Origin of the sequence: uncultured Nocardioides sp. (assembly GCF_947488025.1) — a bacterium.
Taxonomy (GTDB): Bacteria; Actinomycetota; Actinomycetes; order Propionibacteriales; family Nocardioidaceae; genus Nocardioides.
The window spans coordinates 337,190-394,860 of sequence record NZ_CANKYS010000003.1; the positions used below are offsets into that span (position 1 = coordinate 337,190).

Below are 57,671 nucleotides of genomic sequence, written 5' to 3' on the forward strand. Positions count from 1 at the left end.
TGGAAGCCGATCCGATCGAGCAGCGCCTCCCGCTCCCCGTCAAGCTCGCACTCGACGGCCAGGTAGACGTTGCTCACCGCTTCGACGCGCACCATCTCGTCGCCGCCGGCCACCTGGCAGTACGGCGCCGCCCCGCTCTCGTGCGCCTGCGGCACCTCGACGACGAGAGAGTCGTCCGCCACCATTGCCGCCACGTGGTCAGCGAGCCGCTGCCGGAACTCCCGCCACGCCGTCTCCACCGCGTCGTCCCACCGACGCCCCAGCTCCTCGCTCATGTTTCGACCCCTGACCGGATCGCCCCCGCGATCCCCACAAGACTGACCTTAGAGAAACCCACCGACATCGGATCGGGCCAGCGATCGGTCCCCAACGACGCCGATCAGTCCCAGAGGTCGACGAGGTTGTCGGCGACCCAGCGCAGCGCCGACCGCGCGTCGGCGACGCGCTCCGCGTCGTTCGGGTCGTAGTTCTGAAGCGCCTGTCCGGCGCGCTGCACCGATGCACGCCACTCGTCGTACCCGAGCTCAGGCGGATGGTTCCTGATGTCGCGGACCTGGGCAGCGAGCATCGAGCCGAGGTGCTGACAGAGGTGGACGTCGAGGTTCCAGAGGTCCCCGTTCGTCCAGCCTCGGGCCGCGCGCTGCCCACATTGCGCGAGGCGCCCTGCGGCATCATGAAAGCGCTGAATCGGCCACCCGAGGAACCACCGCAGTCGGGCGCGGGGACTCCGCAAGTAGGCATCGATCTCCTCGGTGGAGCGAACCACGCCCCCGACGGCGTCCCAGTACGCAACGTCGCCATCGGACACCACTGCCGACACGTCGAGGTGAAACCGCCTCGCCCGTCGGACGGGGGCCAGCTCGGTCACACTGCGTCCCACCCGCTGAGCGTCTCGGTCATGCGTCTCCCTGTCACCCGTCATCCTGCTCAACCCCACGACCCTACGGTCCAGGTCCGACAGCGCGACCGCGGCGGGCGCATGCGAGGCGGCTTGCGTGTGTCGGACCCTCATCCACCCTTCTCGCGGCCTGGCGATGTCCACAGCAACGATCTTCCTCGATGCCGAGCCATTTCGGGTCGAGCCGGTGTCAGGGAAGTGGCACTGGGCGGCAGCTACCGGCGAATCTGCGGACGCAATGTCGTGTTCTTGGGTGAGAATGCCGAGCATCCACAACGATGGATCACCAGCAGCCGCGAGACGCAAACGGGGAATTCATGAGCGCCACAGCCGAGCAACGCATCTTCATCTCCTACCGGCGGGATGACTGCCAATCGCAAGCCAATGGCTTGAACGACGGGCTGCGACACCGGCTCCCGGCGGCGCGGGTGTTCATGGACATCGACTCCATCCCGTTCGGGGCCGACTTCGAGGAGCACATCCGCGGAGAGATCGAACAATGCAACGTTGCGCTGATCCTCATCGGCGATGACTGGCTCGAGACGCGTCCAGGGACGGACAAGCGGCGGATCGATGAGTCCAACGACTTCGTCCGCCTGGAGGTCGAGTCGGCTCTCGCGGCGAAGCACCTCAGGGTCATCCCGGTGCTGGTCGAGGGCGCCACGATGCCGACTCCGGAGGAGCTGCCCAGGAGTATTCGTCGGCTTGCGCGTCTGAACGCTTTCGAGCTGTCGGACAAGCGATGGACCTCCGACATCGAGCACCTGACGCGGCAGCTGCGCGAGCTGACAGAAGGCCCGCCGCCGGAAGCGACAGCACGCGACGAGAGGACCATGACCTTCGCAGACGTGGACGATGCGGCGTTGCGCTATGCCCTGACGACGCTGCCCGACACCTTTGCGACCAAGGACCTGTCCGAGCACCCGGCGGTGCTCGCCACCCACACCGAGGTGTCGCAGCTGCGCAACTACCACACCATGGTCGGTCGCTACCTGATGCAGCACCGCGCAGCGCTGGGTCTGGACGAGCCCGGCAAGTCCATCGACGATCGCGGGGCGATGTGGACCAAGACGAGCAGCAGGCCGGCGTACGCCGCGACCTCTTCCCGCACGTCCTATCCACAGCCCTCCTCCACGCCGCCGCGTACGACGTACCCTGAGCCCTCGGTCGCGCCCCGACCGGTGACGTCGCACCAGGCGCTCGCTCCTGCGCCCGTCAAGGCGGGGCGGAAGGCGCGGACCATGATCCTGTGGTGCGTCCTGACCATGGGCCTCGCCTCATGGGCCGCACCCCTGTGGGCCGCGAATCGTCGGCCCCACGACAAGGCGTTCCGCAAGCGCATGCACGTGCTCGCCGCCGTGCTCGGAGTCGCCGCTCTGGCTGCGTTCATCCTCGTCGGCTCGGGGCCCGAGGACGCCGACGGGACGCCCACCGGGGCCGCTTCGGACGCTGGCGGCACCCTGCTCCTCCTCACCCTCGCGGCCGGTGTCGCGGTTGTTCTGATCTTCAGGAGGCCGCAGGTCGCCCTGGCCGGCACCGAGTCCGTCCTGGCTCGCCGCGACAGCCGCGAGCGCTACCGCCAGCTCGTCGCGAAGGACCGCCCGCTGGCCAGGTCGATGCACGTCGGGCGACCGGACGTGCCGCGCGACTACGACGATGGCGGGCTGCTGGACCTCAACAGCATCCCGGCCCATGCCCTCTCCCAGCACGGCGGGCTGAACGATCTCGAGGCCGCCAAGATCGTCGAGATGCGAGGTCAGCTCGGGCGCTTCGTCAGCATGGACGAGCTGCTCGCGTACGTCGACCTCCCCGAGTCGACCGCCACCCGGCTGCGGGACGTCGCGGTCTTCGTCTAACAGGTGGCGGGCACGTCGAGGGCGTAGCCCACGCGCGCCAACATGCGTGGGATCGCGCGGATGGCGTCGCGGTCCTTCTCTCGCTCGGGCTCGTCGAGCTCGTCCCAGCCCACCAGCAGCGGGTGGGTCTTGCGCTCCGGGTCCTTCGGGCCGGACGAATAGGTCCACCCGTCGCGCACGAGGTCGTCCATCCACCGATCGTGCTCCTGCCGCGCGAGTGTCTCGAGGCGCTCGGTGCTGACGGGCATCGCGGTGGACTCCGGCGGCGCGCTCAGGGGAACGAGGCCGGCTCCGATCTCGCCGAGGACGGACCCGACGGCTACGGCGAAACGGCGATTGGAGTCCTTCAGGCTCTCGGGCAGCTCGTCCCAGCTCACCAGAGACGAGTTGTCGGCACTGGTGATGCCTCGCAGGCGCTCCGTGGCGCAATAGTCCTCATGCCGGGCCGTGGCCATGAGCTCGATCCACGAGTGCCCGAAGAACGAGTCGGGCTCGCGGAAGGCGGACCCGGCCGGGACCAGGTGGATCTTCTCTGACACGCCCTTCAGGTCCAGAACAGCGCGCCCGGTGGGCAGGGTGGAGCAGACGAACACGTCGCTCACGTGCCGCTCGCCCGCGATCTCCAGCGCCGTGCTCAGCGCTCGTCCGTCCGAACCCTCCCTGCACACCAGGCCCACGGTGCACGTCGTAGGCGCGGTGGCGTCGGTGCTGACCACCGACGTCAGCCACGGCTGTGTTGCGAGTAGCGGGTCCACCACAGCGGCGTACGTCGCCGAGCTCACGTGCACCGTCCCGCTCGTCCCCTCCGCGAGTCGACGCTGGCACCACCGGATGAGTACCCGTTGCGCCAGGGCGCCCTCGGCGGAGAAGTACACCGCCGAGGCCGTCGCGCCGAGCGACCGGTCCACGATGTCGATGAAGGCAAGGGCCTTGCGATCGTCGGCGTGGAAGAAGTCGAACGAGCCCGTGTCGCTCGTCTCCTCGATCTGGACACGTCCCAGTACCGACCAGAGCGACTCGTCGTCGATCGCCGCGTGGACAGTGGTGTCGTCGCTGACCAGGTGCGTCAGCGCCTCGCAGACCTCGACGTTGGCTGAGTCGCTTCCCGTGGTGACGACCACCTGCTGTGCGGTGTCCACGCGACAACGCCTCAGCAGTCCGGGCTGGCGGGCGTCCCCGGTCACCACGACGGCACCCCGGCTCTGCACCTCAGCCAGCGACGGGTGCGCTGGGTCCGCCTCGAGCACGACGACTCTCTGGTCCCGCTCCCGAAGGGCCCGGGCGAGCTCCGTCCCGGTCTCGCTGAGACCCACGAGGACGACATGGTCCCTGCCCCGCCAGCGGACAAGGGCGCGCCGGATCTGCTGTCCGGCGACCGCCAGGACAGCCGCGAGCGTCGCCGCCGCGAGCGACAGAGGCGCAGTGAACCGAGCGATGTTGAGCGCAACCGGTGGATCATCGAGATCGGTCTGCGTCTCCATGAAGAACAGCTGGATCGCTCCGAAGGCGGCGTCTGTCCGAGACATCGACGCGTCGGCGAGGTCGCGGTAGCCGACGTAGCCGAGCAAAAGCGAAAGCGGAACGAGGATGACGCCCAACCACACGCTGACTCGGTTGAGTGTTCCCATCAAGCCCCCTCTGAAGCAGCCGCCGGTCGGCTGGGTGACACCCTAGGAGCACAGCGCCCCGCAGACGGGGCGATCGGCGAGACCTCCGACCTTGGTGTCGCTCCGACGCTCTCGGTAACGACGTTCCTGTCGTCCAATTCGGGCCCGGCCCTCCGATCGACCGTGCAGGCTTGAGGCATGACCGTCGTGAATCGGGTGAAGACGTCCGAGGACGCTCGCGAGCTGGCCGGCCTGCTCAACGGCAGCAGTCGCGCGCGTCCCGTCGTCGTGGTGACCACGCCCCACGGCAGGACGGAACCGTGGATTGACGTCGAGGAGATCGCCGAGCAGGTCGGGGACATCGCGGACATCTTCTTGGTGCCGACCGGACCGCACTCGTGGGACCTGTCCAACAACCTCCCGGCGATGACGCAGGTCTACGGCGGCGCTGGACGGGTCTATCCGGTCGGCCACGAATGGGCTAGTGAGCCGAGACGGTCGCCCCTGAGGTTCGCTTACGGCGCCGCGGAAGGCCCAAAGGCGACCGCAGCACTGATCGACGACGCGTTGCGGATGGCGACAGAGGCTGGCCTGTTCGACGTCGCACGCACGACTGAGCGTGCGCGCCTGACGGGTGTGGTCGCCGGCATCGTCGCCGACCGCGCGATGGTCAAGCTGGACGGACGGATGGGCATCGTCCCGGACGCGCTGGCCTTCCCGGGCCTGCCGCTCGAGCGCACGCTGCGAATCGGCCAGGAGCTGACGGGCCTGTACGACGCCGACAGCCGTTGGTTCGACGTACGCGCGTCCCGGCTCACACCTGACGTGGCGCTCTCGTCCTACGCAGCCGACGATGTGGTGCTCGTGCAGGTCGAGTCCGTTGAGTCAGACCGCGCGTCGGCCTTTTTGCACCCGCTCGTGACCGCGGACCTGCCTCGTGGTGCCGTCACCTCAAACCCGCTCGACGACCTGTCCGACCTGCTCACGCCGGGTGAGGTACTCCTCGCGCGCGTGGTCTCGGGCGGCGGTGACTGGGAGCTCAGCCTGCTCGACATCGACGATGACGACGAGCCCGTCACGGCTGCCGCCCTGTACCCGGGCGGTCCGCCCTGGCTCGTCCCGACAGTCCCAGACGACGTGGTGGAGCCCGCATTGCCGGCCGCGGACCCGATCAAGCTCGTGACATTCGTGGACGACGCCGAGACGGAGGTGGACGACGGCGGCGCCTCCGACGACCGTGCGGCGCCGGATTCTCCCCACGCGGCTGCACCGACGCGCGTGACCCCGAGCCCGACGATGTTCGATCGCAACCGTCCCCGACTCCGCCCCGCACTGGCGCCGGCGCCGGCGCCGGCGACCGTAGCGGCGCCTAGGCCGGGCCCCGAGAGCGCCAGCACGAGGTCGATGTCGCTGACCATCGCGTCACTCCAGTCTGAGGTACGGACCGCCAGAAGGCAGCGCGACGAGGTGCACGCGCAGGCACAGGGGTTCGCGACCGAGCTGGAGCACCTGCGGACTGAGCTGCGCCAGGTCGAGGACCAGGTGCGGCGGTTGACCCATCAGCTCGAGCAGTCCCGCGCGAAGCTGCGAAAGTCGCGTACGACCTCGGCCGCGACAGGTGCTCCGTCGTTCGCCGACCCGGCACGGGAGTTTCGCTTCCTCGTCGAGCGAGCCTGGGCCACGCGCATCCCCCTCGCCGAGCAACCGAGCTGCCCGTTGGGTGACTACACGTTCGGGCCGCACTTCCTCCGGAGCCTCGCCTCGCTGCACGGTCTCGCCGCTGACAGAGTGGCCGACGTGGTGATGGAGGTAGCCACTGGCAAGGCCGCATTGTCCGCGGGCCGCGAGCTCCACCATCTCCGCACGGAAGACGCCGGTGGTTCGCCCCAGAGGGTGCGCGAGGACGGGGCACGGGCTTGGCGGGTCAGCCTCCAGTCCAACACCCCGGCCGCACGCCGGCTCCACTACTGGGTGCTGTCTGATGGTTCGATCGAGCTCGCCAAGGTAGGCGTGCACGACGACATGAGCATCTGACGCAGCGAGAGCGACGAATGCCCCACGCCCGGGACATCGCCCTGCGAGGATGCCCCGCGTGACCTCATCACCGGACACCCCGATGCCGCGCTACACCGTCCACCTGAGCGACGGATCGAGCGGCGAGGTGGAGTTCGGGTACACCGAGGGCCTGCTCGACGTACTCGGTCACGAGCTGCTGGTGTGGACCGTCCCACGGACGGCATCGACCCCGGGCTCGACTGGCCCGGCCCGAAGGCAGGACGGCGCGCCGTGCAGAACACGTGCTTCCGCATCCTCACGGCAGTGGAGCAGGGAACCTTCGGCTTCAACAAGCCGCTGGAGTTCGACCTGCCCAACGGCACCACGGTCCTCACCGTCCGCGAACCGGAGACGGCGGGGGCTGTGCAGGCAACCGCGCTGGCGCCGCACACTCCCGTGGCTCAAGTGGGCTGGGAGCTCCGGCGCAACGACTTCGGGCCGCCGCTGCCGGTCAGCGCTGCGGAGCTTCCCGGGCTCATCCGCAAGTGCCGGGAGGTCGCGGAGAAGGTCCCGTTCGACGCCGCTGTGCCCCACGACCTCGCCATCGACGCCGAATCGCTCGGGGAGGACAGCTTCCCCGTGTCGGACACCTACGGACCGGCCAGCCCGCTGGTGCGCGCCGTGGCCGCCTCCCTCGCGACAGCCGCCGAGCCCGTCGTCGGAGGGTTGGTCTACAACGCCTACCTCCTGCGGGACGTGGGCGAGTCCCAGCACCGGTTCGACAGCCGCTTGTCCACCGTCGCTCGTGCAGCTGGAAGGTCCTCTGCCGTGTCCCGGTGCGAGGAGCTCGCGAAGACGTTGCCGATCGCCACACAAGGCGACCAGGACGCCGAGCGTCTTGAGATGGCGGTGCGGGTGACGCTCAAGACCGCCGCGCTCCACGACCGGCTTGACGACGCTGACCGCATGCGGGGATATGGCCCGTGGGAGACCAGCCTCTACTTCCCCGAACGCCCGCCCGGCCAGGCCGCGACCGACGAGACCATCGCCTTGGTCGAGGCCGCGCTAGCGGCGTTGTCCCCAGCCGTGCTCGCGGAGCTGGTCGACAGGCACGGCGACGAAAGCGCATTCGAGGACCTCGACATCCACGCCGTCACGCACCGCACCGGGTTGCCGCCTCAACACCCTCTCCTCGAGGTCTGCGCGGACCGGAGCGTCCGGCACGTCGAGGCGGTTCGACCGCTCCTCACCACCTTGCTGTCCGCCGCTGCCTGGCGTCACGAGGACGGTGAGGACGACGACACTCCGTCCGCGTACACCGGATGGGGACTAGTCGACGAGTACGGCGACCTGATGCCCAACCTGACGCTTCTTCTGCGGCTGGGGCCGAGGCCCGAAGATTTCTGAGCCCGGGTCGAACGTGTGCATGGCACTCGGGTTGTGCAACCGGTGACGCGGGCCTGGCTTGAGCCATCGCTGGGGGATCAGACGTCGTCAGGCGCGTAGTCCAGGTCGATGATGACGAAGGTGTCGCCCTGCCGAAGAGTGTTGCCGCTGACGACGCCGTCCGGGGTCACCGCTTCGATCTGCCGCGCGACCACCGTGGGAAGACAAGTGCTGCAGTCGCTGCACGGTCCGAGGCCGTCGTCCTCGGGGCAGATGGCCACCGCCACGCCTTCGATGTACGGCATCGCCAGCACCCGGACGCCGTCAATGTCGTAGAGCGTGATCTCTGGGATACGGATGTTCGGTGGCAGCTTGGCTCGGCCCGCTTCAGCGACCCTGTGCTCGACCTCGTTCATCCCTGCGCTGGTGCGATCCATCTTGTAGACGACGTCACCGATGCGCACGACTCGACGCCAGTTGCCCTCACCGACGAAGGTTCCACCGCCGAAGACGAGGGCCTTTCGAGCGTCGGCGAGAGATCCAACCTCTGAGGGGACGCTGGCGCCAGCCGGCGAGCTCGCGTCACGCATCGTTGGCGCCGTACCGCAGGACGTACTCCTTGCTGGTGAGGCCGGGATCCAGGAAGACCACCGGATCGAGACTCACGAAGCGATCCGGTGAGCGAAGTAGCGAAGACCAGACCTCGCTCGTCGTGGCCCCACGGCTTCGCAGTGCTGGAGAGATGAAGGACTGTTGGTACGCCGTGTTGTCGGGAGAGAGGACGTGCACGACGGAGACGGGGTCTGCCCGAACTACAGGATCGCATTCGAGCGCCGAGGCCAGGAGCTGCTGACGTACGAGCTGGTAGACAGGCTCGTGGAAGAGGTCGGCCAGGTCGACACCCTCCATGTCCACGGGGCCGTCTGGCTGGAGCAGCGCCTTCTCGTAGCGCATGCGGCGGGTGGCTTCCTTCTTCGCCGCGGCACGGTCGGCCGTAGGGTAGGTCTCGGTGAACTTCCACTCGACCAGGGCAAGCGCGTCGCGACCGTCGGACGTCCGGTAGGCGAAGGCGGCGTCGACACTGGTCGACTGCGACCCGCGCGTCAGAACGCCGCCCTTGCCCTCACCAAAGTAGTCGTGCTTCCCGACGAACTCGAAGGTGAGGTACCGGCCGGACTCGTCCGGGTCGATCTCGCCGAAGTCCCGGACGCTGGCGATGTCGAGAACGTGACCGAAAGCCTTCTTGACCCGCTCCGGGTCGGACATCATCTGCCCGAGCGCGTTGACGCATTGGACCTGCGAGGACCGCAGGTGGTTGGTCGGCCCACCGTCGATGCCCTGGTGCCACACGATCCCGTGCTGCTCGAACAGATCGAGAGCCGGCTGCCTGACCTCCGGCAGGAGGTTGTGAGTGGCGTACGCCGCCGGCAGGGCGTAGTCGACGTCGAAGCTCCCTCCCCACCCTCGGACGGCACCCGGAGAGCGGGCTTCGTCCGGCAGGATTGCCGTGCTGAGCTTCCACTGGATTGCTCGCTCATTGGACTCCCGCGCGTAGTCACGCCGGGCCACTGGCCGACCGTCCGGGAGGCGGGACTCGTCGAGTGGGATCCACTCACCGATAAGGTTCACCTCGTAGATCTCCACCGGCTCGACGCCGAGGTCGACGCCAGCCAGCACGTCACGAACGGCGAGCATGCGACGCACGAGCTCGGGAGAAGCACCTCGCTGCAGCGCCACGACCGGCGTCACCCGAAGGATCTCCGGTAAGGCGACGTTAAGAGGGGGCGCCAGGCGCGCGACGTGACGCTGCGCCAACATGCACGTCAGGACCTTTCGAGGATCATCCGGCGTGCTGTCGTCGCGGTCGACCCAGCCCTGCAGGATGCGGGCGTACATGACCGCTTGCGCGGCGACCCACACGACGCTGCTGACACCCAAGGGCTTGATCTCGACGGCGAGCAGCCGACCGGTCTCGTCGACGACCAACGCGTCGCACTCGTTGCCGAGCCTCCCAGGTACCTTGCCGAACCCGAGGTCGGCATCTGCCAGAGCGTCGAGGATCGGCCGTTGGCAGTCCTCCATGTACTGCTTCTTGTAGGGCGTGTCGCGGAACGACGGCGTCACCTCGCGGTCGAGGACGACGCGGCCGCGAGACCGGTGCGCGGCGACTGCCGCCTGCACGGCGCCTTCCTTCTTTCCGTGTGACTGGGCGGCGATCGGGATGATGCGGTCGAGGTAGAGCTCGACGTCCGGCCAGATCGCGGCCATCTCGTCCGGGGTTCGCAGTGTGCTCCAGTCCGCGCCGAAAGCACCGTTCTTCTGGTGCGTCTTGTGGACCTTGAGCTTCAGCTTCCCGGCCTTGGTGTGATGGACGTCGAGCACCGAAGTGAGCCCTACGTAGAGCGAGACGTGTTCTGCCCCGCTCTTCACGTCCTTGCGGAAACGGAGGTCGAGCGGGAACAAGCCGCTCTTGGCGTACAGCGCGAGCGACGACAGCAGCCCACCGGGCGCCAGGTGCTGCAGGAACGGCGCCGACAAGCGCCTGTCGTAGCGGACGTCCCACGTACCGGTTGTGCTCATGTGTGTCCCCCGTGTCTTCGACGCATCTCCGTGCCTCGGTAGAGCCTGAACGCTTTGCTCGCCGCGCGGGGACGGATTGACGAAATCTGCAGGGAAGGCATGTCCGACTTCATGACCGGTGGTCGGCCGCGACCTCCTTGAGCAGCTTCGTCCGCTCGAGCCCGGGCGGCGAACCCGATCCCATCTGGCTGCTGACCACGACGACCTGCTCCGATGGCAGCCGGAACAGGCTCACGCGCCAATGCTTCATTGTCGAGCCGGGGACCGGAGCGGTCTCCGGCCCCCAAGTGGCGATCTCCTCCAGGTCGAGGTCCCGGCAGACGTCCAACCATCCCCGGCCGAAGGCGAAGACCTCGTCGACCGGGACCTCCTGGACGGGCTTCCAGATGAAGTCATCGACCAGATCGACGGGGGGTCGCATCCTTCCGACGACCTTCTTGCTGTGCCACGGGTAGAGCTCGAAGTTCAAGAGCTGGTCGACACCGACGTGTGGGTCGTCCAGCCATCGTCTTGCGAATCGGGTCAGGTTGCGCCAGTAGGCGCTCTCCTTGCCTTTGTGCAGGGCCTTCCAGGAGACCGGGTCCTCGGCGGGGCTGCGCTCGAAGCACCGGCTGTAGCCGGCCGCTCGGATCCGCTTCGTCCAGGTGCCGTGGTCACCCTGCAGGCTGTCGTACCCGATGCCCGGGTTGAGGCCGAGGAAGACCAGCCTAGGCTCTCCGTTGAGCCCCCGCAGGTCCCCGATGTAGGGGTCCGGGTAGTGATCCAGGTCGACGACTCCGTCTCCCTGGCCCTTGTAGCTCTCGCACCAGCGGTCGAGCGGTGGCATGAGGTGGCCGTGCCCAGGTACCCAGCCGGCGAGCACCTCGTCCCAGAAGTCGGCTACTCGTGCGCGCTCTCCAGATGACGTGATCACCTCAACCCCCGTTGGTCGACGTCGCCTGACCAGATGCTCGCACGATCGGCCTGCTCCAGTCGCCTGAGCGCTTGGACCAGCCACCGCTGCGGCCGCGCAGACGGAAGAGCGTCCACGACCGCCCTGAGCGCGGCGCCCAGGTCGTGCCCGACGAGCACACCGACCCGGGCCGCGACCGTCGGCGTACGACTGTGCGCAGCCACGCAGTGCAGGAACACCCGCTTGCCTTCGTCCCTGAGCCGCAGGACCGTCCGCGCGGCGTCGTCGATGACGAAGTCGACGTTGGGGTTGTCCTCCGCCACCGTGTCGAGGAGGCGTACGGCGTGGCTCGCGACGTGGTCCGGCACCTGCTTGGTGCCCACCCGACACAGGCTGACGACGGCGTCGATGTGCTCCGGCAGGTCGTCGAGCGGCAGCGCGCCGCCGATCCACACACCGTCCACGAGCGGGTGGGCGACGTACGTCGACTCCCCGCCGTAGCCGCGGTAGTCCATGCGCTCGCACAGCGGCCACTCGCTGCGACCTCGCGTGCGGCCGCCCTGCACCGTGGTGGTCGCGAGGACGACCAGCGCAGCGGCACCGCCGTCGACTCCCCACCCGTGGAGCGGCGCCTGCCACTCCTGCGGTACGGCGCTCGCTCCCCACCGCGCCCCCAGCAGCGCGCCGGCGATCGCGGCCACCGTGTCCGTGTCGTTGCCGATCGCGATGGCGGTCGCGAGGCCTTCCTGCAGGTGTCGGCACGGCTGGTCCTGCGGTTCGAGCGTATGCAGGATGGCCGACCACGCAGCCTGAAGAGCACCGACCACCCAGCCGTTCTTGTGGAAGCGGGCCGGCTTACCGTTCTCGGCCTCGAGCAGCACGGCCCCCCAGTCGTGCGACGTCTCTCCCAGCAATGGCAAGACGTCCTCGGCGGCCGGAAGCTCCCCGTGCAGGATCGCGTGCCGGATCATCAGGCACCACAGCGCGGCGCCCTCCCCAGCAATCGGGTCGTGGTGGGTGAGCGAGCTGACCGCCTTGGCAGCGGCGACGAGTTCCACTGGGTCGTCCAGGTGGGCCAGGGCCACCGGGGCAGTCCTCATCAGCGACCCGTTCCCCGCCGACCGACCGGACTGCGCGTGGACGAACGCGGCGGCCTCGGCCATCGCTACCGCCATGGCGTCACGACCGGCCCGTCGCAGCACTGCGCTCGTCTGGATGCCGACGTCGCTCGGCCCGCCGGAGTACCACTCGGCGAAGCCGGCAGCGATCGCATCGAGGGCACCCTCGGACCGCAGGTCCGCTCCCGTCGCCGCGACCCGGGCGATCGCGACCGCCTGGGCGGTGTCGTCCGTCCACTCCCCCGGCGCGAAGCCCCCGAGCCCGCCGCCGATCATCCTCGGCCAGCCGCCGTAGGGCGCCGACCCGAACTCGTAGCCGGCGCCCAGCGCGTCGCCCACCGCGGAGGCGAGGAGGGCGCCGACAGCACGGTCGAGCTGGGCGCTGTCGAGCCTCATCGCGAGCCCCCTACGACGGCGTCGCGGATCACGGCGTACTGCTCGTCGGACAGGTGGCCCAGGGCGTAGGCCGCCTCCACCTCGACAAAGGTGTCGGTGTCGTCGGCCTCGTCGAGGACACCAGCCATCCGCATGTAGGCGACGTCCATCCGGCTCAGCCCCTCAACGTCGGCTGCGTTCCGCGCCGTGGCCGCCGCCACCAGCGCGGCGATCCTCGGCGCCGCCTCCTCGACGGGCATGCGGCCAGCACGGATCTCGCGGATCAGCTCGTCCACGCTGCTCATGATCAGCTCCTCTCTCATCCCGCCACCAGCATCGGGTGGCGCACGTTCGACAGGCGGGTGTGGACCTCGTGGCCGTCCCACCGCAGGGTGGTCGCGTCGACGTACGCCGACCGCCCGCGCCGCTCCTCGCCGATCCCGGCGGCTCCGACGCGCTCCGACGCGCTCCAAGCGCAGGGCGTCGCACCGATCGATGAAGCGGCGCGCCCGCCGGCCGGGCGTCTCGACCGGCGGCGCGAGCTGCGAGTCGAGTGCGGCCGCCTCGAGGATCGGCCCGAGCTGTCGGCGCAACGTGTGCGGTGAGTCGAACACCTCGGCGACGTACGGCTGCCCACCGATGCCAATGAGCACTCCCGCCTGACCGGGCAACGGCTGCAGGTCCGACCAGTCGGCGAGGCCGCCCCCGACACGGTCGAGGTGCTCGACGAACGACTGCGTCGGGTTGTCCGTGCCCTGCGTGTGCCGGGCGACGCGAGTCCACACCTCGCCCTGGACGTCGCCACTCCAGCGCGCGGCGTCCCTGACGTACGGCGTGGCGCGGCGCCCGCGTGTGCGCTGACCTCGCCCGCCCGACCAGCGGCCCTGCTCCACGCAGGCGACCTCGACCGAGATCCGCTGGTGGACGCCGACGAGCAAGGACTTCATCGACATCCGGTGCTGCCAGCCGCCCTCGAAGAGCTGACCCTCCAACACCAGGGCCGGGCGGTTGCCCGCGTTGCCGACCATCAGCGTGCCGACGTCGGGGCCGCTCTCCACCTCGGTCACGTCGAGGTGCTTGGTCTGCGTCGTGTAGCGGCACGAGCCGCTCGTGGTGGCCCACAACGGGAACACCGTCATCGCGCCGCGGCTGGTGCCGCGGCCCACGTGGAGAGTCTGCATCTCCGCCTCCTTCCGTCAGCCCGCCCGGGCCGACGAGAAGGACTCTCCAGGACGGGTCCGATTTTCCGGGGTTACCTGGGTAATCCTTCGTCGCGGAGCGGCACCGGAACGTCCTCCCACGTGACGTTGCGAGTCAGCCGGACGAGGTAGTGGCCGAGCTGATCCGTGGTCTGCAGATTGAGCCAACGCTCGTTGTTGACCTTCTTGCGTGTGCTCGCCATGACGTTCTTCACCGCCTGCTCACTCTTTCCGAGGCGCTGGGCGGCGGCGAGCGCGATGTTGCCCGGTGACTCCGCGCGGACCATGAGGTGTTGGAAGGCGACCGCCAGGATCGCCCGGTGTGAGTCGGGCATCTCGATGCGGTCAACGGCGTAGGCGGTCCGACGCCGGGGCTCGACACCGAGGTCGTCGCCGTCCTCCAGCACCGGGAGGCCCTCCGCCTCGCCAGCGCCGATGACCACGCCCAACATGCAGTAGTCGTCGAGCTCTGGGAACAGCAGGCGTGAGCGCCCCGGCTGCAGCGCCACCACCGACCGCGCTGGAAAGACGACCCTGCCCAAGTACTTGTTCTGCACCTCGACACGCGCTCGGCCGACCTGCACCAGCCAGCCGAGCTCGTACGGCATGAAGCGGCACAGACGTGCTGGCACCCAGGAGTCTTCAATGCGGAGACCGGCCGCCGGGAGCCGGCCGACCGACACGTTCTCCCACTTGGGCAGCGCCCAGGTCCCGCGGACGGTATCGGCGACCTTGAGCGTCACGCGCCCGTCAAACAATGGTTCCACGGGCCGGACCGTAACTGGGACTTCGCCCAAGAAGCTCGCGTTGCGGGAAAACGACTCGGAACTGGTGTGAACATTGCTTGAGGCAACATCGCCGAAGAAGACCCCCCGTAGCGCTCGAAGGAGCCACCCATGCCCCGGCACCGCATCGAGATGTATCAACCCCGCAAGGCGATGCTCCACAGCGACGTCTCGTTCGAGATCTACTCCGACGGCAAGAAGCTGGGAACGATGACGATCAGCAAGGGAAGCATCGACTGATGGCCAAAGCGACGGAGGAGCGGCAAGCGCATCTCGTGGGAACGTTTCGCTCAAGCCATGGACGATCTCGCGCGGTAGCGAATCCTCCTCACTTCAAGCTGGCCGGCGTGGGAGACTCCAGGGCGTGCCCAACCCGGATCGTGTCCTGCTTCGCAAGTCCACCGACGGCCGCTACGTCGAAGTAGGTGTGCTCGTCGAGCGGATCAAGGGCAAGACCTGGAGGCTCGTGCTGCCCGATGGGTCCGAGATCGACCACGACATCCAGGCCTCGGAGGCATTCGCCGAGCGCGGGTCGATAGCCCACAGGCTGCGGACGGAGCCGGACCTTGTGGCGTCCGACCTCGATGCGTCTCCCGAGCGCGTCTTCGTGCAGGTTCTGTCGACCTTCCCGAAGGGCGCTAAAGCCGCTGACCTCAAGAATGCCTTGATCGGCATCGATCGGCGCTTGGTCGACAAGTCGTGGGAACGCGCCAAGCGGAAGCTCGACGCCTCGCCAGACGTCAAGCGCTCAGACACCAAGATTCCTACCTACAGGCTGCTGACCCGGCCAAGTCCGAGCGTGCCGGCGGATGAGGACCCGTCGCTGCCCCAGACGTCAGCTGCATTGTCGCCTGGCCAGCCTGAAGCACCTCCAACCGTCGAGTCGCAGCCCTCGACGTCGAGCCCTGACAAGCAAGGCCAAGGCGCTTTCACGGAAGGGACAACAGCGACCTCTGAGCCCGAGGATGACGGCCCGGAGCCGACGGATCCGCTGGTGCGCTTCCTGGTCCGAACAGGATTGACCGATCCACATGAGAGCTTGAGCTCGTTGACTCGACAACCCTTGCTGCTTGGTCAGTTGTTGGGGAGAGTCAAGGCAGCGGACCTCTCGGAGCTCCTGACATCCCTGGACGAGCAGCACCGTGGCCTGCTCGCAACGGTGCTGGGCGCCGGCAAGGAAGGGCTCCTGGGCCCCGACGTCGCCAAGTTGCCGAAGGGCGCGTACGAAGCCGCCTTGCGGGCAGGCTTGAGTGAGATCGCGCGCGCGCCGAAGGACAAGGGCTGGCCCCTGTCCATGCTGGCGGCTCTGCTCGAGCGCGCGACGGCGTCACACGCCATCGCGCTTGGGCTGCTCATCGACCTCGCGCGAGCTTTCGCGGACGAAGCACGGAAGCGGGACCAGCCGCGCGAGCGCCGTCAGCACGCGTTGTCTGGCCTTCAGAAGTCGCTCGAGTCGGTGGCGCGAGCCATCGACGACCACGACCTCACACAATTCGACATGGGACGCCTGACGGAGGCTGCCCGACAAATGAGTTTCACTCGCACCGGCGGGCGCTCGTTCCTGGTCGCGACCCTTTACCGAGAGGATCCGGAGCGGGCCAGGGGTGACGTGTGGTGGGCGGGGGCCACCTTCGATCAACTCCTGGAAGCTGGACATGGACCACTTGCCACGGCCATGAATGACGCCACCATCGCCGAACGAGTTGTACGTCCGCTAGTTGACGAGGCGTTGAACCAGGCTGAGACCAGGAGTCGGCTGGGTCAGATCATCGCGTCCCCCGCACCGTTGGCTCGTTGGGTGTCCGGTGAAGGAATGCAGGAGGCTTTCCTCCGTGGGGGAAACCGGGACGAGGTTGCCTCAGCGTGGGCCGAGGTCTTGAGCGACACCCGGAAACTGGCAAGGATGGAGGATCGGTTGACTGCTGCCCAGAGCGCGGTGCGCGCGAGCGAGGACAGGCAGCGTGAGCTCCAGCAGCGAATCTCCCACCTCGAGCACCGCCTCCAGGCGACGGGTGAAGAGCTGGCCGCGGCTCGCGGGGCACAGACGGATGCACGAGGCGTCCACGAGAGACAGGTCAGGGCCGACCTCGTGCGGGTTCTCGCCAAGATCGCGGCCCAAGTCTCCCAGTCTGCATCCGCCTCTCAGGATGCCGGACTCATGCGCAGCATCGGGCATGCCACCGCGCGCGAAGGTCTCGACCCCATCGGCACCACGGGAGAACGATCGACCTTTGATCCGCGCACTCATGATCCGATGGGTCAGACGATTTCTTCTGATACCGATGTCACTGTCGTACGTCCCGGATATACATGGCGAGAGGGCACGGAGACGGTCGTGCTGCTGAAGGCGCAGGTTGTGACAAACGGGGAGTGATTGCAGGTGCCGTGGTTCAAGCGTTCTGTCACCACGGCAGATGCCGTCGCAGCGAGGTCAACGACGTCACCTGCGTCCGTGCGACCATCAAGTCCGCCTACAGATCTTCCCGACGTCCCGCTCCTCACGCACGCCGTGGGCGTCGACTTCGGCACTTCGACGACCCTGGTCGCGGAGGGGCGCCGCGGCCGGCTTCCGCTCGTGCTTCCAGTCGGGACTCGTGGCACTTCGTGGTTGCCCTCCCTCATTGGGCTGACAGAGGCAGAGGACCTGGTCGTGGCAGAGGCCGCGGCAGACCTTCCCGTGGAACGCGTACGACGATCGATCAAGCGAGCGATCACCAAGGGCCAGCAGACGGTCGTGATCGATGGTGCAGAAGTCGGCGTAGATGATGGCATTCGGGCATTGCTCGGCGAGCTTGCAGCCCGCTCGCGCGACGACCTCGACCTCGAGCCGGGAGCCGTCCGACTGGGTTGTCCGGCCATGTGGACGGGTCGTCAGCGAAAGCGGCTCCTCGATGTGGCCCGCTCAGCTGGTCTGCCGGTCGACGACCACACGCTCATCGACGAGCCCATCGCCGCGGGTGTGGCTTGGGTCAACAACAGGATCGCGCGGTCGGGGCAGGGCGTGCGCGGCCAGCTGCTGGTCTTCGACATGGGAGGCGGGACGCTCGATGTAGCCGTCCTGGACGTCCACGCGGAGCTCGGTCACGACCCTGAGATGTCCGTGCTGTCCTCCTGGGGCATAGACGAGGCGGGCGACGCTCTCGACGAGCGCCTGGCTGCGGAGCTCGAGCGACAGCTGCTCGATCAAGGAATCAACCTGGACAACATGTCGTATTCGAGGGCCTTGCGCACAGTGGTTCGCCAGGCCGCCAAGGAAGCGAAAGAAAGGTTGAGCGAAGAGCTCGACACCCCAGTAGCCATTCGGTACCCCAGCGTCGATCTTCCTGCTCTGAGCCTCTCGCGCGAGCAGCTCGACACCGCATTCGACGAACAGCTGAGCCGAGCGGCCGACCTGGTCTGGGCGGTGCTCAGGGGCGCACAGGTCACGCATGAGGTCACCAAGACGCCGTCCGAAATTCGTCGAGTGCCTTTGGAGTCTCTTGCTCGTGAGGTCGACTTCGTGCTGCTTGCAGGTGGGATGTCCCGAGTCCCCTCGGTTGCCAGGAGGCTGGCCGCCATGTTCCCCAAGGCCGAGATCTCCTCGGACGCGGGCGGGCCGTCTGAAGAAGCGATCGTCGCTGGCCTCGCGGAGACCGCGTCCTACGAGCGAATCAACCTGCATCGCCCTCCGTTGCACTTCGTGCTCGAGTACGAGGACTCTGACGGCGTGCCTCAACGAGAGCCGGTGTACGAGGCTCATTCCCCGTTCTACCCACCGTTCCAGGCCATGCAGCGCAGCTCGCTCTACTACGAGTGGCGCCCGAAGCCCGGGGCGCTCCCGGCGAGGGGCGAAGGGCTGGTCAGCATCTACACGGCAGGAGGAGAACGCGCGGCCCTCTCGATCGATGGTGCACGGGGCGACGGGTTCCTCCTGCGGTTTGGTCGCAAGCCTCCGGCCGTGCTCATCTACCCCAATGGGCGGGTGCTGATCATCGACGGTAAGGGCGAACAGGCCGAGTTCATGGTTCCGCGTTGGCCGGTCATCCGCGGCAAGGACCATGCCGTCTTGTACGCGAAGAAGCGAGGCGGCTCTCGGGCTCCCATGCTCGAACGGTCTTGGATGAAGGATCCGCTCTTCCTGCACTGAGCGTGGCTAGGTTCGGTGCACCTGCAGCACGGCTACTGTGGATGACGTCACGTCCAGCTCACGCTTCCCCTCGAGCTCGTGCCTGACACGGTCCTTGTCCAGCTCGAGGTTGTTGATGCGGCCCTCGTGCAGTCGCGCGACTCGATCGTCACGCTGACGGTCGCGCACCTCTACCAGTGTCGCCCGAGCGCGCGCAATCTTGAGGTCAATCGAACGTATCTGTGACGCCAGGCGCGCGTCGACGAGTGCCTCGTTGTCGGCGCGACGCTCGCGGCTCGTCTCCCTCCGGCGAGCGGCGGCCAGGTCGTCGAGCAGGCTGAGGCTGACCCCCACCCGGGGGTGCGCCTCTCGTGCGACATCAACTAGACGACCATGAGCAATGTTGTCGAGCAACAGGGGGCCAATCTCGGGGATCGGGACTCCCGTGTCGAGGTCGACCGCATGTGCCCAAAGCTCCGTACGGGGCCTCACCCCAGTGGATCGCGCCAGGTCCAGCCGCACCAGTGCCTGCTCGCCCGTCATGGCAAGACCGGGGATTCCGACGACCGAGAACCGACGCAGGCTGAGTGTGTCTTCCTCCAGAGTCTTGAGCGCCAGGTCGACGAGCGGGTGACGGCTCGAGATGAGCTCAACCTCGTGCTTGCTCGCTACGTCGCTGTCGAAGGTGACGCGTAGGTCGCGTCGGGTGGCCAGGTCTGCGGCGAGCTGACCGACCGGGCGCATGGTTCCGGTCCGCCTGACGTCCAACGCGCGTAGTCGCGATGCCAGCTCCACCGAACCAGACATACGACAGATGCCCAACTGGCTCGGGGACGTGAGCTTGCCTCCGTACTGGGCCAGGACCCGCTCGACAAGCAGTCGGATCTCCCCTGGACCCACGAAACGTCCGTCCGTGGGACCGTCGTCAGTCATTCCATCGACCTGAAGCTGGTCGACCGTGGACAACGCGCCGCGCGACTCCTCCAGCTCGCGCACCTGCTCCGCCCTCTCGGCCAGCGCAACCGCCACGCGTTCCGACTCGCGGTCCCGCTCCACCTCGGTCAGGCGCGGGTCGAGCAGCGATTGGGTGATCTCCTTCAACTTGTCACGGAGAATTGGCTCGAGCTCACCGATTGACTGCTCGAAGACGCCAATCCGGCTGTAGAGGCGCTCAAAAATATCCGACTCGATCGTCCCGGGCACGTGCATGTTGAGGATGAAGATCTTGTCGTGCTGCTGCCCGAAGCGGTCGAGGCGGCCGATTCGCTGCTCGACCTGCATGGGGTTCCAAGGCAGGTCGTAGTTCACCATGACGTTGCAGAACTCGAAGTCCAGACCTTCAGCACCCACCTGGCTGAGCAGGAGCAGCTCGAACTTGCCGGCACGGAAATCCTCCATGACAGACTGGCGATCGCCCATCGGGGTTCCGCCCGTCATGGTCCTGACGGAGAAGTGCGTTTGCAGCCGCTCCTCCAGGTATCTCAACGTCCCTGTGAAGAACGAGAACACCATCGCCTGGTGCATCCCGCGGTCGCGAGCCTGGAGAAGCCGCGCCAGCATCGCCTCGAACTTTGAGTCGGCCTCGAGCGTCTCCAAGAGTCTCGGAAGGTTCAGGACAGAGGGATCGAGCGCCTCTCCAGCCCCGGCGTCCTCGCCCTCGAAGGCATCTTCGTCCTCGTCCACCATGTCCGAGAACTTTCGGCGGATGCTCTCCTGCATGGCGGGTAGGCACGAGGCAGCTTGGCGTAGCGGCATCTGGAGGGCGAACCCGATGGGTGACCCCTTGCGCACCGCTTCCGCCGTGTAGAGCGCGCGGACACCGTCGTACAGGTCTCGCTCACGCTTCGACCAGCTCACCAAGACCTGCTCGGCCTCCCTGACCGCCTTCTTGTCCGGGACGTCCGCCTTGCGGGTGCGCGTCAACACGCTTCCCAGGGTGTTCAACGCGCTCGCTGCCCGCTTGGCAATGGCTACCTCCTCCGACGTCAACGGTCGATCAACGTCCAGAACTGTGCACAGTCGCTCGTAGTCGGGCCGAGCCGCCACCGCCGCCCCGAGCTCCATCTCAAGGATGCTCTCGGCAACTGGCAGCAGCGCGCGGGGCTCGTCCTTCTTCCGCCGCAGGTCCCCCACGATCGCGTTGAGGACCTGGTTCGGCTCCAGCTGTGCCTGGAAGATCGCGGGGTCGCTGAACTCCTCCTCGTGCAGCATGTTGACGAGGTTGAAGAGGTCGCCCTGCCCCAGGTTCAGCGGGGTGGCGGAGAGGAAGATCATCACGTCGGCCCAGTCGGAGAGCAGCTGCCCCAGCTGATAGCTCTTCCCGCCTCTGTTGCGAAGGGCGTGCGCCTCGTCGACGATGACGAGGTCGAACCGCGCGTGCACGTCAGTCAGTGCCTGAAGCGCGGCTTCGTCCCGCCTGAGCGCCTCGATGCCGACCACTCCTGCGAACCGAGCGTCACGTCCCTGGGCCATCGCATGCGCCTGGTCCCGCAGATCACCGGGCGACATGAGGGCGAGGTCTCGATCGAAACGGCGTCCCATCTCGCTCTTCCACTTCAGGCGCAGCGACGCCGGACAAACGACGAGCACCCTGTCGAGAGGAGTCCGTCGCTCCAGCTCGCTCCAGATGAGACCGGCCTCGATCGTCTTGCCCAGACCGACCTCGTCCGCGATCAGTAGTCGCCCCGTGCCCGAAGACAGCAGCTTGAGCACAGGCACGAACTGGTAGGGACGGAAGATCGTCTTGCTCGACGCGTAGGAGTAGACGGTGTCGGTGAGAGCGTTCCGCAGCTTGGTCCACGTGACGGTGAGGGAGATGTCCGCAGCCGATCCTCCGGGCTGCCGGATCCAGAAGGACGGATCCCTCGGATCTCCCTCGATCACCTGAACGGCATCGACGTCCATGACCTGGACGCCATGCGGGCCACGCACCTCGACTTCGTACTCGCCTGCCCTCAGGCGGACGCCCGTGACCGTGCCCAGCTCGCCGGAACCCCTGACCCTGACCATGTCCCCTTCGCGCACGCCAGCTGAGGTGTCAACAGCCCTGGCCTGCGACCACAAGGTCTCGAACACGGGCTCCACGAGCCCGAGGTGCCCCGTCACGTGCCTCTGCTCGCCCCGGCAGGCGCCGTCTGGGGGAAGCCCTCCTGACACGACCATGACGACGCAGTCGGTCCCACGTCGGAGCGTGTACGTGCCGGTGTGGAGCGCGCGAGCCCAGGTGGAACCGTCGGTGAAACGCAGCGATGCTCCAGCACGCTCGGCCGCGCCGGCAAGCTCAGAAGTGGGCGCTCCCAGGACGAGCCAGGAACTGGCCCCGCCGCCGAGGTCAGTCCAGTCCCCGTCCACAGAAGGCACGTATGCCACGTCGTCCATTGCAGAGGTCCTATCCGACGTTCGGGAGCCCGCGATAGGTGGTGGGCTCGAGCTGCGCCTGGGACCGGAGCGAGCCCGCCAGCTCGTAGTGCCCCATGCCCGCGGCGCCCAGCATGAACAACCGGTAGAGCACGAACTGGGTGGGCCTTTCCTCGGAGAAGTCCACCTCGTTCCTCGTCACGAGGAAGGGCAGGTGTCGCGCGTAGCGCGTCGTCTTCACCTCGATGAAGCGCTCGTTGCCACTCGGGTCGAACGAGCGCACGTCGTAGCCGAGGCCGTCCCCGTCCAGCACGGAGACGTGGCGGACCTCTTTCGCGAGGTCATCTCTACCTGCGACTGCGAGGCGTCGCCGCTCAAGGTCGACGACTGCTTCCTCCCCAGCCAACCCGAGCGACCGGTTGCGTGCCTCGCGCTCGTGGAAGTCCACCATCCGTGCCACCCTCGACCGGCCGAGCGCGGGGGTGGTCAGGGTGACACTGGGAGGAGCCACCGCATCGCCGAGTGCCACTGCTGTCGTGGGCGCAGGCTCCTCGGCCGCTTCGACCATGCGTCGACGAAGGTCTGCGGCCTCGCCGAGACGCGCCGTCACCCGCTCGCGCAGCAGGCCCTGCACGTTGCTAGCGGGCTTGTACCCGTCGATGAACACCCCGCCCAGCTCGTCCAGCACCGCAGAGATGTTCTGCAGCTTGTACTCGACCGACCCGGCCGACCGGTCGATCTTGGAGAGGAGGTCTCGACGATGCTCTGCCTTGCGGTACGCCTCGCCGTCCAGCTCGAGGCGCAGCATGGTGAAGTAGGTGTCGATCGTCAGGTCGACTTCCTTCTCGCTCCACGACTGCCCCGCCATCAGGGCGCTCCAGGGGTTCTGGGCAGCAGCTGGCTCGGCTCACCGGTCCAGATGACGACCAGCTCGTCACGCGCCCGGGACGCCGCGACGTACAGCAGGGACTTCTCGCGCCGGAGCGCGTCCTCGCGGTCGACGTCGGTGAGTCCGGCCAGCAGGAATGGCGCCGGCAGCGACGAGGCGTCAGTGCCGAACAGGAGCACCCTGGCGAACTCCATGCCCTTGGCCCGGTGCATCGTCATCACCACTGGCTTTCCCTCCGGCACGTTCTTGTCCGAGACGAACCGTGCAGCGCCGCCGCGGTCCTGCAGCGCGCGTACGAGCTGCTGTCCTGCCTGCTCGGTGCGCACGAGGATCCCGATCGTCTCGGGTCGCACACCGGCTTCCAACCACCCCGTCACGGACGCGGCGGCCTGGTCGAAGGCCTCGCTCAACGAGGGAGCCTGGACCGTCCTGGGAGCAGGGCCGGTGCGTGCCGAGTGGTAGTCGGTGACGTCCTCGGGCAGCTCCTCCAGGTCGACGAAGTCGATGCCTTCGAGGACGTTCACCGCGTAGCGCAGGTTCTGCGCGGTGGTCCGATAGTTGAGCCGGAGTCGCTGGGAACGCCCGACGATCCTGACGCCGTAGCGACCCAGCACGACCCGGTAGCCGTAGATGCGCTGGTGGGCGTCCTCTGCGATGAAGAGATCGTCCTGGCCCTCCCCGACCGATGCCCTGAGGAACTGCCAGTGCGTCGGTCCGAGGTCCTGGCCCTCGTCCACGAGCACGTGGTCGAAGGGCGGTGCCTGGCCAGCGGCGAGGACCTCTGCAGCGATCGCTGCGGCCTCGGCGAAGTCGACCGTGCCCTGGATCCCGGCGTTGAGCCGGTACGCCGAGATCACGGACCACACGGCGGTCCTGCTCGCGCGGTCCAGGGCGACCCCTCGGCCTGGGCGGCGGACGCGTGCGTACTCCTCGACCGAGGTGATCCGGTTCGGCAGCACGACGGTCGCGTACTCGGCCTGGAAGAAGACAGGGCTCCGCAGCGCCTCCGGCAGGGTGTCACCGGCGTCGGCGATCGCGTCCCGCCACGCGTGCTGGCTCGTGATCCGGGAGCTCTCGCTGGTGCGGTCGCCCAGGACCCTGACGATGGCCGCAGGCACCGCGTCCTGAAGCTGCTGAAGAACCGCTCGCACGGCAGAGTCGACGCCACGGACCAGGACTCCTGGTCCACCGACGGTGCTGGCGAGCCTGATGGTGGGGTCGAGGGTGCGCAGGTCACGTTGGAGCGACTCGGCCAGCGTCTTGTTGAACGTGGTCAGCAGGATCCGAGCGTTCGGGTTCTTACGGGCGAGCCGATGCGCCCGATGGAGGACGACTACCGTCTTGCCGGTCCCGGCGCCACCGGACAGCCGGAACGGGCCGTTCCACGACCGTTCGACGTACTTGCGCTGCTCGGGGTGGAGGAACACGCGCCAGGCGTCGAAGTCGCCGTCCTCGATCGCGCGACGCAGCGCAGCGTCGTCCTCCACGAATGCGAACTGCATCCGAGCGGCCGGGTGGGTCAGCGCCGTTGCGAGCTCCTCGTCCTCGTCCGCGGAAACCTCCTCGTGGGGCTCTGGTTCGGCGTCGATCCCCAGCGAACCCTTCACCTGGTCGAGGCTCTTGCCTGCCGCGAGGTCGATCAGCGCAGCGCCCTGCCACGCGACGGCCTCGTTGGCGAGCGTGACGAGGTCGTCGGGGTCGACGACCTCGACAGCGAGCTCGGCAAGTGCACGATCGAGCCCCAGGTCGTCCACGAGCGCCTCGACGCTGTGCCCGAGCCGCCGCATGATCGGCTCTGCCGCAGGAACGCGGCCGCGTCCCTGGTCGGCGGCCACGGTCGCGTGAACCGGCTCGGGCTCGGAGAGCAGCAGCTCCGCGATGCCGTTCACCGGGTTGACCTGCAGCCGAGCCTTCTTGGCGAAGTCGATGGCGTCGTCGTGCGGCCAGACGCCGAGGTACACGTACATGGCGTCCTCGGCGTGGCCCTGCACCTTGAACAGCACGGCTCGCCAGAACTGGTCCACCCGTCCGGTCCTCACGCGGGGATCCACGGACTGCGCGATCGGCTCGACGTGCAGGCCCGGGAGCGCGTCGTTCTCGGCGAGCTTGGCGAGGAAGCTGTAAGCCTTGCCCCGAACGGACCCGTCCACCTGAGGCGCATGCTGCTGTGGACCGAGGATGATCTGGGGCACTACTGGCCTCCTGCGTGTGCGAGTGCGGTACGGATGGCGTCCAGGTCCGCCGGCACGACGGTCCAGCCGAGGTCGACCAGCTCTGCCCGGTCGTCCTCGGGCAAGCCGAGGTCCACGGCCACGTGCTGGTCAGGCCACGCGACGTCGATCGGCAGCCCGTCCGCCTTCTCGTGCCCGAGGACCGGAGCGGCCAGGTCGGACCCCGCGAGCACCTGAAGGAGCTCCAGCTCCGCTCCCACTGCCTGCTCGGCGAGCTCACCCTCGGCACCAGACGGAGCGGGTGCGGCCCCTTCGACCACCTGACCGTACGTGACGAGGTGCGCCTCCTGGAGACGGAGGTTGAGCAGGTTGGACAGTCGGAGCCAGTCGTTCCAAGCAAACTTGTGCTCGGTGCCGAACTGGTCGGCGCGGTCGTCCAACAGCACCGCGATCTCCGTCGCTCGCCCGGTCGTGTTGGACGCGAGCACCGTAAGGGTGTCGTGCTGCCAGGTCCAGGCGGCCACGACGACGCTGAGCGCTTCAACCACGTGCTCTTCTCCTTGGTTGTCGATTGATGACGCCCGGGCTGACTCGTCAGCGTTCGTCCCGGGGGTCACGCCACTGCAGGCACCGCGCCTGCACAGGGCAGAACGCGCACACCTCGGCGCTCTGGGCTCGAGGCGGCAGAACTGCGGGCTCGGGTGGCGCGATGGTGAGCTCGTCGACCGGTATGCCGTCCTTGGCCATCTGGTAGGCCGCGTCGAGGTCCCCGGACCCGTCCTTGTTGCCCTTGAGGGTCAGCAGCCACGCCGGCTTGGCCCCGCCTTGCTTCACCACACGCTTGTCGTAGCTGCTCGCCCGCTGCCCGCTCGTCAGGTGGGGCCACAGCACGTTGCCCGTAGCCCGCGCGGCGAGCATTGGTTCCCCGTCCACCTCAAGCGCACCCAGTACGTTGCCATGAAGCATCGACTGCAGGTGTGTCGGCCCGAAGGACGCGGTCGGTCCCATCGCCCACTGGATCGCGAAGCGGCGTGGGCAGGCCCGGGCGGCCGCAGAAGCTCGGGCGTCGATCGAGTCGACCGCACCCACCAGCACATCCTCGTCCTCGTCGGGCAGCGGGAGGACGGGCCGGGCGCGGTCCGCGTCCTGTTGGGCGGGAGCCGGGCCTTGTTCCACGGCCACACCCCCCGCAGCCTGCTGCACGGCCGCTGTCGACTCTGGCACCGTGAGCAGGGAGACGATCGGGGACAGGCGGCGACGCTCGCCCGCAGAGTCCGCGACCCAGCTGATCGTCACCGTTCCGTCCGGGCCGACACCGTCGAGAGCAAGCCAGAAGAGGTAGAGATCGCTCAGGCCTGCGGTCTGGGCGCGTGTCTCCAGGAGGCCGGCGGTGACCGGCTCGACAGCGTCGTCCGGAGAGGCTCGCAGGTCGTCGAGCGTGAACGGCCACCCCACAGCCTGTGCCGCCGTGGGGAACGCGTCCTCGGCCATGTTGGCGAGGTGGATGTCCTTCTCGACCCGGGCAAGTCCCAGTGCGTCGAGCCCCCGGAGCTTGGTGACCTTGGTCGACAACGGATCGGTGTCGTCCTCGCGCTCCAGGTCGAGGCTGCGGCCGAGGATCATGGCGACCACGTCGACCAGTCCCGCAACGTCGATCTCCTCCTCGGTGAGCACCCCCAGCCCCCGGAGCTTGGCCTCGACGGCGCGGGCCTCGTCGGGCGGCAGCTGACGAAGCGCCCGGTCGAGCCGGTGCCGCAAGGTCTTGAGGTGGTCACCGAGGACGACGCGCTCGCGTGCGGTGGTCTCCTCGAGCAGCCGGACGACGGCGTGCACCGTGGCCCGCACCCTGTTCGCGTCGTCGCGTGAGATGTCCGCCCAGGGCACCAACCGCGTGGGGTTCGCGACCGCCCCCTCGATGCGGGTGCTGTCGTCGTCCGAGTCCTCGCGGCCGCCGCGCGGGGCCACACGAGCATCGATGACCTCGACCAGCTGGGCTGAACGTTCTCTCCACTCGTCCGCCGACCTGCAGTCGGCGAAGTAGGGAAGCACCCGACGGAGCAGTGGCGCAGACACCGACCCGGTGGGCTCTCCCACCTCGAGGTATCCACTGGCGACGAGGTCCAGCAGGGTGTCCGTGGTGAGGGAGAACGACACCGCACCAGCGTCGTCCTGCTCGATGCACCGGTGGAGCGCCAGCAAGAAGCTTCCCACCGGCAGCTGCGACAAGCTGGGGGCCGGCGCGTGTCCCGTCGCGTCGGGTTCGCGCGCGACCTGTCGTCCCAGCCTGCCGACGTACCGCTCGACCTGCTCGGCCTCCGCAGCGAAGCGGGCCGGTTCGTCGCCTCCCTCGCTCTCCGCTCGCCACAGCCGGACCAGCTCAGCGGGACTGCGGCACTCGACGACGCGCAACGAGGGCGGGGACGGCGGGTTGCTGCCGGTCAGCACCTCGCGAAAGACATCCGCTGCCGGGGTGACAGCCTCGTCGACCTGGACCGGTCGAGGGACAGGCATCTGCCACTCCGTGCGGAAGAAGTAGCGCCACGTGGAGAACGCAGGGTTCTCCCCGTCGTCGTGGACGATGAAGACCTGGTCGATGCCAGGAACTCTCGCCACGGCTTGGAAGAGCGCCCACTGCACCGGGTTGTAGAAGTAGAACCCGTGGTGGACGATCGTCCGCCGCTCGCTGGACCCGAACGCTTTGACCAGGGCGGCTTCGATCCGCTCCCGAAGCCCCCTCGCCTCAGGCGTGGAACCCTGCGCCAGGTCGTCGTGGTCCACCCACAGCAGCTCCCGTGGCGCCTTGAGCGAGGGGACGTCCACCTCGGCCTGAGCCCAGGCACGGGCGGCGACCTGGGCAGCCGGGTCCTTCGCCACCAGGCCGTCGGGGCGCACACCAGCGGCTACCAACGCATGGATCGTGGTGGCGTACTGGCGCCGCGAGGCGAGGAGCGCTCGTCCGACGCGGTCCTGAGCGTTCTCTCGCACGTAGCGGCGGAGCGAGTCATCGACCCCGATGCCGGTGCGCAGACGACGACCGGAGCCCTCCTGCTGCCAGTCACGGACCTGGGCCCGCCACTCCCGCAACGACGAAGCCATCAGGTCGGGGCCAGGGAACGCGTCTAGTGGCAGGCACATGTCGCCGTCGAGCCCCGGCAGGGTCACGAGGTCGACCAGGGTCGCGACCGGGAGGGCCACCACACGCTCTTCCTGCACCGCGCTGGCCAACGTCGTGGTGGCCGTGACGTGCGCCACCTGGTCCCAACCGAGCCCGATCTCCTGCTCCAGTGCTCGCGTGATCGCGGCCTGGGACACCCGGGGTAGCGCGAGAGCTTGCATGTCACCCACGGCGATCCCCCATCAGGAGCAGGTCAGCCCAGCACGTCGGCGAGGCGCTGGCTGTCGCCGAGTGGTCGACCATCATCACGAGCTCCTCCTTCGCACGGGTCATGGCTACATAGAGGAGACGCGCTTCCTCACGTGCGGTGTCGGTGTCGTCGGTGCCCCAGTCGATCAGCTTTCGCTGAACCGGGACGTTGGTGTACTCGGTCTCGTACGAGGTCTTCTTGTGGAGGTGCCAGTGCCACAGGAGTCGCACGGGCTCGCCGGGCGGTCGGAGGACCGCGGTCCGGGTCCCGAGCAACCTGGGCGGACCGAACGTGCGATCGGTGGAGGGGATCACCACCCGGTGGTACTCCATTCCCTTCGCCTTGTGGACCGTCAACGCCACGATATGGCCACCGGTCTCGGGGTCGGGCTCGTCCTCCGTGCGGTTGGTTGAGACCTGGAGACGCAGCCACGACAGCAACCGCTCGAGGCTGAGTGGTCCGTCCTGGAAGTGCGCATCGAGAAGGGTCAGGAGGTGGTCGAGGCACCGGCCATATCGCCTGCGCTCGGTCTCGTCATCGTCGACGGGTAGCGAGCATGCCTCGGGCGCGAAGACGCGCGCGCACTCCACGATCCACTCCAGCACGGGCGTGGTCGAGAGCATGTCGCCAAGCAGCCTGGCGCGATCCCGAAGAGCTGCCAGATCGGCCCGGAGGAACGACCCAGTCTTGCCGACGTGAGCGAAGCGGCTCTGCCACGCGAGCGGCGCCTCGAGACCACCACCCCAGAAGGTCTCCTCGACCCCGGTGGGCGCTTGGTCGCCCAGGATCCCGGCAGCCCAGCGGGTCTCGCAGAGCTCGAGCAGGGCTGCTGCGTCGTCCGGGTCTGCGACCGCGTCCAGCAGCACGCGCAGCTCTCGCACCGCGGGCGAGGACCAGAAGCTCCCCCCGACCCGGAGCTCGCACGGCAGCTTGCGATCGCGCACGGCCTTCTGCACCGCGATGGCCTGCCAGTTCTCGCGGCACAGGATGCCGATCGTGCTTCCCTGCTCGACCTTGTCCCAGCGCTCCACGAGCGCTGCGGCCTCCTCGGCGAAGTCCTTGGCACGCACCCGTTTGATCGTCGCAGCCTTGCTCGCGTCGTTGTCCCTGGAACGCGGTCGCAGGCGGTCACCCGCCCCGTACGGCAGGAGCTCGCGCGTCCCCCACGCGGAGAACCACGGGTGCATCGAGTCGAGCAGCTGCTCGCCGGAGCGGAAGTTCCTGGTGAGCTCGTACGTGCGCGGCGATGCGAGCTCTCGGTCGCCGAACCGGACGGCGAGCTCCTTGAACGCGTTGCCTTCCGCTCCTCGGAAGCGGTAGATGCCCTGCTTCACGTCTCCGACGACGAAGAGCCGAGCACCGAGGCGTTCGCGCACGTCGAGCACGAGGTCCATCTGGCCTGCGTCGGTGTCCTGGAACTCGTCGACGAAGAGGTAGCGGTACGGCCGCACCTGCGGCTCGGCACTGGACCGGAGGACGGCGGTGGCAGCAGGCACCAGCGCGTTCGTCGGCAGGGTCTGGTAGCGCAGGTACTTGGCCGAGAGGCTCCTGGCCGCATCGACGACGACGGCCTTGGTCAGAGCCACGACCTCGTTGCCCAGCAAGCCATCTGGGGAGGTGCCCCAGTCGACGTCGTCGACGCCGGACGGACCTGCGACACCGAGCAGGTCGACACCGTTGTTCTCGAGGGCCTCCCAGACGGCGAGCACGTGCTTCTGCCACTCATAGGCTGCCGGGACCTTGGCGTGGTGCTGCTGGATGAGGTCCACGAGGCGGCCGGCGAGCGCGCGCTGGATCGCGTCCTGCACCTCGAGGGTGCGTCGCGCGACGCGCGTCTCCGGGCCGAGCCCGACTGCGCCGCCACCAGCGGCGATGACCCGCTTCGCGAACGAGTGGATGGTGGTGATGTCGGCTCGTGCCAGCTGCAGCATCCAGGCGAGGACGGGGAGTGCACAGGACCGACTGAGTCGTTGGCGGAGCAAGAGAGTCCGAGCGATCCGCTGGCGCATCTCCGACGCCGACTCACGCGTGAAGGTGATCAGTGCGATCTCATCGGCCCGGAGGTCCCGTGGCTCCTCGCCCTGGCCGGACGAGCGACCAGCCCCCGTCGCGAGCAGGTAGACGATGCGCTCCGACATCGTCTCGGTCTTCCCAGTGCCAGCACCGGCACTGACGACCACATCTGTGTCGGCCGGGGCGTGCACCACGCGGTACTGCGCGAGGTTGAGGCCCCCGGCGTCATCTGCTGCCACCAGGGCACGTCGTACGTCGTTGGGAAGTTCGTGGAGACCCACGCCGTCCACGATCCACGCATCGGGGAGCTGTGCGTCAGGGACGACAGCCCACTCGAGCAGCCGAGCGTCGTGGTAGGCGGCTAGCCGCTCATGCGGCACGGCGTGGGTGGGTTCGGACGTCGAGACGATGAGCACGCGGATGCCGTAGTCAATGAGACCTAGGAGGTCGTCGACATTGACTCCATCGAGACCGATCCGCAGCACCGAGTACCGCGGGAAGTGTGGGACGCCGAGCGACCGGCGGAGGACGTCCAGAGCGAGCGCAGGCTCTTGCTCGAGCCACTCGTGCGGGAGCGGGCTGTCGGCTTGCACCTCAGGCGGGACCGAGCTCGACGCAGCGCCGTCCTCCTCGAGGGCGGTCTTGCTGCCGCGCTTCCGACGCAGGGTGCGTTCGATCGGGAAGAGGTCGTCCGGCAAGACGGGATCGCCCCCGCCCTCCGTGGGCAGAAGCGGCTCCTCACCACGGCCGACACTCACCTCGGGTCCCGGGATCTCACGCATCTCGGACACCGGCCACACCCATGCATCGACGAGCTCACCACTCGCCCCACGGCGCTGCTCGTCAGTGCCGACCTCGCGCAGGTGCTGGACGTCGGTCTGCAACCACCTGCCCTCACTCGTGGCCGTGGGCGCCTCGTACAAGACCACCCAGACACGGGTACCAGTCTTGGCGTTGATCTTGAGATAGTCGACGAACGCAGCCTTGTCGATCCAGTGCTGGCTCTCTCCGGTCAGGGCGTCGACGGAGGCTCGCGAGCGGCTCTTGACCTCCCAGAACGCTGTCGTGCCGTCCTTGATGGCAGAAAAGTCGGGGCTGCGGAGATGCTCGCCGCCCACCATGGTCAGCGGCGCCTGGGCGCGGGCCGTGTTGCCGACGGCCTCCCCCAGAGGAGTGACGGCATGTCCGCTCTCCTCCAGCCACCTTCCCCACGCCAGCTCACATCGGCGCCACAGCGCGTCCTCGTCCAGCACCCCCGAGCCCTTCTCCTACGAATGTCAGGCGCTTGAGAACGCCCTCACTAGTCCTATCAAGAACTGCGACTGACCGGGCGCGTTCGATTGAAGTCAGGACAAGTCCGCGTGTTCGGAGAGAGGCTGTTGTCAGTGGGCCGCTCTAGCGTCGGGGGCCTGAAGGGGGACACGATGTCGCACACAGCAACCACCAACCACGCTCTCCAATCGGTGCTCGAGAGCCTGGCGGCTCGACTTGACGGGGCGTCCATCAAGAGGTCGGTCGTCGAAGACGTGCTCCGCTCAGCTGGGTGCGCGGCGTCCGTTCGTCGGCAAGTGGATCGGTTGCTGGTCGAGGCCGACATCAGCGTCCTCGAAGACATCGTCGTGCCCGTTGAGCCCGGTCCGATCGCTCGTTCCGATGACGAGCACTCACCGGTCCTCGCCGTCGACCCGATCGATGCAGCCCGTCGACGATTGAAGCTCGACCGAAGTCGCCCGCCCCGACGTCTGGCGAAGATCCTCCTCAAGCCCGAGGAGGAGGTTGGCCTCACGCTGCTGGCCCGTCCCGACAGCGAACCGCTCGAGCCGGGCGGGTTCGCCGAGCTGAGCGGCGAGGCCAAGGAGGCGGCCGACGCAATGCTGCTGCACAACATGGGGCTGATCCACTCCGTAGCGCAGCGCCTAGGCGGGCAAGGCCTGGAGTACGACGACCTGGTTGCGAGCGGGATCCCAGGCTTGGTGCGCGCGATCGAGAAGTTCGACCCCTATCGGGGTCTCAAGTTCTCGACGTACGCCATGCACTGGGTCAGGCAGAGCATCGGACGAGCCATCGACGACGAGGGCCGGCTCGTTCGCCTTCCTGTCTACGTCTGCGCGTCGATCCGGGCCTTGAAGTCGGCACAGGAAAGACTCACAGTCGATGGGCGGCCTCCGTCGTGGGCTGCACTCGCGAAGGAGTGTCGCATCACCTTGGAGAAGGTCGAGGAGCTTCTTCGCCTTGCACCGGCCGTGGTCTCGCTTGACTCACCAGTCGGTAACGACGGAGTGACACTCGGTGATCTGCTGGACCGACCGATCGCCCACCACGAGCCGGTCGAGGTGCGCGGATTCGATGCTGACGACCTGGAGGTCCTCCTCGGAGACTTGGTGCCTCGCGAAGAAGACGTACTCAGGCGTAGGCACGGACTTCGCCCCTACGACGACAAGGCAACGCTGGACGAAATCGGCCAGGTGTACGGCGTGACGCGCGAGCGTGTCCGTCAGATCGAGTCCAAGGCAATCACCAACATCCGTGTACATCTCGGGCTTGAGTCTCCGAAGGTTCGTCGGAAGCGCCAGTGGGAGTCAGCAGCGCTAGCCGAATCCGCCTGATCGGACGACCTGCATCAACGCGACACGAAAGCCTGAGAGTGACATCCTCACAGGTTCATGACCCCTCCCGACCACCGAACGTGAAGCGGCTGGACCGCTCATCCGATGCAAGGGGCTCCGTCGAGTCGATGCGTCGCCATGCGCAGGGGACTTCGACCACCCCACACGTTCTCGATGATCATGGTGGTGCTCTACTCGGAGAGTGATCGGCGCAGAACCTGAGCGAGTCAGCCCAGGCGGTCCACTATCCGCCAAGATGTCCCGGCTCGCGCGACGGGACACCGCGCCGGAGCTGGCACTGCGGCGAGAGCTGCACGGGCGAGGCTTGCGGTACCGCGTCCAGATGAAGGTTCCGGGCAACAACCGTCGAACCATCGACATCGCCTTTACGAGAGCACGTCTCGCCATCTACGTCGACGGATGTTTCTGGCACGGCTGCCCCGAGCACCACGTACGTCCACGAGCTAACAGCGAGTGGTGGCGGTGGAAGATTGAGCGTAACCAGGCGCGAGATCGTGACACCGATCATCAGCTGGACGCGTCCGGCTGGACGGTCCTACGAGTCTGGGAGCACGTCCTCATCACCAAGGCCGCCGACGAGGTCGAGGAGGCCTACCGGGCAAGGATGGCCGAGCTCGGCCTTGTTCGGTAGACCCAGTCGTGGCGCGACACCGAAAGGTCGCGCCGCGCCTCAGACAGACTCATGTGGAACTTGTCGGCCCTGCTGGCGCCCGATCCTCCAGGTACTTTCGGAGGCTGGCGTCCGGACGCTCGGACGGCCAGACTTCCCGACGCCACTGCAGCATCGAGCGAGAGCGTGCTTCCGACCCAGAAGGCGTCGATCGAGAGTGGTGTGAACGCCCGCTTCCTCGTCCTCGACCGACCGCTGTTGGAAGGGGCCACCGTCTTTCCCTGGCTTGCCTTGAAATCCCGGTGCCAGGCGACGAACGTGCCGTCGTCGTCCATGAGTGCATCACCGGAGAGCACAAGGAATCCGAGGCCCTGGTCGGCGACACAGTCCCGTACCGCCCGCTCGTCGTTCAGCATCAGCGCGCCACCGCGCTTAAGGACCGCCCCGGAACTGTCGACCTGCCTCGCAGTGTGCGCCTTGAGGTCCCACACGTGGTTCAAGGAGTAGTCGAAGACGGTGTTGCCGAAGCGCGTTCGCGGCGGGTTGGGAGTCGGCTGGAAAGCCGCCGCCAGGACCTCCCGCCCGCGTGCCTCGAAGTACCAACCCTGCCACTCGTTGTCGTTGGCTCCTCGTGCGCCGCTCGCTGCCAGCCACTCGACGCAGGTTCTGCCATCCCAGGCCGCGGCCTTCCAACCGTCGAACAAGGCGGCTGCCAGCGCCGCTCCCTCCGCCTCCGGGCTCGCAAGCAGATCGGCAGCCGTCGTGCCCAGGCGCCCTACACGACGCTCGGCGCCAGCCAGGATTGTGTTGAGGCCTTCCAGGGAGATCGTCTCGCCCGTCGAGTAGCACGTGTCGGTCCACGGCACATGGAGTGTGTGCGCGATGTCCCGCGCCAGGCGGGTCTTGCTCGAGCGATCAAGCGTCACTTCGGGCAGCAGGCGGTCAGCCAGGTTCACCAGGACCGACTTGTGTTCTTTGCTTCCTGGACCCAGCCACTCCTCTGGGGAGTCCAGGAGGCGAGCGATCCGTGTGACGGCCTCGATCTTCGAGACGGCTGGCTGGAACTCCGACCACCCCGCGCCCTCGAGCGTCACGGGTCGCTGTGTGCGAACGCGCTGGAGCTCTCCCGCTTGGAATGCGTGCGTGGCGCCCTCGAGGAGCACGTTGAGCCCTGCCAGGTTGACCTTGTTCCGGACCGTGTGGAGCGCGGGCTCCCAGGCCACGTCGAGCCGCAGCGCAAGCTGCTCACCCATCACCGCATTGGTTCGCACGATGTCCACGTCAAGACCGAGCGCGTCGCGAAGGGCCACGAGCGCCCGCTTCTCACCTCGCGACTGGTAGCGCGCGCCAGTAAGGCCGAAGATGCGTGCCATCGCCTCCTCGGTCGTCTCTGCAGGAATGAAGAACTGGCGGTCGAGATGAGTGAAGGCCACACGGCCAACTACATCAGGAGATTCGGACCTGGGGCGCGGAAAGGGTCAGATCAGGCGGGAGAACGCGTCGTCGGGGTTGTTCGACGACGCGACAACGGCCTCCACGACATGAGGCGCGACTCGCCGAACTTCCTCCTGGTGCCTGAGCACGTACTCACGGAAGACGTAGTAGGCGGCGCCCACGTTCACGCCGTTGCCCATCTGCTTGTAGGAGGCTGAGTCCTTCTGAGCGACCTGCTCCTCGAGCCCTGGGATCCCCGGAGTCGTCTTGACGAAATCGAAGGAGTCCGGAAGCCCCTGGAGCCGCGCGGTCTCCCGCGGCGTGAGGCGGCGGCGGTCACCCAGGATGGAGGTCTGGGTGATGGCAACCAGTGCGGGCACGTAGTCCGGGCGCTTCGCGCGGATGCCCGAGGGACGGAAGTGCATGATCGTCTCGGCGAGGGGACGGTGCGGACCCGCCTGCCACTCGAACTTGCGTCGAGACGGCGGGAAGGCGTCGAGCTCCATCCTGAACTCGTCCAGCACCCCGCGGTGTCGGTCGTAGAACTCGGCATTCTTGAGCAGGAAGTTCTTCTTCCAGGCCGGGAACGGCGTTCCCTTCACTGCCGCGACATCGATCATGTCGCTGGCCGCCTCAAGCGAGCGCCACTCGTCAGCCCAGATCGGGAAGCCCGGCAGCCGCTCGTCCGGGCCGAGCCGATCCGCGACGAGGGTCAAGATCCGGTCCCACGTCTGGATCATCTTGACCTCAGCGCCGTCGAGCTCGTAGCGCGCGTCGACCTCCTCGTCGGGCAGCAGCGGTAGGTCCTTCCGAAGGTCCCACCGGTCCTTGCTCCAGTCGAGGTCGAGCGACTTCGGCGTCACGATCGGGTCGTCGAAGCTGGCGGGGTCCTGCGCCACCTCCACGCCGACGTAGTGCGCCAGGATGAAGACCCGCTCGCGGACCTGAGGCCGGCCACCCAGGTGCCGTGGCAGCAGGTGGGGCGAGAACACCGCGGGCTCGTTCGCTGTTCGGTAGCCCAGCTCGCGCAGCGTGCGCACAATGGTCCTGAACGTCGTGTCGCGGTGGCGCGGGCCGGCGAGGTTGCGCACGTTCTCGAGCATCACCACGGATGGACGGCGCTCGGGGTCCTCGAGGATCTTGGCGATGTTCCAGAACAGCGTGCCGCGCGTCTCGTCCATCCCGCGCTGGAACCCGCTCTTGGAGAAAGGCTGGCACGGGAAGCCGGCAGCCAGGACGTCCGCGTGCGGGACGCTTACCTCAGGATCGGTGAGCGCCACGATGTCGCCGCTCACGCCGAACGACTTCACGCCAGGCGGGAGCGGCGCACCCGACTCGCGAAGCGGCCGGAGCCAGTTGTGGTCGTAGACGGCAGCCGCGTCGGGGTCGATCTCGCTCGCGAAGGCCCACGTACCGCCAGCGGCGTGCAGCGCAGCATGGAAGCCGCCGATGCCGGCGAACAGGTCGCTAAAGGTGAAAGTGGGCGTCGAGCTCATGTTCGAAGCGTATGCCTCTCGGGCGGCCGTGCGACAGACGTTTCCGGCGTGTTGTGGACGAGGGCGGACCGCATGACGCGGCCCGCCCTCGACATGACTCAGGTCAGCTGCAGCCGCTCGTGCTTCCGCAGCCCTCGCAGACGTAGCACGAGCCAGCCGGCCGCATCTTCGTCCCGCAGGTCATGCAGAGCGGGGAGTCGACGGCGGTGCCGGTGAGCTTCTCGAACAGCTCGGCGGTGGTCTTGGCCTCGCCGGTGGTCACCTGGGCCGGGACCTCGCGAGCCTCGGAACCGTGGGTGTCCTTGGTCTCGAGGTCGATGACCTCGGCCTTGGTTTCGACACGGGCTCGTCCCTCGCCCTGCTCAACCTGCGGCTCCGGGTCGACCAGCTCCGAAGCGCTGCCGGTCTCCTCCACGAGCGGCTCGTAGGAGCCGGTCTCGAGGTGGCGCTGGCGCTCCTCGGCGGAGTAGATGCCGAGCATCGAGCGGTCCTCGAAGGTCAGGTAGTCCAGGGCCAGGCGGCGGAAGATGTAGTCCATGATCGACTGCGACATCCGCACGTCGGGGTCGTCGGTGAGGCCGGCGGGCTCGAAGCGCAGGTTGGTGAACTTCGAGACGTAGGTCTCCAGCGGGACGCCGTACTGCAGGCCGATCGACACCGCGATCGAGAAGGCGTCCATCACGCCGGCCAGGGTCGAGCCCTGCTTGCCGAGCTTGAGGAAGACCTCTCCGAGCTGGCCGTCGTCGTGGGCGCCGGAGGTCATGTAGCCCTCGGCACCACCGACGGTGAATGACGTCGTACGGGAGACGCGCGACTTCGGCAGGCGCTTGCGGACCGGGGCGTAGACGACCTTCTCCACGACCTTGGCCTCGACCTCGGCCGAGGCGGCAGCCTTGTCGGCCTCGTCCTTCTTGGCCTTGCCACCACCGTCGGACAGCGGCTGGCCGACCTTGCAGTTGTCGCGGTAGACCGCGGTCGCCTTGAGGCCGAGCTTCCAGGACTGCAGGTAGACGTCCTCGATCTCCTCGACCGTGGCGTCCTCGGGCAGGTTGACCGTCTTCGAGATCGCGCCGGACAGGAACGGCTGTGCGGCCGCCATCATCCGCACGTGGCCCATCGGCTTGAGCGAGCGGGCGCCCATCGCGGTGTCGAAGATCTCGTAGTGCTCGGTCTTGAGGCCCGGGGCGTCGACCACGTGGCCGTGCTCGGAGATGTAGGCGACGATCGCCTCGATCTGCTCGGGCTGGTAGCCCATCTTCTTCAGGGCCCGCGGGATCGTCTGGTTGACGATCTGCATCGAGCCGCCGCCGACGAGCTTCTTGAACTTCACCAGCGAGAAGTCCGGCTCGATGCCGGTGGTGTCGCAGTCCATCATGAAGCCGATGGTGCCGGTGGGCGCGAGGACCGAGGCCTGCGCGTTGCGGAAGCCGTTCTTCTCACCGGTCTTGATCACGTCGGCCCACGCCTTGGTGGCCAGCTTGTGCACGCGGCCATCCTCAGTGTGCAGCACGCGTACGACGTCGTTGGCAGCCTGGTGCTTGCGCATCACGCGCTTGTGGGCGTCGGCGTTGCGGGCGTAGCCGGCGTACGGGCCGACGATCCCGGCGAGCTCGGCGCTGCGCTTGTAGGACGTACCGGTCATGAGCGAGGTGATTGCGGCAGCCATCGAGCGGCCACCCTCGGAGTCGTAACCCAGGCCCATCGCCATCAGCAGCGCGCCGAGGTTGGCGTAGCCGATGCCGAGCTGGCGGTAGTCGACGGTGGTCTGGCCGATCGCCTCGGTCGGGAAGTCGGCGAAGCAGATCGAGATGTCCATCGCGGTGATGATGAACTCGACGGCCTTCGCGAAGAGCGCGGCGTCGAAGGTGTCGTCGTCCTTGAGGAACTTCAGCAGGTTGAGCGACGCCAGGTTGCAGGACGAGTTGTCGAGCGACATGTACTCCGAGCACGGGTTGGACGCGGTGATGCGGCCGGTCTCGGGGTTGGTGTGCCAGTCGTTGATCGTGTCGTCGTACTGCAGGCCCGGGTCGGCGCACTCCCACGCGGCGGTGCTGATCTTGCGGAACAGGTCACGGGCGTCGACGGTCTCGATGACCTCGCCGGTGCCGCGCGAGCGCAGGCCGAACTCGGTGCCGTCCTCGACCGCACGCATGAACTCGTCGCTGACGCGGACCGAGTTGTTGGCGTTCTGGTACTGGACCGACGTGATGTCGGCGCCGCCGAGGTCCATGTCGAAGCCGGCGTCGCGGAGGGCGCGGATCTTGTCCTCCTCGCGCGCCTTCGTCATCACGAACTCCTCGATGTCGGGGTGGTCGACGTCGAGGACGACCATCTTCGCCGCACGACGCGTCGCGCCGCCCGACTTGATGGTGCCCGCGGAAGCGTCGGCGCCGCGCATGAAGGAGACGGGACCGGACGCCGTACCGCCGGAGGAGAGGAGCTCCTTCGACGAGCGGATGCGGGAGAGGTTGAGGCCGGCACCGGAGCCGCCCTTGAAGATGAACCCCTCTTCCTTGTACCAGTTGAGGATCGAGTCCATCGAGTCGTCGACCGAGAGGATGAAGCAGGCGGAGACCTGCTGCGGCGACGGCGTGCCGACGTTGAACCACACCGGAGAGTTGAAGGAGAAGTACTGGTTGACCAGCAGCCAGGTCAGCTCGTGCTCGAAGATCTCGGCGTCGGCGTCACCGGCGAAGTAGCCGTTGTCGATGCCGGCCTTGGTGTAGGTCTTCACGACCCGATCGATGAGCTGCTTGAGGCTCCACTCGCGTACGTCGGTGCCGACCGCGCCGCGGAAGTACTTGGTGGTGACGATGGTGGAGGCGTTGACCGACCAGAAGTCGGGGAACTCCACGCCGCGCTGCTCGAAGACGGTCTCGCCGGTCTTCCAGTTCTGCTGGACGACGTCGCGACGCTCCCACGTGATGGCGTCGTAGGGGTGGGTGCCCTCGGTGCTGAAGACGCGCTCCAGCTTGAGGCCCTTGCCCCTCGCCTTGGCGCGGGTGCTCACCGTCTCGGTCATGCCATCTCCTGTGGTGGTGGTTTCAACATCGCGAGTCTTCTCGCGGGTGCTTGGTGAGCCCGGCAGACCGCTTCCCCACGGTCTGCCGGGCCGAATGTGGGTCAGCCCGTCTGGACGGGCTGATCGTCCGCGGCTCGCTCGAGCCGCAGCATCTTGATCTCGGCGTCGAAGTCGTCGGCCGACTCGAACGCGCGGTAGACGCTCGCGAAGCGGAGGTAGGCCACCTCGTCGAGCGCGCGCAGCGGGGCCAGGATCGCGAGCCCGACCTCGTTGGCGGCGAACTCGGCCTGCCCGCTCAGGCGCAGGGCGTCCTCTACCTCCTGGCCGAGGCAGGCGAGCTGGGCGTCGGTGACCGGGCGACCCTTGCAGGCCTTCCGGACGCCGGCGATCGCCTTGTCGCGGTTGAACGGCTCGGTCGCGCCGGAGCGCTTGAGCACGGTGAGCTGCATCTTCTCGACCGTCGTGAAGCGGCGGTCACAGGCGGCGCACGTCCGGCGACGGCGGATCGAACCGCCGTCGTCGGCGACCCGGGAGTCGAGGACCTTGGTGTCCTCGTTCTTGCAGTAGGGACAGTGCATGGGGTCCTCCTCTCGGGCGCGCTTCACACACCTGTAGAACAGGGTGCGGACTGGGGATGTTCCTGTGGACAACTAGCCTGGAGCTGTGGGGTTCGCCCTCTGGCCTGTGCACCAGATGTGGATAACTACAGCGGTGTAACTACTAGATGTAGTGGTAACCGTACGCCCCGGCCACCACGCTGGCAAGTGAACGCGGGAACTCGGCCCACCAATTTCCCGACACCCTCCTGACCTGCGGTTTTGAGGTCGGCGACCGGCTCGCGTCGGCGCGTCGGGGCTCTCTCCGGGGGAGTTGCGCTCACGGCGTGAGGGCGCATCGGCCACAATGACTCCGTGTCCACGGGGGGTAAGCGAGCAGGGTCGCGCAGAGGCGCTCGGCCACCCCGCACCCTGAACAAGTCCGCCCTCGCCCTCGGCGCCGCGATCACGCTCTGTGTGGTCGCCTGGGGCTACCTCGTCTACGCCGCCATCGACTTCGGTACGGCGGCGCGCGAGGGCTCGGGCGGCTCGGCCTGGTCGTTCATGGCGTTGGCCTGCCTCGGCGCGATCGCCTGCCTGTTCGTCGGATTGCTGCTGGTCGCCCGGCTGATGCGGGCGCTGGGGATCTCCGACCCGCCGCCGTCGGCCGACGCTCCCCCGCGGCCTGTCGGCGGCAAGCGCGCCGCTCGCTGATCCGCCCTCCCGCGCCCTTGTGCGGTGGCTGCGGTCCACCGGGTGGACCACAGGGACCGCACTGTGAGCGCTCGTCCGCCTGGCTCGCACTCTGGTTGTACCGATGCACGAGAACTGCGAGCTTGGGGCACCACTCCGCCAGGTCCGGCCTCGCGGCCGAGCCGTCGCGCCTGCGCTGCCGAAGGGCTACGCTCCGCGCATGGAGCTCGGTCACGTGACCGTGAGCGACGGTCGCCGCGTCGACACCTATGCCGGCGGTGACCCGAACGGTCCCGTCGTCCTCCTGCAGCACGGGATGCCGCAGTGCCGGCTGGTGGCCACCCACCTCGAGGACGCCGCCCGCGTCGCCGGCGTACGGCTGCTTGCACTCAGCCGTCCCGGGTTCGGCCACTCGTCGCCGGCCGTCCCCAGCCTCGCCTCCCGCGGCCGCGACGCCCTCGAGGTCGCTGACGCCCTCGGCGCTGAGACGTTCGCCGTCCTTGGGATCTCGTTCGGCGGCCCCTTCGCAGCCGCCACCGCCGCTGTCGACCGCGACCGGGTGACAGCGCTCGGGATCTGCGTCGGCATCGGTCCGTGGCGTGTCCTCGACGCAGACGACCCCGAGCTCGCCGCCGAGCTCGAGCTCCTCGAGCTCGACGACCAGGGCCGCACCGATGAGGCCATCGAGGCGTACCGCCAGCTCATGGCAGGCGTGTTCGACGACCTCCTGGCCAAGGAGACCAACGAGGAGCTGATAGTCGCGCTCGACGCGCTCATCAGCCCCGACGGCCTGCGAGACGTCGACCTGAAGGACTTTCCACCGCAATGGCGCGACCGGTTCGCGCGTGATGTTCGCGAGGCGCTCACCGCCTACGACGGCATGGCCCTCGACAACATCACGGTCGGCCGCGAGTGGGACATCGACCTCACCGCCATCCGGCAACCGACCCACCTCTGGTACGCCGCCAACGACCACTTGGTGCCCATCGAGCACGCCCGGTGGTGGCGCGCCCAGATTCCTCACGCGCAGCTGACCATTAGGCCGGACACCGGTCATGGCGGCGCCTACTTCGTGCACGGCGAGGAGATGCTCCGCACGCTGACGGCAGCCCTTTGAGCCGGGAACAAGCCGGCTCTTCTCACTCGAGGACGAGCTGCGGGAGGGCCTCGACGATCTCGAGGTCCTGGCCCGCCCCCTCCACCGTCAGCGTCTCCCCGATCGCGGTCCACTCCCCCTGACCGATGCGGTACTCGCCCGAGTAGGTCGTGTCCACGCGTACGACGACGTCACCGGTCCGCTCGTACTGGTGGGTGATCTCGAGGTCGGGGTGCGGGCTCCCGGGGCTGGCGGTCGTCGTGCTGGTGTCGTCGCCGAAGTAGTAGGTGTAGGAGACGGGCACCGCGCGGATCACCACTGACTGTCCGGCGACGGTGACGGACTGGTCGATCGACCGGTGGTCGGGGGTGTAGAAGTTGGTCTCGAAGTTCACCAGCGTGCGCCCGCCTCGCGGCTGGACGACGAGCTCGGACGAGGGCCAGGCGATGCGCTTGAACTCGCGGAGGATCAGCTTGGCCAGGTCGACCTCCTGTACGGCGTTGTCCGGAACGCACACGTCGCCGACGTCGGTGCCGTCCAGGTAGACGTCGTGGATGTAGCCCTCCTGGCCGTTCTCCGCGCACTCCACGTTGTCGTTGCAGATGCCGCCGTTCGCACACTGGATGGCGACGACCCACGTGTGGCCGTCGCCCGACCCGGCGGATTCGGTGTACTCCGCGTACGTCCAAGCGCAGTTCCCTGCGACCGCCTGCCAAGTGACCTGTACGCACGACGGATCTGCCGTGGCCGCACTCGGTGTACCCACGATGGCACCCACGATGAGCGCGAGCGCCGCAACCAGATGTCCAATGATTCGCCGCATCAGATCACCGAGTAGTTGGCCATCATGTAGGAGCCAGCTTCCGGCTTGAGGATCATCCGATACCGCTGCGTTGCTGCAGGAAACACGCGAGGTTCGTTGCCTGGAACCTCAATGCGGAGCTTGGCTGCTCGCACGTCCACGACGAATGTTGGCGGGCTGTCCGTGTCTTCTTTTACCGCGAGCACCTCGGACCCACCGAAAGCCACCTTGCCGCCGTCCTCGAAGACCTCCGAGACCTGTTTCGCGTAAGTCGCGCAGGCTTGGCATCCCTTGGAGATGCGCATGAAGTCGCTGGTGCGCCCCGTAACCGCCATCTCGTCTGCCGCTGCCTGCCAGCGTCGGATGAAGTCCTCCGGACTCTCCGCCTCCGGCGTCTCGGACACGGTTGGCGTCGGCGTCGGAGACGAGCTCGTCGGCTCGGGGATCTTGGGCGTGGGCTCGGGATCGTCGGAGCACCCGGCGAGGAGGGCGGGGACCGCGAGAGCCAGCGCAAGTGTGCGGCGTACGTGCATGAGGTGCCTTCCCGAGAACAACGTCAGCACCGTGAAACTACCCATTCAGGCGACCGCGGAACCACCCCGAGAGCAAAACCTGTGGATAACCCCAGGATCTCGTGACGGTCGCTGCCCGACCTCCTCGATCAGCAAGCCGCAGCGACCTGCTCGATCAGCGGGCCGACAGGACGGCCGGGCCGAGGAAATGCGCCGAGGGGCGGGCCAGTGGCCCGCCCCTCGGTCTTCCCCTTGGTTCCACCAGCCGGGGTCGAAGCGGCTGATGGAGGCCTCGCGCGTCAGTCGGAGACGACCGGGACGCGGAGCTTCTGGCCGGCGGAGAGGCCGGCGGACTCGAGGGCGTTGAGCCGCTCGATCTCGTTCATCATCGAGCGGACGTCGCCGTCGGTGGCGATGTCGCTGGCGATCCCCCAGAGGGTGTCGCCGGGCGCCACCTGGACGACCTCGGTCGGGGCCGGCTGACCGGCCTCGCCGGTGCCGACGGCGCCGCCGGCGAACATCAGGGCCACGCCGAGCACCAGGAACAGGGAGGTCATGAAGACCACGAGCCGGCCGCGGCGGGTCAGGCGCACCGTCGAGCGGGCGCGGGCCGTGGCCGGGACGAAAGCGGGGGAAAGACTGAGGGTGCTCATGGTGGCCTCCTGGGGAAGATTCAGCCGGGTTGTCTGTCGAACGAATGTCTAGTCGGACCCACCGACAGTGGCCTGGGCCACCGGGTCTCGATCAGGCGTTCGATCGAACATGTGTACGACAGTAGAGCACGTGTTCGAACAACACAAGCACCCGGACGAACAAATGTTCGACGACCGGACGGCCCTGCGGGACGGGACCAACGGACCTACCCCGACCCACGCCCCGGGCGAGGCTGGAAGCACACCGACGCAGAAACGGAGCGAGCCATGTCGCGCAAGAAGGTCCTGGTCCTCGGGGGCAACTTCGGCGGTCTCACCGCCGCCATCACGGTGAAGCACGAGCTGCACGGGGACGTCGACGTGACGGTCGTGTCGTCCTCCGACGAGTTCCTGTTCACCCCGTCGCTGATCTGGGTGCCCTTCGGCAGGCGCACCCGCGCCGACATCACCTTCAAGGTCGGCCCGACCTTCGAGGAGCACCAGGTCGACTTCGTCCACGCCGAGGCCACCGCGATCGACCCCGAGGCGCGCCGCGTCGAGACGACCGCCGGCCCGCAGGACTACGACTACCTCGTCATCGCCACCGGCTACCGCAACCGCTTCGAGGTCATCCCCGGCCTCGGCGAGGGCGGCAACGCCCACACCATCACCACGATGGACGACGCGATGCGCGCGGGCGAGGGCTGGGCGCAGTTCCGCGAGAAGCCCGGCGACGTCGTGATCGGCGCGACCCAGGGCGCCGGCTGCTTCGGAGCGGCGTACGAGTTCCTCTTCAACACCAGCTACCAGCTCAAGAAGGCCGGCCTCAAGGACCGGGTCAAGCTCACCTACGTCAGCGCCGAGCCGTTCCTCGGCCACTTCGGCATCGGCGGCCTCCCCCACGGCGAGAAGCTGCTCGGGATGTTCCTCAAGAAGGAGAACATCGACACCGTCCTCGACACCGCGATGGACCATGTCGACGACGGCCGCCTCGCGCTGGCCGACGGGCGCACCCTCGACTTCGGCTACGCCATGATCATCCCGCCGTTCTCCGGCCAGGAGGTCATCACCCGCACCCCCAAGATCGCCGACGACAACGGCTTCGTGAAGGTGCGCGACACCTACCAGAGCGAGGCCTACGACGACGTGTACGCCGTCGGGGTGGCCGCCGCGGTCGACGTCCCGTGGCAGACCCCGACGCCGGTGGGCATCCCCAAGACCGGCTTCCCGACCGACCAGCAGGCCCACGTCGCCGCGAAGAACATCGCCTCGCAGATCAAGGGCGAGACCCCCGACGCGCACAAGAAGTTCGGTGACATCGCCGCCGTGTGCGTGATGGACGCCGGCAACAACGGCGTCATCATCCTCGCCGACAAGATGCTGCCGCCGCGCAAGCACGGCGTGCTGATCCCCGGACCGCAGGCGCACGCGATGAAGCTCGGCTTCGAGAAGTACTTCCTCTGGAAGATGAAGCACGGCCAGGTGCGGCTGCCCTGACCGGGCCGGGTCAGCGCTTCTTCATCGCCCGACGGCCTTGCGCGGCGAACAACCGGGCGAGGGGCCCGAGAGACCCGGGGGCGAGGGCCGCACCACGCACGACTCCGCCGCGCCAGGCGGGCACCGTCCGCACGACCCGGCGCGAGCCGACGAGGTCGACGGCCGCGGCGGCGACCTCGGACACTCCCAGGATCGGGCCGCCGGACCAGGTGAGCTGGGAGCCGAGGCCGTCGGGGTCCTGCGCGGCGAGCATCGCGGTGTCGACACCGTCCGGGCACAGGGCGTGGACCCGCACGCCGCGCGGGGGCTCGGCGTTCACCGACGCGGACAGCGAGACGACCGCGGCCTTCGTGGCGGCGTACATGCTGTAGCCCGGCACCGGCCCGAGCCCGGACAGGGAGGCGACGTTGACGACATCTCCCCCGGCCGGGCCGAACGCCGCCAGTGCGGCGCGGGTGCCCCACGTCGCACCGAGCAGGTTGACCTCCACCAGCCGGCGCACCTGCTCCTCCGTCAGTACGGCGAGGGTGCCGTCGTCGCCGACGCCGGCGTTGTTGAACCACGCGACCAGCCGGCCGTGCCGTGCCGCCTCCTCCGCGACGAGGCGGTGCGAGTCGGGATCGCGTACGTCCTGGGCGAGGCCGGCGACCGCGCCGACCTCCGCCGCCGTGGCGGCCGCCGCCCAGCCGTCGACGTCGCCGATGACGACGTGGTGGCCGCGCGCGACCATGAGCTCCGCGATCCCGCGCCCGATCCCACGGGCCCCACCGGTGACGACGCACGAGGTCTGCATCTGCTGACAGTATCGACACGCGGCTTCGAACAGGTGTTTGATCCCACCCGCAGATGAGGACTACGGTGGGCGCACCAGATCCTCCCTGTCCAGCCGCGGACGGAGGGGTCGACGTAGTGGAGGACGCATGGCCAAGCAGGACGACAAGAACGTCATCGAGATGCCCGACGGCCCCCCGGACGCGACCGGCCTGACCCCGCGCCAGCAGCGGGTGCTCGCCACGATCAAGGACTCCATCGAGACCAAGGGCTACCCGCCGTCGATGCGCGAGATCGGCCAGGCCGTCGGCCTCACCTCGTCGTCCAGCGTCGCCCACCAACTGCGCGTGCTCGAGGGCAAGGGTTTCCTCAAGCGCGACCCCAACCGCCCCCGCGCCCTCGAGGTCTTCCTGCCCGAGGTGATGGCCGCGCGCCGCTCGATGTCCAGCGGCGAGGAGTCGAGCGTCGACGAGACCGGCATCGGCGACGTCCACCCCACCGCGATCAACATCCCGGTCGTCGGCCGCATCGCCGCCGGTGGCCCGATCCTCGCCGAGGAGCAGGTCACCGACGTCTTCCCGCTGCCCAAGCAGCTCGTCGGAGACGGCACCCTCTTCCTCCTCGAGGTCTCCGGTGACTCGATGGTCGACGCGGCGATCTGCAACGGCGACTACGTCGTCATCCGCCAGGAGCAGACCGCCACCAACGGCCAGATCGTCGCGGCGATGATCGAGGGCGAGGCCACGGTGAAGACCTTCCAGCGCAAGGACGGCCACGTGTGGCTGCTCCCCCACAACGACGCCTACGACCCGATCCCGGGCGACAACGCCACGATCCTCGGTGTCGTGACGGCGGTGCTGCGCAGCCTCTGACGACCGCAGGGGTGGGACGCCGTTGAAAGGCGCCCACCCGCGGGCCACGATGGCGTGCATGAGCAACGTCGAGCAGTCCTATGACTACGTCATCGTCGGTGCGGGGGTCGCTGCGGCGAGCGCCGTGAAGGGCATCCGTTCGCAGGACGGGAGCGGTCGGGTCGCGGTGATCGGCTCCGAGCCCGACAAGCCCGTCTACCGACCCGTGCTGTCCAAGGACCTCTGGCTCAAGGACGACGAGACCCTCGAGGGGTCCTCGCTCGCCGGCGACCTCGACGACGACGAGGGCGTCGACCTGGTCACCGACACGACGGTCACGGAGATCGACCCCGGCGCCCACGTCGTACGCCTCGCCGACGGCAGCAGCGTCGGCTACGGCAAGCTGCTGCTGGCCACCGGCGCCGAGCCGCGCGTGCTCGCCGTGGACCCCGGCCCGCGGATCATCTACTACCGCACCGCCGCCGACTACCAGCGGCTGCGCGCGGTCGCGACCGAGGGCAGCCACGTCGCCGTCATCGGTGGCGGCTACATCGGCTCGGAGATCACCTCCGCCCTCGTGCAGAACGGCGTCCAGGTCACGCTCGTGCTCGACCTCGAGGACGTGCAGGAGCAGATGTTCCCGCGCGCGCTCGCCGCCACCCTGACCAAGGACTTCGCCGACCGCGGCGTCACCGTCGTGCACGGCTCGGTCGAGGGCGGGCAGGAGGACGACGGCGGCGTCCGGATCCGCCTCGCCGACGGAACCTCCATCACCGCCGACGCGGCGGTCATCGGCATCGGCGTGCTGCCGCGCACCGGCCTCGCCGAGGCCGCGGGGCTCGAGGTCGACAACGGCGTCGTCGTGGACGAGCACCTGCGCACCAGCGACCCCGACGTGTACGCCGCGGGCGACGTCGCGTCCTACCCCGACGCCCTCCTCGGCCGCCGCCGCGTCGAGCACGTCGACCACGCGGAGAAGTCCGGCGAGCACGCCGGCAAGGTGATGGCCGGCTCCGACGACGCCTACGACTACACCCCCTTCTTCTGGTCCGACATCCTCGACCACGGCTACGAGGCCGTCGGCGAGACCCGCAGCGACCTCGACCTGGTGGAGGACTGGAAGGACGGCGAGGTCGGCACCGGTGTCGTCTACTACCTCCAGTCCGGGCAGGTCCGCGGCGTGGTGCTCTGGAACGTCTGGGACAGCGTCGACCAGGCCCGCGCCCTCATCGAGGAGACCGGCAAGGATCCGGTCACCGACCCCGAGTCGCTGCGGGGCCGCATCCCGTTCGAGTGACCTGACACCGCTGGTCGAGGAGGGCGCCCCGGCGCCTGTCACGAGACCCGGACCTACCTGGTCTCGTGACGGTCGCTGCGCGACCTCCTCGACCCACGGTGGATCCGTGTAGCCTCGCGCCGATGTCATCCGAGGCCCCCGATCCCACGGTCTTCCGCACCCGCCCGGGCAACCGGCGCCGCTACACGGTGGACGCGCAGGCCGAGGTCGACCGGCTGGCCGCGGCGGGCGAGGCGTCCGCCTGGCTCAGCCCGCTGGCGTACAACCTCACGATCAGCCACAGCCACCGGTTCGTCTGGTACCGGGTGGCCAAGGTCGCGACGCGCACCATCCGCCACCACTGCGAGACCCACGGCGTGAGCATGGACGTCGACCACGGGATGCGGGTGCGCTACCCGCTGGCCAGCTTCGGCGACTACTTCACCTTCGCCTTCGTCCGGGACCCGCTCGACCGCTTCGTCTCGGCGTGGCACGACAAGGTCGTCGACCACAACTACTACGACTTCGACGCGGCGACCCACGCGCGGATGCAGACCATCGAGGAGTTCGCGCGCTGGACCGCCGCCCAGGACCTGTCGGCGGTGCCGGGCACCGACCAGCACCTGACGCTGCAGAGCCGGATGATCGACCTCAACCGGGTCGACTTCGTGGGCCGGCTCGAGACGTTCGACCGCGACTTCGCCGAGGTGTGCGAGCGCATCGGCGCCCCGGCGGTGCCGACCGCCCCGAAGAACCAGACCTCACCCGGCGGCCGGGACCGCCAGCACTCCGCCGAGCTGCGCGAGCTGGTGGCGCGGATGTACGCCCGCGACTACCAGGTCTTCGGCTACGAGCCACCCGCCTGAACGTCATCCGGATCCGCACTCATGGCGTCGGGTCGGGATGACGCTGCGGCGCGCCGCCGCGAGGATGACGGACACCAGGAAGGCAGTTCGCGTTCGCCGGCACCGCCCGGAGCGTGGCCAGGGCGTCTGCCCGGCCGAACTGCCTTCAAGGTGTCGCGCGGCTCAGGACTGGCCGAGCCGCGTGAGCGCCTGGCGCACAAGGGCGGGGTCGGTGGTCGACCACATCGGCGGGAGCGAGGCCTTGAGGAAGCGGCCGTAGCGGGCGGTCTCGAGGCGTGGGTCGAGGACGGCGACGATGCCGCGGTCGGAGGTCGTACGGATCAACCGGCCGGCACCCTGCGCCATCAGCAGCGCCGCGTGGGTGGCGGACACCTCCATGAACCCGTTGCCGCCCGCGGCGTCGGCGGCCTTGGCGCGCGCCGACATCAGCGGGTCGTCGGGCCGCGGGAACGGGATGCGGTCGATGATCACCAGCTGGCAGGTGTCGCCCGGCACGTCGAGTCCCTGCCACAAGGAGAGCGTGCCGAAGAGACAGGTGTGGGGGTCCTCGACGAACTGCTTGGCGAGCTCGGGCAGCTGCGCGTCGCCCTGGGCCAGGGTGGTCAGGTGCGGCAGCCGGGTGCGGACGGCCTCGGCCGCGGTCTCGGCTGCGCGGCGGGACGAGAAGAGGCCCAGAGTGCGCCCGTCGAGGGCGTCGACGAGGTCGCAGATCTCGTCGAGCTGGGCGGGGCCGAGACCGTCGCGGCCGGGCTGGGGCAGGTGGCGGGCGACGTAGAGGATGGACTGCTGGCCGTAGTCGAAGGGCGAGCCGACGTCGATGCCCTTCCACGGCAGCGCGGTGTCCGGGTCGGTCGGGGCGACCTGCGAGCCGACGCGCTCGGTGGGCTTGAGGCCGAGGGAGGTGGCGACGGCGCCGAACTCGCCGCCGAGCATCAGCGTCGCGCTGGTGAAGACCACGGTCTTGTCGGTGAGGAGCTTGTCGCGCATCGGGCCCCACACCTGCAGCGGCGCGACGTGGAGCCGGGCCGGGAACCGGTCGCGCGCCTCCCCCAGCCACAGCACGTCGCGGTCGGAGCCGGCGGCCATCCGCTCGGCGTTGACGAAGACCTCCTGCACCATGCCCTTGGCCTGCGTGCGGCCGGCGTCGCCCTCCGCCTCGCCGCCGGACTCGCGGGGGAACGCCGACAGGCACGCCCGCGCCGCGTCGCGTACGAGCACCAGGGCGTCGGAGAGCTGGGTGGACAGCTGGTCGATGCGACCGGGCGACGTCGCCTCGAACGCCTCGGCCAGCTGCTGCGCGGCATCCTCGAGGTCGCCGGCCGGGTCGCCGTCGCCGTCAGCCCAGCGCATGGCGCGGCGCGCCGCCCGCTCGATGTCGGAGACTCCCAGCTCGTCGGTCGCTGCCTGGGTGACGCGCGCGGTCAGCTCGTGGGCCTCGTCGATGACCACGGTGTCGTAGTCGGGGATCATCGGGACGTCCTCGATCGCGTCGATCGCGAGGAGGGAGTGGTTGGTGACGATCAGGTGGCTGCGGTGAGCCTTCTCCTTCGCCAGCTCGGCGAAGCACTCCTGCCCGAAGGGGCACTTGCTCGCGCCGAGGCACTCGCGGTGGTTGACCGAGACCTGGCGCCACTCGCGGTCGGTGTGGCGCGGGGCGTTGTCGCGCTCACCACTGCCGCCCTGCTCCGTCTCCTCCTCGGCCCACGCCCGGAGCTCGAGCACCTTCTCGGCCATCGCGCCGAGGGGGACGTCGACCAGCGTGCCCTGGTCGTCGGGGACACCGGCGCGGATGCGGTGCAGGCAGGCGTAGTTGGAGCGGCCCTTGAGCACGGCGTAGGAGGTGTCGAGGCCGGGAACGCCCTTGACCGCCTCGACCAGCCGCGGCAGGTCGCGCTCGACGAGCTGGTGCTGCAGCGCGAGGGTCGCGGTGGCGACCACGACGCGCTTGTCGTGGAGCATGGCGGGGACGAGGTAGCCCAGCGACTTGCCGGTGCCCGTGCCGGCCTGCACGAGCAGGTGGCGGCCCTCCTCCATCGCCTCGGCGACCTCGGTCGCCATCTGGACCTGGCCGTCGCGCTGCTGACCGCCGAGGGCGGCGACCGCCGTGCCCAGCACCTCGCTGACGGGCGTGCCGACGGAGGCAGAGGCGGTGGCGGTCTCAGGCACCAGAGCACCCTACGTGGCGGCGCCGACGCTCCGTCGTACGCCGTCCACAGCCGACCTCAGTAGTTCTTCTTGCGGCCGATCTGGCGCTCGATGCGGCGCTCGGGCTGGCCGAGCACCCGGGCGAGGATCTTGACCCGGTAGCGGTAGGCGACCACGCCCAGGACGACGATCAGCAGGATCCACAACATGCGGCGATCCTATCCGCGCGCCCCCAGCGCGCCCGGGGCGACGACCTGGTGGGGAAGTCCGACACCTGGAGGGGGTTGTACACCCCTCCCAGTGACGGACTCCCCGCTCAGGCGGGGAGTCCCCGGAGAGCGCCAGCCGGAAGTCCGGCGAAGCGGACGCGTCAGACGACGGCGCCGGAGTCCTCGGGCGCCCGCTCGACCTTCTCCTTCTTCACCCGGCTCATCGGCCACTTCTCGTGGAAGTAGGTGACCAGCGGGGTGGCGGTGAAGATCGACGAGTAGGTGCCGACGATGAGTCCGATGAGCAGCGCGATCGAGAAGTCACGCAGCGAGTCGCCACCGAGGATGGCGAGCGCGGCGAGGATGAACATCGTGCCGAGACCGGTGTTGACCGTGCGCGGCACGGTCTCGACCGCGGCCTTGTTGGCCAGCGAGCGGAAGTCGTCCTCGGGCCTCGAGCCGAACCACCGTTCGCGGACGCGGTCGAAGACGACGACGGTGTCGTTGACGGACAGACCGATGATCGTCATCGCGGCGGCCAGGAAGATGCCGTCGATCGGCTTCTCCAGCCAGGCGAAGACGCCGACGACGATCAGCACGTCGTGGGCCATCGCGATGACCGCCGAGACGCCGAAGGTCCACTTGAACCGGAAGGCGAGGTAGAGCAGCTGGGCGAGGAACGCCACGCCGAACGCGATCAGGGCGTTGTTGCGCAGCTCCTCGCCGAGGGAGGCGCCGATCTGCTGGTCGTCGATCTTCTCGACCTCACCGCCGACCACGGCCAGCTCGTCCTCGATCCGCTGCTCCTCCTCGTTGGAGATCTCGCCGGTGCGGACGGTGAAGTCGGCGGGGTCGTCGGCGGTCTGGACGACGGCCTCGGAGAAGCCGGCGTCGGACACGGCGGCCCGCGCCTGCTCGACGTCCATGTCCTGGTTGGTCACCGAGTAGTCGAGCTGGCGACCGCCGGTGAACTCCACGCCGAGGTTGAGCCCCTGGATTGCGATGCCGGCGATGGCGAACACCGTCGCCGCGCCCGACACGGCCAGCCAGCGGCCGCGGTTCTTCATGATGTCGGGGTCCTTGCGGTCCAGCCAGGTCCGCACCTTGCCGATGTCGCTGAGGCCGCTGATGGCGGGCCGGCGCGCGACGCCCTTGTTGGAGACCGCGAGGTCGCACAGCACACGGGCGATGATCAGCGCGGAGATCATCGACGCGATGACACCGATGGAGAGGGTCACACCGAAGCCCTTGATCGGACCGGAGCCGAGGAAGAACAGCAGTCCGGCCGCGAGCAGCGTCGTGACGTTGGAGTCGATGATCGCGGTCCAGGCCTTGTTGAAGCCCACCATGAGGGCGCGGCGCAGGCCCGCCGAGGGATAGGCCTGGTACTCCTCCCGTGCTCGTTCGAAGACGAGCACGTTGGCGTCGATCGCCATGCCGATGGCCAGCACGAAGCCGGCGAGGCCGGGCAGGGTGAGCGTCGAGCCAAGCCCCACGAGCATGGCGTAGGCGAGCAGGGCGTACGAGGCCAAGGCGACGGTCGCCATCAGGCCGACGAGGCGGTAGACGATGACGATGAAGAGGCCGGTGAGGATCAGGCCGATGATGCCGGCCTCGATCGAGGCGTCGATGGCCGCGGCGCCGAGCGACGGGCCGACGAGACGGTCGGAGATCGCGCGGAGCTCGAGCGGCAGCGCGCCGCCCTCGATCAGGGCGGCGAGGTCCTTGGACTCCTCGGAGGTGAAGTTGCCGGTGATGTCGGTCGAGCCGCCGCGGATGCCGACGTCGCAACCGACGTCGGTGTTGACCTCGGGCGAGGAGATGATCTCGTTGTCCAGGACGATCGCGATGCGTCGCTTGGGGTCGCCCGACGGGTTGCACGCGGCCTCGCCGGTGATGTCGGCCCACGTGCTGCCGCCGGGGCCGTTGAAGTCGATGGCGACGACCCACTCGACGCTCTGCTCGCGCTGGACGGCGCTGGCGCCGCTGATCTCCTCGCCCTGGATGACCGTGGGGCCGATCTCGAGGGTGTCGCCCTGGTCGGAGGGGAGGACGAGGTTCTTGTTCTTGCTGGGCTCCGCGTCGGGCTGGGCGGTGGCGATGACCTCGTGGATGGTCAGCTTGGCGGTGGTGCCGATGCGCTCCTCGGCCTCCTGCGCCTCCTCGTCGTTCGTGACGCCGGGCAGCTCGACGAGGATCCGGTTCTCGCCCTGGCGGACGAGGGTGGACTCGGCGACACCGAGGGCGTCCACGCGGCCACGGAGCACCTCGAGGGTCTTGTCGACGTTCTCCGCGGTGGCGGGGGTCTGCTCGGTGCCCTCGGCCTCGAAGACGAACTGCGCACCGCCGCGGAGGTCGAGGCCCAGGTTGGGCTTGACGTTGACGGCCAGCGCCGCACACCCGGCCAGCAGGCCGAGCACGAGGATGAAGCGAACCCAGACACCACGTGACATGCGCGACATCCTCCCTGACGAGACTTCGAACGCCCGAATCCGGGCACGGACGGGTCAACGGGTGGCCCGCACGGAAGGTTCCGGGCTGCACGTGACACGCAAAACGCGTGCGACTGTACGCCGTAGTAGGTATCGACACGGAAACAACCCCGGGTGTTGTCTGGGTCACACCCGCGTGCCCCCCACGCGGCTGTCACCTCTTGGGAGCACACATGTCACCACGCATTCCACGGGCCGGCGCCACCAGGCTGGCCACCGTCACCGCCCTCGTCGCCGCAGGACTCGCCGCCACCGCGGCGGGTGCAACGGGCAACGCCGGACGGGACGACGCACCACGCGAGCTGGCCCGCGCAGCCGACGGCGACACCACACAGATCGTGATGGTGAAGGCGCCGACGGTCGCGGATCGCAACGAGGTCATCGACCTCGGCCTCGACGTCACCGAGCACGCCGACAAGCGCGGCATCGAGGTCGTCCTCCACGACGCGCAGGACGCCCAGACCCTGCGCGACGCCGGCTTCACCTGGCGGGTCACCGTCAAGGACCTCGAAGCCCTGATGAAGAAGAACCGCAAGGCCGACCGCGCGTACGCCGCCTCGGTGGCTGCCTCGGGCCTGCCCAGCGGCCGCACGTCCTACCGCACGTACGCCGACTACCTCAGCGACCTCGACCAGCTGGCCCGCGACTACCCCTCCCTCACCCGTCCGCTGACCCTCGAGAACAAGACGGTCCTCGGCGAGGACATCCGCGGCATCGAGGTCACCGCCGACGCCGACAACGTCAAGGACGGCAAGCCGGTCTTCCTCCTCATGGGTGCCCACCACGCGCGCGAGTGGCCCAGCGCGGAGCACACCATGGAGTTCGCCTTCGACCTGCTCCAGTCCTACAGCGCCGGCGACGCGCGGGCGCGTGACCTGCTGTCGCGCTCGCGGGTCATCCTGGTGCCGATCGTCAACGTCGACGGCTTCCAGGTCTCCCGGGCCGCTGCTCCCCTGGGCGACTTCTCGGTCATGGACTACGAGATGAAGCGCAAGAACTGCTCGATCTCGGCCAACACCCCGCCCCAGTACACGACCGGCTCGTGCGACAACAACCCCGCCGGCCGCCTGCGCGGCACCGACCTCAACCGCAACTACCCCGGCTTCTGGGGCGGCGGCGGCGCCAGCCCCAACTGGTCCAACGACACCTACCGCGGCGACGCACCCGGCAGCGAGCCCGAGAGCGACGCGGTCCGCAAGCTGATCTCCGAGCGCGCGGTCACGGTGATGATCTCCAACCACACCTACAGCAACCTCGTCCTCCGCCCGCCGGCCATCGCGGCCACGGGACTGGCCATCGACGAGCCCGAGCTGAAGGCCCTCGGCGACGCGATGGCGTCGAAGAACGACTACGTCAGCCAGGCCTCCTACCAGCTCTACGACACCTCCGGCTCGACCGAGGACTGGAGCTACTGGATCACCGGCGGCTTCGGCTACACCATCGAGATCGGTGACGAGGGCTTCCACCCGGCCTACGAGGAGGCGGTGGTCGGCGAGTACCTCGGCCAGGCACCCGCCGACGGCGCCGGGCTCGGCGGCAACCGGGAGGCGTACTGGCTCGCGACCGAGGCGGCCGCCGACCGCAACCTGCACTCGGTCATCCGAGGCACCGCGCCGGCCAAGCACACCGTCAGCGTGTCGAAGACGGTGACGTCGGAGACCTCGCCGGTCATCCAGCCCAACGGCACGGTCGGGGAGCCGCTGCTCTACACCGACAACCTGCGCACCGACTACACCTCGACGGGAGGCCGGTTCACCTTCGACGTCAACCCCTCGACCCGGCCGCTCGTGATGGGTCGCTACGGCCGTGAGGCCCAGGCGCCGCCGCAGGCGCCGATCACGCTGACCAACCCCGCCGGCGTGCCGCCGGTCGGCTCCAGCGAGTACGTCACCTTCGACGTGCAGGGCCTGCCGACGGTCGACAACGGGTTCCTCGTCGTCTCCGTCGACTGGCCGGCCACGGCCGACCCGGCAGCCCAGGACTGGGACTTCTTCCTCACCGGTCCCGACGGCGAGCCGGTCGGCTCGGGCGCCACGCTGGCCAACCCGGAGGTCATCCGGATCCCCGACCCGCAGCCGGGGACGTACACCCTCGAGGCCAACAACTACCTCGGCGGCTCGGCGGAGTACGACTGGTCGGGCGAGGTCACCTTCGAGGGACCGACCCCGCCCAGCCCGACCGGGACCAAGGAGGCGTGGCTGCTGAGCTGCGCCGACAAGCGCGGCAACGTCCTCGCCACCCGCGAGGTCGTCGTCGACCGCGGCGAGACCGTCGACATCGGCAACGCCTGCAAGCGGGTCAAGGGCTGAGGTCCGCGACCGTCTGAGCACAGCGGCGGCCCGGGTGCCTGGCACCCGGGCCGCCGCCATGTCAGCGGGTCGTCACCTCAGCGGCCGTAGGCCTCGAGCTCGCCGGCGAGGTCGGCGTTGGCCCGCCCGGCGACGAGCGTGCCGTCACCGGTGTGCTCCATCGAGCCGATCTCGGCCTCCTGGTGGATGCGGTTGACCAGGTCGCCGCGCTCGTAGGGCAGCAGCACGTCGAACTCGACCTGCGGCCGCGGCAGCTCGGACTCGATCGTCCGCAGCGCCTCCTCGATGCCCTCGCCGGTCTTTGCGCTCACCACGACGCTGTGCGGCTCGCGGGCGCGCAGCCGGCTGATCACCATCGGGTCGGCGGCGTCGGCCTTGTTGACGACGATGATCTCCGGGACCTTGGTCGCGCCGATCTCGGCGAGCACCTCGCGCACCGCGGCGATCTGGCCCTCCGGGTCGGGGTGCGAGCCGTCGACCACGTGGAGCAGCAGGTCGGAGTCGGCGACCTCCTCCAGCGTCGAGCGGAAGGCCTCGACGAGGCCGTGCGGGAGGTGGCGTACGAACCCCACGGTGTCGGACATCATGTAGATGCGGCCGTCGCTGGTCGTCGTACGACGCGTGGTGGGGTCGAGCGTCGCGAAGAGCGAGTCCTCCACCAGCACGCCGGCGTCGGTGAGCCGGTTGAGCAGGGACGACTTGCCGGCGTTGGTGTAGCCGGCGATCGCCACGCTGGGGATGTGGTTGCGGCGTCGCGACTGGCGCTTGACGTCGCGGGTGCCGCGCATCTCCTTGAGCTCGCGGCGGAGCTTGGCGATCTTGGTGTTGATGCGGCGCCGGTCGGTCTCGATCTTGGTCTCACCGGGCCCGCGCCCGCCGATGCCCTCACCGCCGGCGGCCCGGCCTCCGGCCTGGCGCGACAGGTTGCCGCCCCAGCCGCGCAGACGCTGCTTCATGTACTGCAGCTGGGCCAGCTCGACCTGCGCCTGGCCCTCCTTGCTCTTCGCGTGCTGGGCGAAGATGTCGAGGATGAGCGCGGTGCGGTCGACGACCTTCACCTTGATCTTGTCCTCGAGGTTGCGCAGCTGGCTGGGCGCGAGCTCGCCGTCGCAGATGACGGTGTCGGCGCCGGTGGCCTGCACGATCTCGCGGATCGCCTCGACCTTGCCGCGACCGATGTAGGTCGCCGGGTCGGGCTTCTGCC

At 68.5% G+C, this 57,671-nt stretch carries 42 protein-coding genes (2 of these 42 running past the window's edge); 15 read left to right on the forward strand and 27 right to left on the reverse strand.

All coding sequences use genetic code 11. From position 1 onward, the window contains the following. A protein-coding gene (locus tag Q1B24_RS08195) for a YbjN domain-containing protein (RefSeq protein WP_299926093.1) crosses the window boundary here: on the reverse strand, positions 1 to 275 show its 5' end (the start). 1,000 nt of this gene lie to the left of the window's left edge; the window shows 275 of its 1,275 coding nt (coding positions 1–275); the start codon lies at positions 273 to 275; its stop codon lies beyond the left edge, outside the window. A gap of 104 nt (positions 276 to 379) precedes the next feature. Continuing rightward, on the reverse strand, positions 380 to 868 hold the full coding sequence (locus Q1B24_RS08200; RefSeq protein ID WP_299926096.1) for a hypothetical protein: 489 nt from the start codon (positions 866 to 868) through the stop codon (positions 380 to 382). Between the two features lie 347 nt (positions 869 to 1,215). On the opposite strand from Q1B24_RS08200, the gene Q1B24_RS08205 reads away from it, so the two are divergent. Continuing rightward, positions 1,216 to 2,754: a TIR domain-containing protein gene (locus tag Q1B24_RS08205; protein ID WP_299926099.1), complete on the forward strand. Its 1,539-nt coding sequence runs from the start codon at positions 1,216 to 1,218 to the stop codon at positions 2,752 to 2,754. Here the strand turns inward: Q1B24_RS08205 and Q1B24_RS08210 are convergent. Continuing rightward, positions 2,751 to 4,322 carry an NAD-binding protein gene (locus Q1B24_RS08210; protein WP_299926102.1) on the reverse strand — a complete coding sequence of 524 codons (1,572 nt, stop codon included), beginning with the start codon at positions 4,320 to 4,322 and terminating at the stop codon, positions 2,751 to 2,753. The genes Q1B24_RS08205 and Q1B24_RS08210 overlap by 4 nt on opposite strands. A gap of 465 nt (positions 4,323 to 4,787) precedes the next feature. On the opposite strand from Q1B24_RS08210, the gene Q1B24_RS08215 reads away from it, so the two are divergent. Then, positions 4,788 to 6,395, forward strand: a complete 1,608-nt coding sequence (locus tag Q1B24_RS08215; protein ID WP_299926105.1) for a hypothetical protein — start codon at positions 4,788 to 4,790, stop codon at positions 6,393 to 6,395. A gap of 183 nt (positions 6,396 to 6,578) precedes the next feature. Then, positions 6,579 to 7,763 (forward strand): hypothetical protein, encoded by a 1,185-nt coding sequence (locus Q1B24_RS08220; protein ID WP_299926108.1) that lies wholly within the window; start codon positions 6,579 to 6,581, stop codon positions 7,761 to 7,763. Positions 7,764 to 7,840: 77 nt separating this feature from the next. Here Q1B24_RS08220 and Q1B24_RS08225 read toward each other — a convergent pair whose 3' ends face one another. The 6 genes from Q1B24_RS08225 to Q1B24_RS08250 form a co-directional block, all read right to left on the reverse strand. Continuing rightward, positions 7,841 to 8,332, reverse strand: coding sequence for a hypothetical protein (locus tag Q1B24_RS08225; RefSeq protein ID WP_299926111.1), 492 nt, complete (start codon positions 8,330 to 8,332; stop codon positions 7,841 to 7,843). Beyond that, a complete protein-coding gene (locus tag Q1B24_RS08230) occupies positions 8,325 to 10,322 on the reverse strand; it encodes a hypothetical protein (RefSeq protein WP_299926114.1) in 1,998 nt (665 codons plus the stop codon). Before Q1B24_RS08230 ends, Q1B24_RS08225 begins: the two co-directional genes overlap by 8 nt. A 109-nt stretch (positions 10,323 to 10,431) precedes the next feature. Beyond that, positions 10,432 to 11,235 carry a hypothetical protein gene (locus Q1B24_RS08235; protein ID WP_299926117.1) on the reverse strand — a complete coding sequence of 268 codons (804 nt, stop codon included), beginning with the start codon at positions 11,233 to 11,235 and terminating at the stop codon, positions 10,432 to 10,434. Next, positions 11,232 to 12,728 (reverse strand): ADP-ribosylglycohydrolase family protein, encoded by a 1,497-nt coding sequence (locus Q1B24_RS08240; protein WP_299926120.1) that lies wholly within the window; start codon positions 12,726 to 12,728, stop codon positions 11,232 to 11,234. Before Q1B24_RS08240 ends, Q1B24_RS08235 begins: the two co-directional genes overlap by 4 nt. Further along, positions 12,725 to 13,888, reverse strand: coding sequence for a DUF6569 family protein (locus tag Q1B24_RS08245; RefSeq protein ID WP_299926123.1), 1,164 nt, complete (start codon positions 13,886 to 13,888; stop codon positions 12,725 to 12,727). Before Q1B24_RS08245 ends, Q1B24_RS08240 begins: the two co-directional genes overlap by 4 nt. A 71-nt stretch (positions 13,889 to 13,959) precedes the next feature. Then, entirely contained in the window at positions 13,960 to 14,649 is a 690-nt protein-coding gene (locus Q1B24_RS08250) for a hypothetical protein (protein ID WP_299926126.1), read from the reverse strand. Positions 14,650 to 14,802: 153 nt separating this feature from the next. Here Q1B24_RS08250 and Q1B24_RS08255 point away from each other — a divergent pair, with 153 nt between their 5' ends. The 3 genes from Q1B24_RS08255 to Q1B24_RS08265 all read left to right on the forward strand — a co-directional run bounded on the left by Q1B24_RS08255 (position 14,803) and on the right by Q1B24_RS08265 (position 18,817). Continuing rightward, positions 14,803 to 14,931 (forward strand): hypothetical protein, encoded by a 129-nt coding sequence (locus Q1B24_RS08255; protein WP_299926129.1) that lies wholly within the window; start codon positions 14,803 to 14,805, stop codon positions 14,929 to 14,931. 124 nt (positions 14,932 to 15,055) lie between these two features. Then, on the forward strand, positions 15,056 to 17,065 hold the full coding sequence (locus Q1B24_RS08260; RefSeq protein WP_299926132.1) for a hypothetical protein: 2,010 nt from the start codon (positions 15,056 to 15,058) through the stop codon (positions 17,063 to 17,065). A gap of 276 nt (positions 17,066 to 17,341) precedes the next feature. Further along, on the forward strand, positions 17,342 to 18,817 hold the full coding sequence (locus Q1B24_RS08265; RefSeq protein WP_299926135.1) for an Hsp70 family protein: 1,476 nt from the start codon (positions 17,342 to 17,344) through the stop codon (positions 18,815 to 18,817). A gap of 6 nt (positions 18,818 to 18,823) precedes the next feature. On the opposite strand, the gene Q1B24_RS08270 is transcribed toward Q1B24_RS08265, so the two are convergent. The 6 genes from Q1B24_RS08270 to Q1B24_RS08295 are packed head-to-tail and all read right to left on the reverse strand — an operon-like array spanning position 18,824 to position 31,844. Continuing rightward, on the reverse strand, positions 18,824 to 22,174 hold the full coding sequence (locus Q1B24_RS08270; RefSeq protein WP_299926138.1) for a helicase-related protein: 3,351 nt from the start codon (positions 22,172 to 22,174) through the stop codon (positions 18,824 to 18,826). Between the two features lie 10 nt (positions 22,175 to 22,184). Next, positions 22,185 to 23,021, reverse strand: coding sequence for a DUF3883 domain-containing protein (locus Q1B24_RS08275; protein ID WP_299926141.1), 837 nt, complete (start codon positions 23,019 to 23,021; stop codon positions 22,185 to 22,187). Continuing rightward, positions 23,021 to 25,192 carry a UvrD-helicase domain-containing protein gene (locus tag Q1B24_RS08280; RefSeq protein WP_299926144.1) on the reverse strand — a complete coding sequence of 724 codons (2,172 nt, stop codon included), beginning with the start codon at positions 25,190 to 25,192 and terminating at the stop codon, positions 23,021 to 23,023. Before Q1B24_RS08280 ends, Q1B24_RS08275 begins: the two co-directional genes overlap by 1 nt. Before the next feature lie 41 nt (positions 25,193 to 25,233). After that, positions 25,234 to 25,761, reverse strand: coding sequence for a hypothetical protein (locus Q1B24_RS08285; protein ID WP_299926147.1), 528 nt, complete (start codon positions 25,759 to 25,761; stop codon positions 25,234 to 25,236). Positions 25,762 to 25,807: 46 nt separating this feature from the next. Further along, positions 25,808 to 28,558: a hypothetical protein gene (locus Q1B24_RS08290; protein WP_299926149.1), complete on the reverse strand. Its 2,751-nt coding sequence runs from the start codon at positions 28,556 to 28,558 to the stop codon at positions 25,808 to 25,810. Continuing rightward, positions 28,551 to 31,844 (reverse strand): ATP-dependent helicase, encoded by a 3,294-nt coding sequence (locus tag Q1B24_RS08295; RefSeq protein ID WP_299926152.1) that lies wholly within the window; start codon positions 31,842 to 31,844, stop codon positions 28,551 to 28,553. Before Q1B24_RS08295 ends, Q1B24_RS08290 begins: the two co-directional genes overlap by 8 nt. A gap of 210 nt (positions 31,845 to 32,054) precedes the next feature. Here Q1B24_RS08295 and Q1B24_RS08300 point away from each other — a divergent pair, with 210 nt between their 5' ends. After that, positions 32,055 to 33,197: an RNA polymerase sigma factor RpoD/SigA gene (locus Q1B24_RS08300; RefSeq protein WP_299926155.1), complete on the forward strand. Its 1,143-nt coding sequence runs from the start codon at positions 32,055 to 32,057 to the stop codon at positions 33,195 to 33,197. Positions 33,198 to 33,453: 256 nt separating this feature from the next. Continuing rightward, positions 33,454 to 33,849: a very short patch repair endonuclease gene (locus tag Q1B24_RS08305; RefSeq protein WP_299926158.1), complete on the forward strand. Its 396-nt coding sequence runs from the start codon at positions 33,454 to 33,456 to the stop codon at positions 33,847 to 33,849. Here the strand turns inward: Q1B24_RS08305 and Q1B24_RS08310 are convergent. The 4 genes from Q1B24_RS08310 to nrdR form a co-directional block, all read right to left on the reverse strand. After that, positions 33,810 to 35,261: a hypothetical protein gene (locus Q1B24_RS08310; RefSeq protein ID WP_299926161.1), complete on the reverse strand. Its 1,452-nt coding sequence runs from the start codon at positions 35,259 to 35,261 to the stop codon at positions 33,810 to 33,812. The two genes, Q1B24_RS08305 and Q1B24_RS08310, sit on opposite strands and share 40 nt — an antisense overlap. A gap of 45 nt (positions 35,262 to 35,306) precedes the next feature. Further along, on the reverse strand, positions 35,307 to 36,758 hold the full coding sequence (dcm, locus tag Q1B24_RS08315) for a DNA (cytosine-5-)-methyltransferase (RefSeq protein ID WP_299926164.1): 1,452 nt from the start codon (positions 36,756 to 36,758) through the stop codon (positions 35,307 to 35,309). A 103-nt stretch (positions 36,759 to 36,861) separates the two neighbouring features. Further along, positions 36,862 to 39,780, reverse strand: coding sequence for a vitamin B12-dependent ribonucleotide reductase (locus tag Q1B24_RS08320; protein ID WP_299926167.1), 2,919 nt, complete (start codon positions 39,778 to 39,780; stop codon positions 36,862 to 36,864). 101 nt (positions 39,781 to 39,881) lie between these two features. Then, entirely contained in the window at positions 39,882 to 40,358 is a 477-nt protein-coding gene (gene nrdR, locus Q1B24_RS08325) for a transcriptional regulator NrdR (protein WP_299926170.1), read from the reverse strand. Positions 40,359 to 40,691: 333 nt separating this feature from the next. Here nrdR and Q1B24_RS08330 point away from each other — a divergent pair, with 333 nt between their 5' ends. Both Q1B24_RS08330 and Q1B24_RS08335 read left to right on the forward strand, forming a co-directional pair. After that, entirely contained in the window at positions 40,692 to 41,030 is a 339-nt protein-coding gene (locus Q1B24_RS08330; RefSeq protein WP_299926173.1) for a hypothetical protein, read from the forward strand. Between the two features lie 199 nt (positions 41,031 to 41,229). Further along, positions 41,230 to 42,126 carry an alpha/beta fold hydrolase gene (locus Q1B24_RS08335; protein WP_299926176.1) on the forward strand — a complete coding sequence of 299 codons (897 nt, stop codon included), beginning with the start codon at positions 41,230 to 41,232 and terminating at the stop codon, positions 42,124 to 42,126. Positions 42,127 to 42,148: 22 nt separating this feature from the next. On the opposite strand, the gene Q1B24_RS08340 is transcribed toward Q1B24_RS08335, so the two are convergent. From Q1B24_RS08340 to Q1B24_RS08350, 3 genes are all read right to left on the reverse strand, one after another. Beyond that, the gene (locus tag Q1B24_RS08340) at positions 42,149 to 42,871 is read right to left on the reverse strand and encodes a hypothetical protein (protein ID WP_299926180.1); all 723 of its coding nucleotides are present in this window, start codon (positions 42,869 to 42,871) and stop codon (positions 42,149 to 42,151) included. 56 nt (positions 42,872 to 42,927) lie between these two features. After that, positions 42,928 to 43,470 (reverse strand): hypothetical protein, encoded by a 543-nt coding sequence (locus tag Q1B24_RS08345; RefSeq protein WP_299926183.1) that lies wholly within the window; start codon positions 43,468 to 43,470, stop codon positions 42,928 to 42,930. Positions 43,471 to 43,718: 248 nt separating this feature from the next. Then, positions 43,719 to 44,072: a LysM peptidoglycan-binding domain-containing protein gene (locus Q1B24_RS08350; protein ID WP_299926185.1), complete on the reverse strand. Its 354-nt coding sequence runs from the start codon at positions 44,070 to 44,072 to the stop codon at positions 43,719 to 43,721. Between the two features lie 267 nt (positions 44,073 to 44,339). Between Q1B24_RS08350 and Q1B24_RS08355 the strand changes: the two genes are divergently transcribed. After that, on the forward strand, positions 44,340 to 45,548 hold the full coding sequence (locus Q1B24_RS08355) for an FAD-dependent oxidoreductase (protein ID WP_299926188.1): 1,209 nt from the start codon (positions 44,340 to 44,342) through the stop codon (positions 45,546 to 45,548). Between the two features lie 10 nt (positions 45,549 to 45,558). Here the strand turns inward: Q1B24_RS08355 and Q1B24_RS08360 are convergent, their stop codons facing one another. Beyond that, complete coding sequence (locus Q1B24_RS08360; RefSeq protein ID WP_299926191.1) at positions 45,559 to 46,341, reverse strand: SDR family oxidoreductase; 783 nt, start codon at positions 46,339 to 46,341, stop codon at positions 45,559 to 45,561. A 127-nt stretch (positions 46,342 to 46,468) separates the two neighbouring features. On the opposite strand from Q1B24_RS08360, the gene lexA reads away from it, so the two are divergent. From lexA to Q1B24_RS08375, 3 genes are all read left to right on the forward strand, one after another. Continuing rightward, on the forward strand, positions 46,469 to 47,191 hold the full coding sequence (gene lexA / locus Q1B24_RS08365; protein ID WP_299926193.1) for a transcriptional repressor LexA: 723 nt from the start codon (positions 46,469 to 46,471) through the stop codon (positions 47,189 to 47,191). A 58-nt stretch (positions 47,192 to 47,249) separates the two neighbouring features. Continuing rightward, positions 47,250 to 48,467, forward strand: coding sequence for an FAD-dependent oxidoreductase (locus Q1B24_RS08370; protein ID WP_299926196.1), 1,218 nt, complete (start codon positions 47,250 to 47,252; stop codon positions 48,465 to 48,467). Between the two features lie 122 nt (positions 48,468 to 48,589). After that, positions 48,590 to 49,312 (forward strand): sulfotransferase family 2 domain-containing protein, encoded by a 723-nt coding sequence (locus Q1B24_RS08375; protein WP_299926199.1) that lies wholly within the window; start codon positions 48,590 to 48,592, stop codon positions 49,310 to 49,312. 162 nt (positions 49,313 to 49,474) lie between these two features. On the opposite strand, the gene Q1B24_RS08380 is transcribed toward Q1B24_RS08375, so the two are convergent. The 3 genes from Q1B24_RS08380 to secD form a co-directional block, all read right to left on the reverse strand. Then, complete coding sequence (locus Q1B24_RS08380) at positions 49,475 to 51,478, reverse strand: ATP-dependent DNA helicase (protein WP_299926202.1); 2,004 nt, start codon at positions 51,476 to 51,478, stop codon at positions 49,475 to 49,477. A gap of 56 nt (positions 51,479 to 51,534) precedes the next feature. Next, positions 51,535 to 51,666 carry a hypothetical protein gene (locus tag Q1B24_RS08385; protein ID WP_263575278.1) on the reverse strand — a complete coding sequence of 44 codons (132 nt, stop codon included), beginning with the start codon at positions 51,664 to 51,666 and terminating at the stop codon, positions 51,535 to 51,537. 161 nt (positions 51,667 to 51,827) lie between these two features. Further along, on the reverse strand, positions 51,828 to 54,119 hold the full coding sequence (gene secD, locus Q1B24_RS08390; RefSeq protein WP_299926209.1) for a protein translocase subunit SecD: 2,292 nt from the start codon (positions 54,117 to 54,119) through the stop codon (positions 51,828 to 51,830). 212 nt (positions 54,120 to 54,331) lie between these two features. Between secD and Q1B24_RS08395 the strand changes: the two genes are divergently transcribed. Beyond that, positions 54,332 to 56,467 (forward strand): M14 family metallopeptidase, encoded by a 2,136-nt coding sequence (locus Q1B24_RS08395; protein ID WP_299926211.1) that lies wholly within the window; start codon positions 54,332 to 54,334, stop codon positions 56,465 to 56,467. 77 nt (positions 56,468 to 56,544) lie between these two features. Here Q1B24_RS08395 and hflX read toward each other — a convergent pair whose 3' ends face one another. Next, positions 56,545 to 57,671, reverse strand: the 3' portion of a protein-coding gene (gene hflX / locus Q1B24_RS08400) for a GTPase HflX (protein ID WP_299926213.1). 418 nt of this gene lie beyond the right edge of the window; 1,127 of the gene's 1,545 nt are visible here — the last part of the coding sequence; the start codon falls outside the window, past its right edge; the stop codon is at positions 56,545 to 56,547.

Bases quoted from the DNA above. Each gene is read 5' to 3' on its own strand.
- Q1B24_RS08205 (WP_299926099.1), top strand. From the start codon at position 1,216: ATGAGCGCCACAGCCGAGCAACGCATCTTCATCTCCTACCGGCGGGAT.
- Q1B24_RS08215 (WP_299926105.1), top strand. From the start codon at position 4,788: ATGACGCAGGTCTACGGCGGCGCTGGACGGGTCTATCCGGTCGGCCAC.
- Q1B24_RS08225 (WP_299926111.1), bottom strand. From the start codon at position 8,332: ATGCGTGACGCGAGCTCGCCGGCTGGCGCCAGCGTCCCCTCAGAGGTT.
- Q1B24_RS08230 (WP_299926114.1), bottom strand. From the start codon at position 10,322: ATGAGCACAACCGGTACGTGGGACGTCCGCTACGACAGGCGCTTGTCG.
- Q1B24_RS08240 (WP_299926120.1), bottom strand. From the start codon at position 12,728: ATGAGGCTCGACAGCGCCCAGCTCGACCGTGCTGTCGGCGCCCTCCTC.
- Q1B24_RS08245 (WP_299926123.1), bottom strand. From the start codon at position 13,888: ATGCAGACTCTCCACGTGGGCCGCGGCACCAGCCGCGGCGCGATGACG.
- Q1B24_RS08255 (WP_299926129.1), top strand. From the start codon at position 14,803: ATGCCCCGGCACCGCATCGAGATGTATCAACCCCGCAAGGCGATGCTC.
- Q1B24_RS08270 (WP_299926138.1), bottom strand. From the start codon at position 22,174: ATGGACGACGTGGCATACGTGCCTTCTGTGGACGGGGACTGGACTGAC.
- Q1B24_RS08275 (WP_299926141.1), bottom strand. From the start codon at position 23,021: ATGGCGGGGCAGTCGTGGAGCGAGAAGGAAGTCGACCTGACGATCGAC.
- Q1B24_RS08305 (WP_299926158.1), top strand. From the start codon at position 33,454: ATGTCCCGGCTCGCGCGACGGGACACCGCGCCGGAGCTGGCACTGCGG.
- dcm (WP_299926164.1), bottom strand. From the start codon at position 36,758: ATGAGCTCGACGCCCACTTTCACCTTTAGCGACCTGTTCGCCGGCATC.
- Q1B24_RS08320 (WP_299926167.1), bottom strand. From the start codon at position 39,780: ATGACCGAGACGGTGAGCACCCGCGCCAAGGCGAGGGGCAAGGGCCTC.
- nrdR (WP_299926170.1), bottom strand. From the start codon at position 40,358: ATGCACTGTCCCTACTGCAAGAACGAGGACACCAAGGTCCTCGACTCC.
- Q1B24_RS08335 (WP_299926176.1), top strand. From the start codon at position 41,230: ATGGAGCTCGGTCACGTGACCGTGAGCGACGGTCGCCGCGTCGACACC.
- Q1B24_RS08350 (WP_299926185.1), bottom strand. From the start codon at position 44,072: ATGAGCACCCTCAGTCTTTCCCCCGCTTTCGTCCCGGCCACGGCCCGC.
- Q1B24_RS08355 (WP_299926188.1), top strand. From the start codon at position 44,340: ATGTCGCGCAAGAAGGTCCTGGTCCTCGGGGGCAACTTCGGCGGTCTC.
- Q1B24_RS08360 (WP_299926191.1), bottom strand. From the start codon at position 46,341: ATGCAGACCTCGTGCGTCGTCACCGGTGGGGCCCGTGGGATCGGGCGC.
- lexA (WP_299926193.1), top strand. From the start codon at position 46,469: ATGGCCAAGCAGGACGACAAGAACGTCATCGAGATGCCCGACGGCCCC.
- Q1B24_RS08370 (WP_299926196.1), top strand. From the start codon at position 47,250: ATGAGCAACGTCGAGCAGTCCTATGACTACGTCATCGTCGGTGCGGGG.
- Q1B24_RS08375 (WP_299926199.1), top strand. From the start codon at position 48,590: ATGTCATCCGAGGCCCCCGATCCCACGGTCTTCCGCACCCGCCCGGGC.
- Q1B24_RS08385 (WP_263575278.1), bottom strand. From the start codon at position 51,666: ATGTTGTGGATCCTGCTGATCGTCGTCCTGGGCGTGGTCGCCTACCGC.
- secD (WP_299926209.1), bottom strand. From the start codon at position 54,119: ATGTCACGTGGTGTCTGGGTTCGCTTCATCCTCGTGCTCGGCCTGCTG.
- Q1B24_RS08395 (WP_299926211.1), top strand. From the start codon at position 54,332: ATGTCACCACGCATTCCACGGGCCGGCGCCACCAGGCTGGCCACCGTC.